We start from the raw sequence: 52,476 nt of genomic DNA on the forward strand, positions 1-52,476 counted from the left end.
TTTGTCCTTCAGGCATATCTAGGCGGTAAAACCAAATTTTACTTGTCGGCTCGCTAGCGTTAAAAAACAAAATATTTGTCGTAATTGACGTATATGGCGCAAAGACTGAATGCGGCAAACGTACGATCTGTCCTTTATACACATCTGACGCCGCCGCCGCAACGCAGGGTGTCAAACTCGGTGATTGCCGTAGCTCTGAAAAAAAAACATAAAATAAATATTAAATCACACTTTTTATATCCAAAAATATAAAAAATAAAGTTAAATTTTATTTCTAATATTAATTTAGAAAGTAAAAACTAAGTAAATATCACCATATTGCAAAGTAAATTTATTAAATTTTTAAATAGAGCCCTTAAACTAAGCATCATAAAAATATTATTTAATAAATTTTATTTTATAAATCTTACTAATGCTTTATAAAATTCTTATTAATTTTCTTTCTTATTTATAAAGTCTTTTTATTGGATTTTAATAATTTTTATAAGCTATTTTTAATTTATATGGTTAGATTAATACTTACAAGAAATTGTAGTAAATATAAATTTTAATCTTGCCCCTACAATCAGGAGCAAGAAATAATAAATTTTAGCTCTCAAGCCCTAAATTTGCTCTATACTCTTCGTATGTACCTTTAAAATCAACCACTTCGCCATTGCCTTTTAGGTGTAAAATTCTATTTGCAAAGGCGTCTATAAGCTCCCTGTCGTGGCTCACGCAGATGACTGAGCCGTTAAAGTTATAAAACGCTTCGCCAAGCGCGATGATAGCTTCAAGATCGAGGTGGTTGTTTGGCTCGTCCATGACAAGTAAATTTGGTCTATGAAGCATGAGCTGAGCTAGTCTCACGCGGTGTTTTTCGCCACCGCTTAGCGCGCCCACTGCCTTTTCTTGCTCGGCACCACTAAAGAGCATCCTGCCGAGGCACTTTCTGATCTCGTCTATGTCCTTGTTTTTAGCATCTTGCAAGTACTCATAAAGCTTTAGCTCGCCATCTATCTTATTTACCGTATCTTGCGCAAAATATCCTAGCTCGATGGTTGCGCCTATATGTACCTCGCCCGCATCAGGCTTTAGCTCGCCCATTATGATCTTGCAAAGCGTACTTTTACCAACACCGTTATGGCCGATGATGGCTAGCTTGTCGCCCTTTTCAAGCTTAAAGTTAAAATTTTCAAATATCGCCTTATCATCAAATTTCTTACTTACATTTTTAAGCTCTATTAGCTCGTTTCCTATCTCACGGTTTGCACGAAATAATATGCTTGGATCACGTCTGCTTGAAACTGCGATCTCTGCGATATCGAGCTTTTCAAGCTGCTTTGCACGAGAGGTCGCCTGCTTTGCCTTACTCGCATTTGCTGAAAATCTCGCGATAAATTTCTCCAGCTCCTCTTTCTCTTTTAGTTTCTTATCGCGTTCCATCTCATGCTGCTTTGCGATCAAATTTGCAGCCATATACCAGTCGTCGTAGTTGCCTGAAAACTCGCGAATTTTCTTAAAATCCACATCCAAAATGTTTGTGCAAACTCTATTTAAAAAGTGTCTGTCGTGGCTGATAACCACAAGCGTGCCCTCGTGGCGGTTTAGCTCGTTTTCTAGCCATGCGATCGAGTCTATATCAAGGTTGTTTGTTGGCTCGTCTAAGAACAAGATGTCTGGCTTTGGAAATAGTACTTGAGCTAGCAAAACTTTAACTTTATCTGAGTTTTCGACCTCGCTCATTAGCTTATCAAATTCATTTAACCCAAGCGAGCTTAAAATTTTTTCTATCCTAGTCTCGTACTCGTAGCTTGGATCCTCCTCGGCGCTTATCATCTCAAGCTCGCTTAAGCGCTCATTTATCTCATCTGTAAATTCCTCGCTCATATAGAGCTTTTCTTTCTCTTTTACAGCGTCATATAGGCGTTTGTTGCCATAAAGTACCGCGTCTTTTAGAGTGAAATTTTCAAACGCAAACTGATCTTGTCCAAGCACGCCAACCTTTAGTCCATTTTCTATGATGATCTCGCCGCTAGTTGGCTCGATGGCTCCGCTTAAAATTTTTAAAAATGTCGATTTGCCAGCGCCATTTGCACCGATTAGTCCGTATCTGTTGTGGCGATTTAGCTTTAAATTTACATCCTCAAATAGCAAACTGCTTGCAAATCTTTGAGTAAGTCCCCTAACTTCTAACATTATTTTTCCTTGAATTTATTTTTTGAGATTTTGCCTAAAATTTGATTAAAAAGCCATTTTGCTACTTTAGCCTAAAATGACCTGTAATTTTGTAGCTATAAAGTATGTTTTCTTCTTGTACGCCAGAGCCGATATTGTGGATGACAAGCGGTGTTTGGCCTTCAAATTTATCTGAGATCACGCCGATGTGAGGCAGATTTCTTGGTAGCATCCATGTGACGATATCCCCTGGCAGAAATTTATCATCACTCACCTCAAAACCTTTCCTTTTTAGATAGGTAGCGATGTTTAAAACACGCCTGTGATCGATGTTTTTATCAGCCTTTTTAAGGCCCCATTTTTTAGGATAGCTTGCGAAATTTCTACTCATATCTTCAAAAATGAGCCTTTGCAGATCCATATCCTGATGACGTAGCGCCCTTACCACAACGTCGGTGCAAACGCCCTTTTTGATATCCACGTCGCCCATAGGATAGGCGAGCCTTTCGTAGCTTGGATCGTAACTTAGCGTCACGCCGATCTGCGACCTAGCATCATTTACAAATTTACTCGTCGAAAAGGCAAAAATTTGTGTGGCAAAAAGAGCCAAAAGCAGAAATTTCTTCATTTCTTACTTTAAAAGCATGGTTTTTAGGATACGTTTTCCTATCTCAACGCCCGGCTGATCATAGGTGTTGATGCCTAGCATGATGCCAGTGGCCGAGGTGAGCAACTCGTAGTAGAAAATGAGCCAGCCAGCATGAAACTCATCAAGCCTCTCAAGCGTGATAGTATCGACACTTATGCCCTCTTGCACCAGCGCCATAGCTGTCGCGTCGCACTGCAAATTTATAAGCTCATTTAGGCTTAGACCTGCCACAAAATTGCACTCTTCAAGCCCTTTTAGGCTCAAATTTGGGATAGCCTTGTCGCTCGCGTGATCTTTTATCTTTATAAATGTCACACTCTTATCTTTTACACCGTCCATGATAAGCTGCAAAAAGCTGTGCTGATCGCGACTACCGACAAGTCCAACTGGCGTAAGGCCAACCCTTTTATAGCCTCTTTTTTTACCAAGGCTCTCCGCCCAAAGCTGCACGTACCAGTCGTTAAATTCAAAAAATCTATCGCAATAGCTAAATATGACATTTATGCTCGCATTTCTGCTAGTGGCGTAGTGGTAAGCTTTAGCGACTATTGAACTATCCTTTTGCTCGATGTATTGCTTCTTGCAAGCAAGCGCGCCATCCAAAAGTGCCTTTATATCGTAGCCACAGATACCAAGAGGCACAAGACCTATCGCACTTAGCACGCTAAATCTCCCTCCAACATTTTTTGGGATATTAAAAAATTTAATGCCATTTTCTTTGGCAAAATTTTCTAAATTTGTCCCAGGATCAGTGATGATGAGGAAATTTTTGCCTAAATTTTGAGGCTTAAAGTCATCAAGCAGGCACTTAAAAATAGTGATCGTCTCGATCGTATTGCCTGATTTTGAGCTTATTATAAAAAGCGTTTCGTCAAAATTTAGCCCATCAAGCGTGCTTTTGTAGCTGCAAGGATCAACGTTATCTAAAAATAAAAGCTCTCTTTTTATCCCCTTTGTGCCATCAAGCATCAATTTTAGCGCCTTTACGCCAAGACTGCTGCCGCCAATGCCAACAAGTACTACATTTTTGATATGAGCTAGCCCCTTTTCATACTCCTCGATCTCGCCTAGTAAATTTTGCCCAAGCACTGGCAGGTGGTAGTAGCCTATCTCGCCGCTTTCGTACTCGTCATTTATGCGTTTGGCGTATGAGTCGATGACATCGCTACTTGCAAAGTTAAATTTAAATGAAGTCTCTATCATTTACTGCACTCGTAAAAGAAATTTGTAGCCTCGACGAACCCATCGATACTGCCGCAGTCAAACCTCTTACCCTTAAATTTATAAGCCAGCACCATGCCATCTTTTGCCTGCATTTTTAGCGCGTCTGTAATCTGAATTTCGCCGTTTTTGCCTGGTTTTGTTCGCTCTAAGATATTAAAAATATCTGGCGTTAGGATGTAGCGCCCGATTATCGCTAAATTTGTCGGAGCCTCGGCAGGATCAGGCTTTTCAACCATATCATCAACCATTATAAGATCATCTTCTATAAACCTGCCGCTTACGACGCCATAAGACTTAGTCTGCTCTTTTGGCACCTCCATCACTGCAACGACGCTGCAGCGATATTTCTCATAAATTTTAACCATCTGTGAAAGCACACCCTCGCCGTTTTCATTTATACATAGATCATCTGCCAAAATGACCCCAAATGCCTCGTCACGAACTAGAGTTTTGCCCGTATAAATGGCATGTCCAAGCCCTTTCATAGCATTTTGCCTAGTAAATGAAAATGTGCATGAACTCATTAAATTTCTAACTTCGCTTAGCAGTGACTCTTTTGAGCTACCAGCGATCTCTTTTTCCAGCTCATAGCTTATATCAAAATAGTCCTCAAGCGCCCTTTTTCCGCGTCCTGTGACAAAGGCCATATTATCCATGCCAGCCTCAAGTGCCTCATCAACGCCGTAGTGAATGAGCGGTTTTGTAAGGATTGGCAACATCTCTTTTGGGAGCGATTTTGTAGCTGGTAAAAACCTCGTTCCGTATCCAGCCGCTGGAAATAGGCAAGTTTGTATCATTTTAGTCCTTCATGAAAAATTGCAAAATTCTACTATCTTTTCCTTAATAATATAAATTTGTCTGAATTTACAAGGCTTTAATTAGCAAATTGATAAGATTTTTAAAATTTTAAAAAAAGAGCAAATTTGCAGACGATTGATAGGATTTTTAAAGCACAGCTTGATATAAAAAAGTCAAATTTTTTAGCATTTTTATGCCCGATAAGCGAATTTAAAAGCTTACATGAACGCCTAAAAGAGGAGCATTTTAAGGCCGTTCACGTAGTTTGGGCAACAAGGGAGTTAAACAAATACGGACAAATAGTCGAAAATCAAAGCGACGATGGCGAGCCAAAGGGCACTAGCGGTCAGCCAAGCCTAAATGCACTAAGGGGCGCTGATCTTATAAATGTTGGCGTCTTGATAGTCAGGTATTTTGGCGGGATAAAGCTTGGCACTGGAGGGCTTGTAAGAGCCTACTCTGGGGCTGTAAATGAGGTGATAAATGAAGCGATAAAAGATGATGGCGTGATGAAATTTGAGATAAAAGATGAGATCAAATTTTTTACGCCGTTTTCGCTGATGAGCCGCTTTGAGCACTATTTTTCTACTAAAAATTTAAGCGAGTTTGAAAGAGAATTTAATGACTCTGGAGCGATCTGGAGCGTAAATTTAAACGAGGCTGAGTTTGCCGAGCTATTTAAATTTTGCAAAGAATTTGAAGCAAGCGAGTTTAAATTTTTAGCCCTTGCGCTTAGTAGCAAGAGCTTATTCGCTCATCAAAGCTAAATCATTGTAAAATCGCAAAAATTTTAAAAAGAAAGTAAAAATGGAAATTTGGAACGACATTTATAACCACTTTAATCCAGTAGCCTTTAGTATCTTTGGCTTTAGCGTGCACTGGTATGGGCTTATGTATATTTTAGCCCTTGTTTTAGCACTTGCCATGGCAAAATATCTCGTTAAAAAAGATAAAATCCCAATCTCAAATCAGCTTTTGGATAACTACTTTTTCTGGGTTGAAATAGGCATTATTTTAGGTGCTAGGCTTGGCTGGGTTTTAGTCTATTCAGGCGAAGTAAGCTACTACTTGACACAACCTTGGCAAATTTTTAATCCATTTCATAACGGCGAATTTATAGGAATTCGTGGCATGAGTTACCACGGAGCAGTAGTTGGCTTTTTGCTTGCGACATATCTATTTTGCAAAAGGTATAAACAAAATTTATGGCAGCTACTTGATCTTTGTGCCGTTTGCATACCTTTTGGCTATACATTTGGCAGGGTCGGAAATTTCTTAAATCAAGAGCTTTTTGGACGCGTCACAGACGTGCCTTGGGCGATAAATGTTTTTGGGCAATCAAGACATCCTAGTCAGCTTTATGAGGCATTCTTAGAAGGTTTAGTTATTTTTATTATTTTATTTTTATATAGAAAATTTAAGAAATTTAATGGCGAGCTGATAGCGCTTTATGCTATTTTATACACTTTTGCAAGATTTATTTGTGAATTTTTTAGAGAGCCTGATTCAGGGCTTGGATTTATTATTTTTAATCTTTCAATGGGTCAAATATTATCACTTATCATGTGTGGTTTTGGAATTTTTATTTATGCCATGCTTTATAAAAAATTTTCAAAGCTCTAATATAAGTGTTTAAAAAATATTAAAGTAAAAATCTGCTAGCATTAGCTTTATCAATTAATACTAATATTTAAATTAGTATTAAGAAATGATAATTTATTTCAAATTTCTTAGGAGGGCTCATGACCGGGCTTATAGAAGGTTTTTTGGGAAAACGGTCGGACGACAAAAAAAGTCGCACTCCAGCCGCTTGGGATAGATGGCAAAGTATTACAGGGTTTATTTTGGCCTGTTTTATTTTATGTCATATGGTTTTTACTTCTACTATACTACTTGGCAAAGACGCATTTAACGCTGTCGTAGGGTTTGCGGAGGCTAAATTTTTATTTGGAGAAACTACTTGGTGGATCACTAACGTTATTGCCGCGGTAATATTCGCCATTTTTATCGCTCATGCATTTTTAGCTATGAGAAAATTTCCAGCAAACTATAGACAATATCTAATGTTTAGAGGCCACAAAGACCGCATGAAGCACCTTGATACTACGCTCTGGTGGTTTCAGTTTTTAACCGGTTTTGCTCTATTTTTCGCAGCCAGCGCACACCTAGTGGATATAGTCTTTGGCGGACATATTACTGCCGACAAATCAGCGGCTGCATTTCATCAACTAGAATTTTTTTACTTCGCGCTACTTGTTTTCATGGTCGTTCACGCTAGTATCGGTATGTACCGCTTGTATGTCAAATGGATAAGCATTGATGGTGCAAATAAGCACGAAATGTTTGCCAAAAGAAATAAGGCAAAAACAATTGTATTTGCCGTTTATGGCATACTTGCTATAATTGCGCTAATCGCCGATTTCGTGTGGATCAGCCATTAAAAAGGAGCTAGAAGATGAATGTAAAATATTATGATGCATTAGTTATCGGAGGCGGTCTAGCTGGTCTTAGAGCTGCTGTGGCTGCTGGAGAAAAGGGCTTAAGCACCGTCGTTTTAAGTCTCATACCTGTAAAGCGCTCACACTCTGCGGCTGCGCAAGGCGGCATGCAAGCCTCTTTGGGAAATTCAAAAATGAGCGAAGGCGACAACGAGGACGTACACTTTGCCGACACGGTAAAAGGTAGCGACTGGGGCTGCGATCAGCAGGTAGCGCGTATGTTTTGTCAAACCGCGCCTAAGGCGATCCGCGAGCTAGCTGCTTGGGGCGTGCCTTGGACTCGTATAACAAAAGGCGAGAGAAGCGCTATCATCAACGCTCAAAAAACGACTATCGTAGAAAAAGAAGAGGTTCACGGGCTCATCCACTCTCGCGACTTTGGCGGAACTAAAAAATGGAGAACATGCTTTACGGCCGACGCTACCGGACACACTATGCTTTTTGCCGTAGCGAACGAAGCTCTAAAGCACAACGTCGAAATCCACGATAGAAAAGAAGCTATCGCGCTAATCCACGCAAATAACCGCTGTTACGGTGCGATCGTTCGTGATCTAGTTAACGGCGAGATCACGGCATACGTCGCAAAAGGTACGCTAATCGCTACGGGCGGCTACGGTAGGGTTTATAAACACACTACAAACGCCGTAGTTTGCGAAGGTATCGGCGCGGCCATCGCACTTGAGACCGGCGTAGCTCAGCTAGGAAATATGGAAGCTGTTCAGTTTCACCCGACTCCGATCGTTCCATCAGGCATTCTTTTAACAGAAGGTTGCCGCGGCGACGGCGGAATTTTACGCGACGTGGACGGATACCGCTTTATGCCCGACTACGAGCCTGAGAAAAAAGAATTAGCTAGCCGCGACGTCGTAAGTCGCCGCATCATGGAGCATATCCGCGCAGGCAAGGGCGTACCTAGCCCATACGGATATCACGTTTGGCTTGATATCTCGATCTTAGGACGCGAGCATATAGAGAAAAATTTACGCGACGTTCAAGAAATTTGCGAAATCTTTAACGGTATCGATCCTGCCGACACCGAAGTGTATACCGACGAAAACGGTCGCCAACGCGGTAAAGGCTGGGCGCCGATCCTGCCTATGCAGCACTACTCTATGGGCGGCATAAAAACTAAGTCTACAGGCGAGAGCCCGACGCTAGCGGGTCTATTTAGCGCTGGCGAGGCTGCGTGCTGGGATATGCACGGATTTAACCGCCTAGGTGGCAACTCCGTTTCGGAAACGGTGGTAGCTGGCATGATCGTTGGGGACTATTTTGCCGACTACTGCGGCAGCCATGAGATCGATATAAATACCGCAGATATCGAAAAATTCGTTAAAAAAGAGGAAGACTATCTAAAAAGCCTAGTAGAAAAAGAGGGCAAATTTAACGTATTTGAGATCAAAAACAAGATGAAAGACATTATGTGGGAGCACGTGGCGATCTTTAGAACCGGCGAAGGTCTAGCCGTAGCGGTAAAAGAGCTAGAAGAGCTTTATAAACAATCTTTGGACGTCAAAGTCACCAACAAGGCGCTATTTGGCAACCCTGAGCTTGAGGAAGCCTACCGCGTACCAAAGATGCTAAAACTAGCCCTTTGTATCGCAAAAGGCGCGCTTGATCGCACCGAGAGCCGCGGAGCGCACTGCCGCGAGGACTATCCGAAACGCGACGACCTAAACTGGCTAAACAGAACTCTAACTAGCTGGAAAGAAGGCGATACGCTACCGACTATCGTATATGAGCCACTTGATATTATGAAAATGGAAATGCCACCAGCATTTAGAGGCTATGGTGCGAAAGGTAATATTATTGAGCATCCAGATAGTGCCATCCGCCAAAAAGAGGTTGATGAAATTCGTGAGAAAATGCAAGCTGAAGGTAAGAGCAGACAAGAAATTCAAGAGGCTTTAATGCACTATGATCTTCAACCAAAATATAAAGCACCAAACGAAAGAGCAGGAATAGGATATGAGTAGAAAAATAACCATAAAAGCATTTAAATATAATCCGTTAAGCAAAATTTCAAAGCCGCATTTTGCGACATACGAGCTAGAAGAGACTGATGGCATGACATTATTTATCGCGTTAAATATGATTCGCGAGAAATTTGACCCAGATCTTAGCTTTGACTTTGTTTGTCGTGCTGGAATTTGTGGAAGTTGTGGCATGCTTGTAAATGGTAAGCCAAGATTAGCTTGTAGAACTCTTACTAAGGATTTTGAAAGCGGAGTAATTGAGCTTATGCCTTTGCCAGTATTTAAGTTACTAAAAGACTTAAGCGTAGACACGGGTAACTGGATGAATGCGATGAGTAGGCGTGTGGAGAGCTGGATACACACCGACCACGAGACCGATATCTCTAAGCTTGAGGAAAAAGTCGAGCCTGAAGTAGCTCAAGAGGTATTTGAGCTTGATCGCTGCATCGAGTGCGGTATCTGCGTGGCTGCGTGTGGTACTGCTATCATGAGGCCTGATTTCATCGGTGCGGTCGGACTTAACCGCGTAGCTAGGTTTAAAATCGACGCGCTTGATAAACGAACCGATGAGGACTTTTACGAGCTTATCGGCGACGATGACGGCGTATTTGGCTGTATGACTTTGCTAGGCTGTGAAGACAACTGCCCTAAACACTTACCACTTCAAAGCCGCATAGCTTATATGCGTAGAAAAATGGCTGCTATAAAGTAGCAAAGGGGCTGTAAAAGCCCCAAATTTACTTCTAAATTTGTTAAAAAAGACTGCAAATAGATGCCAAAAGGCATAAAAAGATATCAATAGATAAAAATAAGAAAAATAAAAATATCAAAAATGGGATTGATAAGAGTGCGCCCATTATATAACCAAGTGGAAATGCGATAAATATAAAGACGATTCCAACACCAGAAATAAAACAAAAAATTAGTGCAAATATCGTAGCAAAGGTATTTACAAATAAGCTAATATTTTCTAAAAGAAAATTTGTTAGGCCAAGACTTCTCATGCTTTGATTATAGCTTTTAAGCCAAAAAATTTATATAATTTCAAAAATTTGCTTCATTTAAGGATATAAAATGTTACCAAGTTATAAAGATATGATGCTGCCTATTTTAGAATTTGTTGCGCAAAAGAAAGAAGCAAATAGAGCTGAAATTTCTAAATTTATAATTGAGTATTTTAAGTTAAAAGACGAAGATATTTTACAAAAAATAAAAAGTGGAACTTTTACATATATAAGCAGGACGGGCTGGGCCTTATCCTATCTGGCTACAACAGCTCAAGTAAAATCAAGGCCAGAAAAAGTGCTGCTTCAAAAAGTTGGTAGAAGCCTATTTGCCATAACAAATTTTGGCAAAAAGCTAGTAAGTAGCAAGGACAAAAAGAGCAAATTTCTCACTTGGTACGATGAAATTTACAAACAAGAGATAAGGCAAGAGAAAAAAGAAGCCACGGAAAATACCCCAGATGACAATATAGATGAAGCGCTTTGCAAAATCAAAGAGGAGCTAAAAAGTGAAATTTTATCTAGCATTTTAGAAAAAGAGCCAAGATTTTTTGAATACCTTGTAACAAAGCTACTTGAAAAGATGAATTATGGAGCTGGAAATCTCACAAACAAAGGCCCAGATGGCGGGATAGATGGCATCATAGACGAAGATGAACTTGGGCTTTCTAAAATTTATATCCAAGCAAAAAGATACAAAGACGGCAGTAATATCCGTAGGCCAGAAATTCAGCAGTTTATCGGCGCTATTTCAAATAAAAATACTAAAAAAGGCGTCTTTATCACTACGGCAAAATTTACCAAAGAAGCTGAAAATTTCGCCAAAGATAATCAAAATTTTAGTGTGGTTTTGATAGATGGCGACAGACTAGCCGAGCTAATGATAAAATACAAAGTCGGCGTTCAAACAAGCCAAATATATGAAATTTGCAAAATCGATACCGACTTTTTTGAGGAAAATAATTTTTAAGGCGTTGATTTGAAATTATCTTTTGCTATTTAAATTTTAAAACAAAACAGTAAAAGCAAGCTTTGTGGCATTATTAAATTTATACAAAAACGCTTTAATTTTTAAGATTTTACTTTTGTAAAGCTTAGCAAGACTCTATCTTACAAAGCTTTACAGATAAACCAAGACTAAAATAACAAAATTTCTAAAATACGCACATGGCCTTAACCACGTGCGTTTTATTTAGTTTTCCACCGGTATCTGCCCAAATTCTCCTCTGCGATAATCATCAATTGCTTGATTAACCTCCTCTTTTGTATTCATCACAAACGGTCCATATCCTACTACTGGCTCATCTATCGGCTCACCTGAGAGAAGTAGTATCTTTGCCTCACCACCCATAGCTTTTATGATTACTGCACCGCTAGCGTTTTCAAACCTTACTAGTTGTGTTTCACTTGCTTTTTGTGAGTTATTTATTATCACATTGCCACGCAAGATGACCAAGCTTAGATTGTGGCTTGCTGGTAAGTCTAGCGTTATCTTACCATCTTCTTTTATGCTTATATCCCAGACATTTAGTGGCGTAAATGTGCTTGCAGCACCCCTTGTGTTCTCATACTCACCAGCTATTATCCTAGCTTCACCGTCTCCCATACTAACCACTGGGATACGCTCTTTTGGTAGGTGCTGATACTTAGGCTGCGTATTTTTATGTGCTTTTGGTAAATTTACCCAAAGCTGCACCATCTCAAAAAGCCCACCTTTTTGACTAAATTCTTTTGAGTGAAATTCTTGATGAGTTACTCCTGCACCAGCTGTCATCCACTGCACGTCACCTTGCTTTATGACGCCACCACCACCTGTTGAGTCTCTATGCTCAACCTCACCAGCATAAGCGATAGTTACTGTCTCAAAACCTTTGTGCGGATGCTCGCCAACGCCACGAGGTTGTCCATTGTTTGGCTCAAAATACTGCGGTGCTGCATAATCAAGCATCAAAAAAGGATTCGTTCCTTTATCAACTTCATCCATATGTGTAAAAAGCGGATATGCTAAAAATCCATCACCCACCCAGTGCGAGCTTTTTGGATTGTAAACCTTGCTAACATTTCTCATGTTTTCTCCTTATTTTTTATTTTCGTGCGGAGATTATAAAAAGGTGCCATTAACATATAATTTAATTTCAATAAATACTTATTAAGTTTCTTAAATAAATCTTAGACCAATAAACAAAAAAGCAAATTTCACACATCTGCAGAAATTAATTATTAAAATTTTATCACCTAAACGCCGTCTAAAATTTAAGTGTTATAATTACAGTGAAATAACGATTTTAAGGAGAGGATATGCAATCTCGCATAATCACTGGCGTTTTGATGTTTGTTGCTATTTTGGTAGTTTTTTTTATTGATAATTATATTTTAAATTTTATCTTGCTCGGCGCTGTGCTTTATTTTGCATTTAATGAGTCGCTCAAACTTTATAATATCGATCACAAACAGCTAGTTTTTGCCGCACTTGCTTTTTACGTGCTTACATATTTTACAAATCCAATATTCATAGCGATCCTTGCTATCATGCTGGTTGCTTCGATCCTAGCTCACATAAAAAGTGAAAATTTAAAACTAGTCGCACCTTTTGTCTATCCAACCACGCCGATCTTTATGATATGGATGCTTTACTCAGAGTATGGCGTAGGCTATCTTGTATGGCTTATTTTAAGCGTAGTTGCAAGCGATAGTGGTGCATTTTTTGTTGGTAAAATGTTTGGCAAACATCCATTTAGCCCAAGCTCACCAAACAAAACAATAGAGGGTGCAGCAGGCGGTGTGGCGATAGGCACTGTGATTGGCTGCATTGTTGGAAATTTTGTAACTGAAGGATTTTTCCAAATTTTATTCTCAAGCTTTTTAGTCTGCGTCTTTGCAGTTTGGGGAGATCTGTTTGAGAGCTACCTAAAAAGACTTTGCGGCATCAAAGATAGTGGTTCACTCTTCCCAGGACACGGAGGCATGCTTGATAGGATAGATGGTTATTTATTTGGCGTAGTCGCCCTACTTTGGTCGCTCTCGTGGTAATACTTGGCTCAACTGGCTCAATCGGCAAAAACGCCCTTAATCTTTGCGAAAAATTTGGCGTAGAGGTTGAGGCGTTAAGCTGCGCTAAAAATGTAGATTTACTAAATGAGCAAATTTTAAAATTTAAACCAAAATTTGTCTGCGTAGGCGATGAAAAGCTAGCTAAAAACGTAAAAAATATAGAAACTAAAAATATCTTTTTTGGCGAGGCTGGACTGCTACAAATGCTAGAAATTTCAAGCTCAAAAAAGGTAATAAACGCCCTTGTTGGCTTTGCTGGCCTTGCTCCTAGTTTAAAGACGCAAACTCTTGGCAAAAGGCTTGCCCTTGCAAACAAAGAGAGTCTTGTTGTTGGCGGCAAATTTCTAAAGACTAGAGAAATTTTGCCGATTGATAGCGAGCATTTTGGGCTTAAATTTCTACTTGAAAACAAAACTGCACCAAAAAGACTCATCATCACAGCAAGTGGCGGCGCATTTTATAAAAAGCCGATCAAATTTCTAAAAGACGCCACGCCAAGTGATGCGCTAAAGCATCCAAACTGGGATATGGGCGCAAAGATAACGATTGATAGTGCGACGATGGCAAATAAGCTTTTTGAGGTGATGGAGGCTTACTGGCTTTATGGCATCAAAGAGATCGAAGCTGTGATAGAGCCAACTTCTGCGATACATGCCGTAGTTGAATTTATAGATGGCTCAAGCACGATGCACCTCTCGCGACCTGACATGAAGCTAGCTATCGCTCATGCTATGTTTGAAAGTATCAATGAAAATATCGTTTCACATGCAAATTTACTTGATCTAAAAAATATAAAATTTCATAAAATTAGCCTTAAAAAATATCCCATTTTTTCGCTAAAAGATAAAGTCCTGGCAAACCCTGATCTAGGTGTAGTGATAAATGCTGCAAATGAGGTTGGAGTATTTAGTTTTTTAGAGAAAAAATGCTCGTTTTTGGATATCTCAAGGCTCGTTTTAAGCTCTGTTAAAAATTTTAGAAATATTAAAATTTCAAATATTGATGAAATTTTTGAAGCTGATAAAGAAGTTAGAAATTACGCAAAAAGGATGTTAAATGCAAAGGTATGAGGGTTATAAATTTGATCCCAAGCAAAGCTTAATCGGCGTTCAGTTTTTATTTGTCGCCTTTGGTGCACTGGTATTAGTGCCGATACTTACAGGACTAGATGCAAATGTAGCTCTCTTTACAGCCGGTCTTGGCACGCTACTTTTTCAGCTAGTCACTAGAAAAAATGTTCCGCCTATTTTTTTAGCAAGCTCCTTTGCTTTTATCGCGCCACTTCAGTACGGTATCGAAAAATGGGGCATAGCCGTGACGATGGGAGGCGTTATATTTGCTGGATTTTTCTATGTTGCTTTAAGTCTTGTGGTCCGATTTGGCGGAGAGAAAATTTTGCATAAAATTTTGCCTCCAGTTGTCGTTGGACCTGTCATCATGACAATAGGCCTTATCCTTGCTCCAAATGCCGTCAAAATGGCAACATCAGCTACTGAAATTTATACCCAAAACGAGGCGATGATCGTCGCTGGCATTTCGCTAGTGGCTACTATTTTAGTGATGATGCTTGGGCGTGGCATGTTTAGGCTTATACCTATTTTGCTTGGTATTATCACCGGATACATCGTAGCTTACTGCTTTGGCATGGTTGATTTTACCCCTATCTTTAATGCACCTTGGTTTAGAATGCCAAATTTCACTACACCAAAATTTGAGTTTGAAGCAATCATTTATATGATACCTATCGCTATTGCTCCAGCAATCGAGCATATCGGAGATATGCTTGCTATCTCAAATGTTACAAAAGAAGATTTTCTAAAAAATCCAGGCCTTAAAAATACGCTCCTTGGAGATGGTCTTGCCACTTCGCTTGCTGCTTTTTTTGGTGGTCCGCCAAACACCACCTACTCAGAGGTCACAGGCGCAGTTAGCCTTACAAAAGCTTATAATCCAGCGATTATGACCTTTGCGGCTATCACTGCCATTGTGCTAGCCTTTGTTGGCAAGCTAGGAGCGGTGCTCTCAACTATCCCAGCCCCAGTCATAGGCGGTATCATGCTGCTACTTTTTGGCATCATCGCAAGCGTTGGCATGGAGACGCTTATAAAAAATAAAGTCGATCTTGCAGACCCTAGAAACATGATAATCGTAGCCCTCATCTTCATCTTTGCCATCGGCGGCATGGTGCTTGACCTTGGAGCGGTTAAATTTTCAGGTATAGGGCTTGGTGCGGTTACTGGTATAGTTTTAAATTTGCTTTTACCAAAGACAAAGCATTATGAAGGATATTAATGCGTAAATTTTTACTTTTTTTACTAACCTTTACCACTGCTAGTTTAGCCAATACTTTAGACTATGCGCTTATCAAAAAAGGTGAGCCAAGCGAGAACACGATGTTGTTAATCGGCGGTATTCAAGGCGATGAGCCGGGTGGATTTTTGGCAGCCTCTATCGTGGCAACTGACTATAACATCACAAAAGGCTCGCTTTGGGTCGTGCCAAATTTAAATTTCCCAAGCATAATCGAGCGAAGTCGTGGCACAAAAGGAGATATGAATAGAAAATTTGCCCATGTTGATAAAAACGATCCAGACTATAACTCAGTGATGAAGATAAAAGACGTCATCACTGATAAAAACGTTACGCTCATCTTAAATTTACACGATGGAAGCGGATATTACAGAGATAAATTTATAAACAAAGATGAAAATCCAGATAAATGGGGCAATACTTGCATCATTGATCAAAGCACGCTTCCTGGCTCAAAATATCCAGAGCTTGAAAGTATCGCTTCAAGCGTGAAAGACGTGCTAAATAAACATCTAATGGATCAAAAGCACCAGTATCACATCAAAAACACGCACACCGCAATGGGCGATAAAGAGATGCTAAAAAGCCTAACTTACTATGCTATCACGCAAAATAAATCAGCCTTTGCAAACGAAGCTAGTAAAAATTTAAATGCCGAGCAAAGGACTTATTACCATCTAATCGCCATTGAAGAATATATGAAAAAGGCTGGCATCAGCTTTACTAGGCCGTTTAACCTTGATGTTAAAAGCGTAAAAAAAGCAATCGAAAAAGAGATTAGACTTGAACTTGAAAATTCATACGCGATAAGCCTTAAAAATCTAAAGCCTTTAATAAATTTTGTCCCACTTAAAAAAGGTGAGTTAAACTATAGCTCACCAAATCCACTAATAGCTGTGATAAAAGAAAATGGTAGCTTCAAAGTGCAGTATGGCAACCGCTTTGTTACTAGATTAAAACCACAATATTTTGAGTTTACAAAGCCACTTGAGGAAATTTCGCTAATAAGTGACGGCAGCGAGCTTACATTAAAAAGTGGTGATAAATTTAGCGTAAAAAAGAGCTTTAAAATAAAATCACTCAAAAACGTGCGCGTAAATGTCATAGGATATGGCACAAAAAGCATAGATGAGAGCGAACAAGAAGTGACTAAAAATAGCCTAAACAAAAGCTACAGCATCGATAAAGATGGCAAAATTTATAGAGTCGAGTTTTATAAAAACGAAGATGGCAAAGAGAAATTTGCTGGCATGATCTTAGCGGAGTTTAGATGATACTTGGCATCGAAAGTAGCTGTGACGATAGCTCGGTCGCACTCATAGATGAACACACTTTAGAGAAGATTTATTATAAAAAAATTTCTCAAGAAGAGGAGCACGCTATCTTTGGTGGCGTGGTTCCTGAGCTTGCAGCTAGACTTCATACAAAGGCACTGCCAGCACTTTTAGAGAATATCTTGCCAAATTTTAAAGATATAAAAGCAATCGCTGTGACAAATGAGCCAGGGTTAAGTGTGAGCCTAATAGGTGGCGTCAGCATGGCAAAAGCGCTAAGCGTGGCTCTTAATATCCCGCTAATTGCCGTAAATCACCTAGTTGGTCACATCTACTCACTATTTTTAGATCGCGAAGCCACCTTTCCACTTGGCGTCCTGCTAGTTAGTGGCGGGCATACGATGATCTTAGAAGTAAGCGAAAATGATGAAATTTTGGAGCTTGCAAGCACTGGCGATGATAGCTTTGGTGAGAGCTTTGACAAGGTTGCTAAAATGCTTGATCTTGGCTATCCAGGCGGTGCCGTAGTTCAGCAAAATGCCCTACTTTGCAAAGACAAAGAGAGGTTTCATTTTACCATTCCACTTCTTCACGATAAACGCCTTGAATATAGTTTTTCAGGGCTTAAAAACCAAGTCAGAGTCGAAATTTCAAAGCTAGAAAGTATCACACAAAAGGATATCGCTGACATCTGCTACGCATTTGAAAATACTGCCTGTGAGCACATTTTAAACAAGCTTGAAAAGGTCTTTTGGTTAAGAAAATTTAAGCGTTTTGGCGTAGTTGGCGGTGCAAGTGCAAATCTAAATTTACGAAAAAGGCTTGAGGTGCTTTGTCAAAAAAACGAGTGCGAGCTTTTGCTAGCTCCACTTGAGTTTTGCTCTGATAACGCCTTAATGATAGCAAGAGCGGGACGTGAGAAGTACCTAAAAGGCGAGTTTGTAAGCCATAGCGAGCTAAATATAAATCCAAGAGTTAGCTTTAAAAAGCTTGAGTTAAATTAAACTTTTTAAAAAACATAAATTTTGCGCCTAAATCTTGATAGCTTCGTAAGTAAAAACGTAATAAAATCTAAAAAATTTTAAAAAAAGAATCTTTAATGGACGAGTTTTTAAATCACGCTTGGCATTTAAATAAAATTTATGCCAATACCGATGCGAGCGTGCCTTTTTACCCAGATCTACTGGCGCTTCTTTTATCTTGTGATGAGAAAAATTTAGATGAGTTTATGGCTCTTGCCGAGTTTAGAACTATCTTAAAAAAGCTAGGCGTAGGACTTGATATCTTTAGCATACAAAGTGCCCAGCTAGCCACGCTAAAAGCACTAAATGAGGCAAAAATTTCAAGCGATGAATTCGTAACCCGCTTACAAAAACTATGCGATGAAAAGATAATTAGCCATGAAAAATTTGATTTTTTAATAAAATTTATAAGCAAAAACTCAAATCAAAATAAGGCTGAAATTTCTAATACAAAACCAAAAGATCACTTTCACAAGAGCTTGGATTTTCTAAACGAGATAAATGAAAAAGCAAGTATGCTTGATGAAGATAAAGAATCTTTACTAGCTTTAAAAAGCGCTAAAAAAAGATCAAACGAAACGCTTTTTAATATCGCAGTAAGCGGTATCATAAACTCTGGCAAATCAACGCTTTTAAATGCGCTTTTAAATAAATCCATCCTTGGCACTTCAAATGTGCCTGAGACCATAAATTTAACCATCTTAAAGCATGCATCAAATAGCTATGCAAAGGTAAATTTTTATAGCCCAGACGAGCTAGAAAAGCTTGGACTTTCAAGCGAAAATTTACCAGCTAGTAGCGTAGAGATCAGCCTAGATGAGATCAAAAACTATACATCTTCAAGCTCAAAAACAGCAAATCTCGTAAAAAGCGTTGAGCTTTATGATGATTTGGAGCTTTTAAGAGATAATGTCTGCATTATAGACACTCCGGGCATAGATGATGCGATCGTTTTAAGAGAGCAAATAACTACAAATTTTATGAAAGAGTGCGACCTTTTAGCCCACCTCATGAACGCCTCACAAAGCGCAACGCAAAAAGATGCACTATTTTTGAAAAAATGCCTCGAAAACTCGCACATTGTAAGAGTTGCTATTGTGCTAACTCACGCTGATGAGTTAGACGCAAAGGATATTAACGAAACGCTTAACTACGTAAAAAAGGCGATAGGCGAGCAGATAAATGATATCAAGATAGATTATTTTGCCCTTAGCGCGAAAGCTTATCTTGATGGCGCTTTAAATAGTGGCGTGCCGGAGTTTAAAGAGTATCTTTACGATGTACTTTTTGGCAAAGACTCTAAAAAATCAGCTCTCATTTTAAGCTCATATCAAAAAGAATTGCAAAATATTTTAAAAACAAAACTCGAAGCCACAAAGGCTGAAATTTTAGAGCTTAAAGCATTTGGTTTAGAGCTAGAAGCTTTGCAAAACGAGCAAGCAAATATCAAAAATTCTCTTAATGAAAATTTCACAAAACTTGAAAGGCTTTTAGAAAGCGAGCTAAAAAAACTCGATGATAAAAATGCAAAAGATATCTATAAAATGGGGCTTGAAGCATTACTTCAAAATCTAAACGAAAAGATTAAGAGTGAGATCGCTTACTGCAAAAATAAAAGAGAAAATTTAAACCTAAAACGTCTTACACAAATAGCAAAAACTACACTTTGTGACGGAGTTGCGGCACTTATGAGAGAGGCTAGAAATGAGACTTTGGTGCAGACAAAGTCGTGCGAGCAAAATATCGCTTTAAGCTTTGATAGCTTTAAGGTGAGTGAAAATAAAATTTTTAGTATAAATGACTTTTTAAAGCAAATGGGCGTGGAGCTTGATTTTAGCGAGCTTTTAGATGAGCTTGAAGCTAAAATTTTAAATAAAAGTGAGCCAGATGAGGCACTTTTAAGTTTAAGACAAAATTTACTTAACAATAAAAGCATATCGCAGTTTTGTGAGACGCTAGCAGAACATGAAAAAAAGCTACTAAAAGAGCGAGTAAAGGCTTATGAAATGAGCCAAAAAGAGGCTTTAAATCAAAGACTTTTAGTGCTCAATGAAAAACTTAATGAGCTAAATTTACAAAATCAAAGCTCAATTTCAAAGCTTAAACAAAAGACTTCCTTGCAAGATGAAATTTACTCACTTTTAGAGGATATGAAAAATGTTTAATGAGTTTATAAATGCCTACAAAGCGAGATATTTTAAGGTCTTTACAAATGATTTTAAGGGCGAGCTAGCTAGGCTTGTAAATGATCTAAACGATCCTAGCTTGCATATAAGCGAGCAGATAAAAGAGAGCTTAAATTTACTAATAGACACTCTAAATGAACCGCCGCTAATAGCTGTTATCGGTCAATTTTCAAGTGGGAAATCAACGTTTTTAAACGCACTTCTTGGTCAAGATATCTTGCCATCAGGACTAACTCCAGTCACCGCAAAGGCTGTGAGGCTAAAATTTGCAAAGATGCCACTTCTAAGCGTGAAATTTATAAACGGCAGCGAAAGCCTACTAGCAAGTAGCGATCTGGCCGAGCTAAATAAGCTAGGCGAGCAAGTTTCTAGCATGACGCTTTATGCGCCAAGTGAAATTTTAAAAGAGATAAATTTCATCGACACTCCTGGCCTAAACTCGCTAAGAGATGCTGACACAAAAGAGACAAAAAATACGCTAAAAAAGGTTAGTGGTGCGATATGGCTAAGCCTTGCAAACAATGCTGCAAAGGCTAGCGAGCTTGAAAGTATCAAAGAAATTTTAAAAGCAAATGATCTAAAAGCGATCTGCCTAATCAACCAAAAAGACAAGCTAAGTGAGGAGGAGCTTGAAAGTTTGCTAAAGCACGCTAGGCAAACTTATGGCGAGCTTTTTGAGGACATCATCGCTATCTCATCAAAGCAAGCACTCCTTGGCATTACAAATAATGACAAAAGCCCACTTGAAGCTTCAAATTTTAACGAAGCTCTAAAGGCTATTAAAGAATACTTTTTAGACAAGAGCTTTAAAGAAAATTTCATAAAAGCAAGGGCAAAAAAGATCGTAAAACTCCTAACTAACGAGCAAGAAAAACATCTAGAAATTTATGATAATGCGCGGTTTATTTTAGATGAATTTAGTGGCTCGCTAGATGAGAGGCTAGAGGCGATAAAAGAGGAGTTTAAACCAAAGATCGCTTTAAGATATAGTCAAATGAGTGAAGTCATAAAACTTGCCGCCGATGAGGTATTTAAGCTACTTAAGTCTTTTTCAAAGACAAAATTTAATGCTTCAAAGACGCTTTTAAACAAAGAAATTTATAAGCGTGAAAATTTTGAGGTAATAAGCCTTGATAGCGACGAAGTCTTTTCAAAACTTATCTACGAAGATGTAGTTTTTAATAAATTTTTTAAACGCTACAAAAAAGATGTAAAAGAGCTAGAAAATGCGATAACTTCAGCGTTTAATGAGCTTTATAAAAATTTAGAGGATAAATTTTTAATATATAAATCTCGCTATGAAAATTACGCTAGCTTTGATGATCAAGTCTTGGCTTACGAAACAAAATCCATAAATACCTATGCCGGACGGACATATGAAAATTTTTTAAGAGAGTATGAAACGGCTAAATTTAAGGCCACACAAAAGGTCTCTTTGTTTTTTGAAAAGCTTGATATAAAGCTAGCCTCAAACTATGAAAACGCGCTCAAACTCGCGGTTTATTTTATAAAACAAAAGATAGAAAAGACGCTAGAATCGCATCTGCAGATGAATACTCCACTTTATATTCCAAGCGCAAAAGATGTCTATGAGCGCATGCTTGATGCGTTTAGTCTTTATGAGTTTGAAGCTTTAATGTGCTCAAACAGCTCGTTTTTAAATAAAATTTTGCTTGATATAAAGAGCGATTTTAATGAAATTTATACTTTAAAAATAGCAATGCTTGATGGCTTAAAAGAAAGAGTCAAAGAGCAAATCTCAAAGATCGAAGAGCTTTGTGAAAATTCATTGTTATTAAGATAAATAAAAATTTTTAAAGCTTAAAGCTATCCATTCAAGGATAGCTTTAATTTTATGCGTGCATTACGCCGATCTTTGGTGCGTCAAATGCTGTCACGCGCTTTGGCACGCCTTTAAATTTCTCGACATTCACAAGGCTTGTGTGAGCGGTGTTGCTCTGGCTCATCTTGCTTGATGGTACATCTTTTGTTAGCACGTTTAAGTTTCCGTGCAAGCAAAGGCTCTTTTCGCCCGGTTTTTCAGGGTCGTACCAAGCGCCCTCGCTTACTATTACGACATTTTGTGGCACGTCCTCAGTCACAAAGGCACCGCACAAAATTTCGCCTCTATCATTAAACACTCGCACCACGTCGCCCATCTTTATCCCTCTAGACTCGGCTGTTTTTGGATTTATAAGCACTGGCTCGCGCTCTGCGATCTCGTTAAAGTTGCGAAGCACGGAGTTATTTAGCTGTGAGTGAAGCCTAAATTTAGAGTGCGCGCCGCTAATTGCGATAGGGTATTTTTTATTTTTTGCACCCAGCCACTCAAATGGCTCAAGCCAAGCTGCATGCGGTGGGCAGTCATCATAGCCAAAGCTAGCGACCGTTTCAGAGTAAATTTCTATCTTGCCAGATGGCGTTTTTAGCGGATTTGCCACTGGATCGTCGCGGAATTTCTTGTAGTTTGTAAAGTAGCGTTTTTTCTCATCGATCTTGTCAAATCTAAAATATCCCTTCTGCCAAAATTCCTCAAAGCTAGGCATGCTCTCATACCCAAGCTCGGTAGCCTTTTTAACGGCATCTTCATATATTGTCTTGACCCACTCTAGCTCGCTTTTACCCTCGCTAAATGCCTCTTCTCTGCCCCACTCTTTGGCGATCAGTCTTGCGATCTCGAAGTCACTTTTACTCTCGCCAAATGGCTTAACTAGTGGCTTCATCGCAAATAGATACTCGCTCGTTGAATTTGCCATTTCGATATCCGTTCTCTCATATTCAAGCGCAGCTGGCAAGACGATGTCGCTAAATTTAGCTGTACTTGTCCAAAACGGCTCGCAAGTGATGATGGCATTAACGTTTCGCATAGCTTTTATCGCTCTATTTGCGTCAGGATGCCTTGTGAAAGTCGAGCCGTTGGCGTTAAACATCACTCTGATCTTTGGTAGCTTGTAGCTCTTGCCATTTCTTGTTATCTCTTTGCCTGGCTTAAGAAGTGCGTCTATTAGCCTTGAGTTTGGCATTTCGTAGCCCTTTGTCTTTGGTACCAGCCCGCTATCAATAAATTTTTGAGGTACCTTCGTCTCAAAAGCTGCTAGTTTAGGCGCTACAAAGGTCTCGTCAGCGTTTTTGTGCATGCCGTCATTTGTGACAAAGCCACAACCCTCTTTGCCGATGTGTCCAAGCATCGCATTTAGCGTTACTAGCGCCCAGTAGGCCATCTCGCCGTGATCTTGCCTTTGTATGGCGTAGCCACTAACTATGACTGAGTCGTTTTTAGCTAGATCCTCGCTAAATTTCGCAAGATCTTGCTCGCTCACACCACAAATTTTGCTTGCCCAAGCTAGGTTTTTATTAACTCCGTCTTTTGTGCCAAGCATGTACTCTTTAAATTTATCAAAGCCAACGGTGTATTTTTCTATAAATTCTTTGCTGTAAAGCCCTTTTTCATAAAGGTAGTTACACATACCTATCATCATCGCCGTATCGGTGCAAGGCACGACTTCAAGGTATTTTGAGTTAAAGTATTTTGCGCTATCGTTGTGATAAACGTCAACGCTATAAATTTTCATCTCGCCGCTTTCGCCTTTTTTTCTGATCTCGTCATAGTATTTATATGAGTTGTGAAGTGGCACGCCAATGGCGATTTTATTTGAAACAACTGGATTTGTACCCCAAAATACGATCGTTTTGGCATTTTTTAAGATCGCCTCCCACTTTGTTGGCGCTAGCGCAGGATCGACGAAGCCAGTGACGTGAGGCATGATGACAGTCGCTGCGCCGTATGAGTAGCCACCTAGCTCATTTACATAGCCACCAAGCACGTTAAGTAGCCTTTTTGCGGTCTTTTGGCTGTGGCCAACTTTGCCAAGGCTACCCCACTGATAAACCTGTCCGTAGATCGCTTCAGCGCCGTATTTATCAAAATTTTCTTTTAAAATTTTTGCACTTAGCTTTATAGCCTCGTCCCAGCTCACACGCACAAATTCCTCTTTGCCGCGAAGCTCTGGTTTTGGGTTGTTTGGATTGGCTAAAAAGCTCTTTCTAACAAATGGATATTTTACTCTGCTCTCGTTTTGGATGTAGTCAATGACTGCGTTATTTAGCTCGTTTGGATAAGCATCGCCCTCAAATGGCACCGTCTCGACCACGCGTCCTGCGATAGTTTTTACATAAAATGGGCCAAATTTATTTGCGCTTAGTCCGCTTTGTTTGTCAAATAACGCTTGCTCTGCGCTTCCAAGCTCTTTTGCTTGAAGGCTAGCCGCGCCTAATGCGCTTAATCTTAAAAAGTCTCGTCTTTTCATTTTCTCTCCGATTTTGGTTAAATTTATTGTTTTTGGTTGGTTTTAGAAATTATAAATTTAGGGTTTTGTATCATTTCATCGTTTAAAGGCCTTGTAATGTAATACGCAAACTTGCGTCTAAATTGCGCTATTTTAGCCAAAAATTTTTAAAGGATGGGCAGATGATTGGATTTTATGTAAATGTAAAGTTAAAAGCTGGGAGTGAAGCGAAATTTGAAGAAATTTTAAAAGAGATCGTGCCAGCTTCAAGAAAAGATAAAGGCTGCATAAGCTACGAGTGCGGCATAGTTGCGGGCGGTAAAAACGAATACTGTTTTATGGAAATTTGGGAAGATCTTGCAAGCCAAAAAGAGCATATGAAAAGCGCTCATATGGTGAAAAACGCAGCTGCGCTGGAGGCTTGCAAAGAGGGCCAAGAGGTAAAAATAGTAAATTTTGTGAGCGTAAAGGAATAATATTTGCTTTAAAAAGGGCAAAATCCACAAAAATGAGCGAAGAAAAAATGCTTGAGATGATAAATGCGACTGCTGATATTATATTTATGGCCGTACTTAGGGGGCGAGTGAGCTTTGAGGCTTGCAAAAAAGATAGAGAATTTATTGACTCTTTAAGAGAAGAGCTACTTGGCAAAAATCCAAATAAATTTAAAATCGCCCAAAACTCATACCAAATGATCGCCATTTTTGAAAAATACCGCAATAAAAAATAATCCACTTAAAATTTAAATCTGTTTGCCGATATTGTGTTAAAGGATTTTGACATGATAAACGCACTAAATGGATTTAATCAAAGCTTTAACTACCAAGACGCTTTTAGTAAGCGCCAAGCCACAAACGCAAATTTAAATAAGGCAGAAATTCCCACCAAAACTGCGGACATCAAGCATCTACCGCTCTCTGGCTACTCATCAAATGATAAAATTTCTATCTGGGGCAAGATAAATGGCCTTGATAGCGGGGTGAGCAAAGATGAAATCTCTAGCCTTAAAAATTTCATTGATAGCACGAAGCTTTGGCGACTAAACTCCATCATCACTAGCGAGAAAAACGGCTTTAGCGTAGATGAGTTCATCAAAAACCACAAAATGAGCATAAACAATAAAATAATCAATAATGCTTTTGGTGCTCTTTATATAAGCCGTGAGGCTACAAATTTGCTAGACTCTGATCTAAGCATCGATGAGTTTAAAGATAAATGGCTGGAATTTACCGCCGAAAGGATACTTGGCGAGCATGCAAATGTGAAAATTTCTTTTAAAGACGGGGCTTTGCATTACGAGCAAAACTCTGATAAAAAACGTATAGAATTCTTAGGTCAGCCCATGTTGCACCGTGTAAGCTACGCTGATAAAAATAGCAAAGATGAGTTTTTAAAATTTCTAAAAACAAGCTATAAAAAGGGCGAGAGCATCGCTGATGTGCTGCAAAATATCGCTCTTACACCAGTTAGAGAAAATGGCGATGAAGAGATAGAAGAAGAGAAATTTAAGCCTATGCAAGTTACCAAAAAGAGCGTAACTTACACGGATAAAGATATAAAACGTGAGTTTTTTGAGGAATTTATCAGGCGTGAGGTCGAAAATGGCGCAAGCTTTGATGAACTAGTGCAAAAGCTAAACAAACTAAAGCCAAAGGATCTCCTCGCTTAGCTTTGGCTTTATGCTAAAATTTTAGGGCTGGCTTGGCTCTTTAAATTTCTACTTAGACTTGAATTTAAAAAGCCAATTTGGCCAACTAATTTAAAAAGCTAGCTTATCTTAATAAATTTTACTCGCGTTTAAATTTTAAGAGTCAGCCAGTTTGACTCCCAAATTTTTACTTTGGATTATTTATGCTTATCACTATATTTTTCTCATCAAGATATAGCTTAGCTGCCTCTTTGATGTCCTCATTTGTGATGGCTTTTACCGCACTTATGTACTCATCAGCCGTATAAAGTGGTGTGTTAAAAATTTTATTTGAGATGATGAGCTTTTGCCAAAACTCAGGCTTTTCATAATCTTTTTTTATAGAAATTTCACTCTGCGCTTTAAAATCCTCCAAATGCTTTGGCAAGATCGCGCCACTACTCTTGATGCTAGCTATTATCTTCTTTATCTCAGCGATAATCTTGTCCGTGTTTGCGGGATCGCAAGTAAAGCTAATTAGCATATCTGAATGCTCAAAAGGATAGCGTGAGAGCTTGGCATTTAGGCTAAAACCATATGTTTGACCCTTATCTTCTCTGATCTGCTCACGAAGTGCGGTTTTTAAAATTTCACTTAATGCCCTTAGCCTAATCGCTCCTTCAAAGCTATATTTCGCATCGAAATTTACAATATCTACGCTCACGTCACTTCTTTTTGAGGTCTGATACTCCCTTTTAAAGGTGTGCTGCCCCTTGATACTTCGCACGCCATCGTCTTTAAATTCTTCAGCCTCGTCAAGCTTTGGTAAAGTGGCGATATACTTTTTAACAAGCGGCAAAAGCCTCTCTTCGTCGATGTCGCCGATGATTACAAAAGTATATGAGGCTACATTTGTAAATTTATCTTTGATGATCTCTTTTAGCTCATTTAGCTTTAACGCATCGATATCAGCCATCTCAAGCGGCGCAACACGTTTATTGTTTTCATAAAAAAACTTGCTAAATTCGGTGCTAAATTTATATTCAGGCAAATTTTGCTCTTTGCTTAGCTCATCTTTTGCTCTTTGCTTGATACGCTCTAGCACATGAGTATCGGCTCTTGGAGCATTAAACTCTAAATTGATGACAGCTAGCAGCGAGCTAAGATCGCTTGTGCTTGATGAGCCATAAATGCCTTGCGTGAGTGCTTCTATACCCTTTTCATAGCTTACGATCTTTCCATTTAGTGCCTTTGATAGCTCATAGTTATTAAATTTACCAACGCCACTTTCATTTGTGAGCGCTACTGCGAAGCTACCAAGCTTTGGATCAGTCAAATTTGATGTGCCTCCTTTGCTGACGGCTGCAAACAAAACGCTATCTTTTTTAGTAGCTAGTGGCTTAAAGATAACTTGCGAGCCATTTGAGATTTTGTAGGTATAAATTCCATTTTTTTCATCAAAGCTTCTTGAGCTTATCTCTTTTGGCTCTAAATTTTCATTGCCTAGGCTCTTATCGTTGTTGCTAGCAGATAGGTTTGTGTTATAAGCAGGCGCTTTGGCAAAAAGCTTTAAAAACTCATCTTTGCTAAGCTTAAAGCCATCTTTGCTAAAAATTCTTACACGCTCATCAGAAATGGCCAAAATTTGCCTAAATCTAGCATTCACGTCAGCTAATGTAATCTCGTTTAATAGCTTTAAACTAAGCTCTTTGTCGTCTTCGTCGCTTAACACAAAGCCACCATTTTCTATCATGTTTAAAATTTGTCCAGCGTAAGCGCTTGATTTTTTAGTCTTTGAGCGTTTAAATTTTGCATCTACATTTGCCACAAACGCCTTTTTCACATCTTCAAAATCATCTTTATTAAAGCCAAACTCTTTAATGCCTTTTATAACGCCAAGCATATCTTTAAGGCTTGCGTTAAAATCGCCTCCAAATACATTTGCTTCAAAACTATAAATTTTCTGCTTTGCTTGAAGTGTTTGAGCTATAAAATCAGTGCTTAAATTTGATGAATTATTTGTATTTTTTTGCTCATAAAGCATATTTATTAGGCTTGCGATAAGTGCGTCTTCTAGATTTCTCTTTGCGTCAGCCTCATTTAAAACTGGGCTAAATTTATCAAAATAGCTAAGTCTAACTAGCTCCATTCCAGTTTCATTCGAGTCATAGTTAAAAATATTTAAACCACTTTTAAAGCTGATATTTTTTTCTGGATGAATGTAAGAATTTGTATTTTTTGCTTGGCTAAAGTTTTTTTCGATTAAGCTTTTTATCTCATTTTTATCAAAGTCGCCAACAGCGACAAAGCTCATAAATCTTGGCTGATAAAGCCTCTCGTAAAATTCTTGCATGTGCTTAGCATCTACGCTTTTGATGACGTTCATATCGCCTATTGGCACTCTTTTTAGATAGATGCTACCCTCAAAAATATCCTTTGTTTGAGCCAAATAAAGCCTATATCCTGGCGTATTTCTCTGACGCTCTTCTTCCATTATGACGCCACGCTCTTTATTAAGCTCCTTAGGATCTATTTTAATGCCATCTATCCAATTCGAAAAGACCTTAAACGTATCTTGTAAATTTTTCTCATTTACATTAATCGTTAAGACATAGCTCGTTTGATCGTAGCTCGTCTGCGCGTTTAGATCAGCTCCAAATTTCACACCAAGGCTTTCAAGCTGCTTAATTAGCTCATTTTTGCTAAAATCACGGCTGCCATTAAATGCCATATGCTCCAAAAAGTGAGCAAGACCTTGCTCGCCATCTTTTTCATCAGTTGAACCAGATTTTATAACAAGATAAAAAATAGCTGTTTTTTGTGGAAATTTATTCTCTTTGATATAGTATTTTAGCCCGTTTTTTAGCTCTCCATTTAACATATCTTTATCGTTTTGAAGCGCAAAAAGACCCATTACTAGGCAAAAAAGCAACAAAATTTTTCTCATTATTTTCCTTTTAAATTTTAATCGATAGACAAAGCAGAATTTAGCATAAGCCTGCAAATTTGCAGGCTAGAAGATTATTTTAGATCGTATTTTTTAAGTAAAGCTTCGTAGCTTCCGTCTTTTTTCATATCATCTAAAATTTGATTTATTTTCTCTATTAACGCGCTCTCTTTTCCTTTATCAAAAGCTATTGAAAAGCCCTCACTACCATCAACTTCTTTGAAAAATGCCTCAAGTTCTGGATTTTTCTTGATAAAGCCATATCCGATAGAGCTATCAAGGATGACTGCGTCAAATTTACCAACTTTTAATCCCATGATGAGTGGCACAGTATCTTCTGAAGGCACTACTTTTACGCCATTTATAGCATTTGCTGCTAGCTCTTGGACGGTGCCTTGTTGCACGCCAACTCTTTTGCCAGCTAGCTCTTCTTTAGCTTTTAGTGCGTCATTACCTTTTTTCTTTAGGTAAAGATTTTCAGTTAGATAGTATGGCTTTGTAAAATCAATCGACTTTAGTCTATCTGAAGTCGCACTCATCGCACTTATAATGCCATTTATTTTGCCGGCTTTAAGCGCTGGGATAAGGCCGTCAAAACTCATATTTATGATCTTATATGAAAAGCCTACACGCTTTGAAATTTCATCGATTAGCTCGATGTCAAAGCCTGTTATTTTGTTATTTTCATCGATATATTCAAATGGCGGATAGTTCGCCGCTGTGCCAAATTTTAGCTCGTTTGCACAAAGAGCAACAAAAGCTGTGAGTAAAAGAGCAAAGATCTTTTTCATAATAGTGTCCTTTAAGGTGATTTAGTGGCTTAATTATCAGTATTTCTCTATTAAAAATTGTTTAAATCCGTAATAAAAGAAAAATGCTACAAATAATCGTATAGCAAAGTAGCATATAAATTTTTATAGATAAGTTCTATCCCTTAATTACTTTAAGGGATAGAATAATAGGAGCTCTAAGAGTAAGTCAAAGATTAAAATTTACTTTTTCTAACTTCGTTTACTATTGCCTTAGCCATGTCGTCAACATCAGATGTTACTTCATTTGCTTTATTGACAATTACTACATTTTCTTTTGTAAGTGTGTCTATTTGAGCAACTGATTGATTTATCATATTGATTCCTTCACTTTGCTCTTTTATAGATTCACTCATTTCATTGATTGATTGAGCTAGTACATTTGTATTTGCTTCGATCTCTGTTAGAGATTTTTGAGTTCTTTCAGCTAGTTTTCTAACCTCATCTGCAACAACCGCAAAGCCTCTGCCGTGCTCTCCTGCACGTGCTGCTTCTATTGCGGCATTAAGAGCTAGTAAATTTGTTTGATCAGCTATATCTCTAATAATAGTTATGATGTTTTTAATCTCATCACTTTGTCTAATAACATCAGATGTTTTTTGAGATATTGCATTCATTGAGCTTGACATTTGCTCTACTGCGGCAGCAGACTCTTGAAGTGAGCTTGCTTGTACATTTGCGCCTTGAGTTAGTTCTTTCATTGACTGACTTAAAGACTCAGCCTTTTCTTCTAGCACATGGGCTTGATCTAAATTTGCTCTTAACATCTTGGCTATCTCTTCACCAAGGGCATTTATACCAACCGCCATTTTGCCATCATCTTCAAGCCTTTTAGTAAAGTCTTGTTTTTTAAAGCTTTCTAGTAGATTTAACACATCATCGCCATTTGCTGCGATAGCATTTTTAAGTGCGATTTGTAAGTCTTTGAAAGTTTGTTTTAGCTGGCTAAGTGCAGGATTTGAAGTATCTGCGTTAAGCTGAGCTACGTAGTTGCCTTTACCGATTTGATTTACAAATGTATTAGCCTCTTTGATGAAATTATTTTGTTCAGATAAATTTGCCTCGATTTGTTTGATATTCTCATTTATCAGCGCACTCATCTGTCCGATCTCGTCGCTACCGCTACGATCTAAAAATTCAGCCTTATTAGATTTATAATTTAAGAAGTCAAAAAATCTAACTAAGCCATTTTTAGTCTGATCTATACCAGAGATCAGGTTTTTACCTATTAATGTAGATACTAGCAACATAAGCAAAATACAAATCGCAATCACAATAGAACTTATAATAAGTTCGGTATTTGCATCACCCTTAATACGTCTTGCATCTTTTTGCATATTATCAAGTAGTTTAAGTTCAAGCTCTCTCATTGCATCTATCGTAACACTTATCTTTGAAAACCAACTTGCTGCATCATAAGATACATCTTCAGTGGCAACTACATTTTTAATAATATTCATAGCATCTACAAAATCAGCCTTTTTTCTAGCGATAGCGTCAAATTCATCGCTAAATTCTTTTGGATTGTATTCGTCAAAATCCTGCATAAATTTATTTATAACGCTATTTAGTGCAACTACCTTGTTATAGTCCTCTTTACTTATGCTCTTTTTAGTAAAAACACCATTTAGAGTAGCACGTAAAATACCAAAAGACTCTTTTATCTCACCGACAATAATGATACGCTTTAGATCATCTACCAAGCTAGGCTCGAGCTTATCACTATAGCTATTTATAGTAACAACCTCTTTTCTTAGTATTTTTGTTATGCGTCCGATTAGATTATCACCGCTCTTTTGATCTACGCCTGAGCGAATACTATTTAATTCTGGAGTTATTTCATTTTTTTCGTCAAGCTTTTCAAGTGTTGCATCTACATTTTTTCGTTGAGCTATAAGCTTTGTATTGTCTCCTCCAGCTAGTACGCCTGAGCTAAATCCGCGCTCTTTTTGCATCTCGTGGATAAAAGCGTTTTGATTTATTATCGTATCTACTATCTTCTCACTGTACTCAGCTTTTGCACGAGTTTCCATGATGCCATTTAGCATGTATGCACCCATTATGCCAAATCCAATAAGACTAACGACAACTATCGCCATAATCTTAAATTTAATACCTAGATTATTCATTTTCTCTCCTTTTAGTTTTTCTTAATATCTGCTTCAAAAAATAAAGTCATACGACTTTAATACTTAAAATTTATCAACCAAAAAATACTTTTGGTTATTTTTATAAAAAATATCAATTAACGCATTTATGTAAAATTTTAATTTATATTTAGCTTTATTAAATAGTAGAAATTTTTTAACAAAATTGTGATACATGCAAATAGAAAATAGCACATTTAAAATAAATGCCGTTCTCATCCTGAGAAGCTTCATTTTTTCTCCTTGAAAATAGTTAAGTCATTTTATTAATTTTACTTTTAAAAGATGTTAAATTTTAAAAATTAGAAAAAAGTGAGTTTTTGCAGAGAATTCCTGCTTCTCTGCAAATTTTGTATTTAGATTTATTTCTTTAATCCATATTTATCTAGCATTTTGTCAAATTCGCCAGATTTTTGTAGCTCATCGATCGCTGCGTCTATCTTTTTGATAAGCTCAGTGTGTTTGCCTTTATCAAACGCCATCGCAAATCCTTCCGTACCATCAGGAACTCTTAAAAATTCTTCCAAATCTGGATTTTGTTTTAAATATTCAACTCCTATCGGACTATCAGTTAGCACAACGTCGATTTTACCAGCGTTTAGTGACATGATGGCAGCTGCTACATTTTCAGCAGGTATCGACTTAGTAGTTATGCTTTTGGCTGCTTCTTCTTGAAGTGTGCCAACTTGAGCTGAAATTTTCTTATCCTTAAGATTGTCTTTATTTACATCTGAGCCTTTTTTGCGGATAAATAAATTTTCTGAAAAATAATATGGCTTGGTGAAATCAACCGATTTTCTTCTCTCATCAGTTGCACTCATTCCGCTTATAGCAATATCGATTTTACCGGTTTTTAATGCTGATATCAGTCCATCAAAGCTCATATTTGCAACATCAAATTTTATTCCAGTTTTTTTGGTAATCTCATTTAATAAATCTATCTCAAAGCCAACAATTTTATTATTTTCATCAAGATATTCAAAAGGTGGATAATCAGCGCTCGAGCCAACTTTATAAACTACATTTTTACTAGCTTCTTCGGCATTATTTACTGCATTTTTTTTATTAGCATCATCGCCACAACCTAGTAAAAACAAAACCAAGCTTGCCATCAAAAATTTTAAAATTTTACTCATTTTCTACTCCTTTAATGATTTAAAATTTTGCCTAAAAACTCTTTTAAACGCTCATGTTGCGGATTTGTAAAGACATTTTTTGGTGTGTCATCAACTGCGATTTTGCCTTTATCCATAAAGAAAATTCTATTTGCCACATTTCTTGCAAAGCCCATCTCATGGGTCACCACAAGCATCGTTATGCCCTTTGCAGCAACATCTTTCATAATATCAAGCACCTCTCCGATCATCTCAGGATCAAGCGCACTTGTCGGCTCGTCAAAAAGTATCACTTCTGGCTCCATCGCTAGGCTTCTAGCGATCGCAATACGTTGTTTCTGTCCGCCTGAAAGCTTGTGTGGATAGGCGAATTTCTTATCGCTTAGTCCAACACTTTTTAGCAACTCATCAGCTCTTTTTTCTGCACTTTCTTTATCCAAAATCCCAGCCTTTATTGGAGCTAGGGTTAAATTTTGCAAGACGTTTTTATTTGCAAAAAGATTAAAGTGCTGAAAAACCATGCTCACTTTTTGGCGAATTTTATTTATATCTGATTTTTTATCTAAAATATCTTCGCCATTTATCTTTATGTGCCCGCTATCTGGCTCCTCAAGGCGGTTTATACAACGTAAAAACGTACTTTTACCGCCACCACTTGGACCAATTATCGCTATAACTTCACCCTTTTTTATATCTACGCTAATATCATTTAAAACTCGCAAATCGCCATAACTTTTATTTAAATTTTTAATCTCAATCATGGCGGTTTAATCTCCTCTCAAGTAGTTTTGTCAAAAGTGTAAAAAATTTAACACTCACATAATAGACAATGCCTGTAAAAATGACTGGCTCTGGACTATAAAAGACCGCTTGCAAGCTCTTACTTTGCATCGTAATATCAACGACACTTATATAACCCACGACTGATGTCTCTTTAAATAACGATATAAACTCATTTGCAAGAGCTGGCAAGATATTTTTTGTAGCTTGTGGAAAAACTATCTCGCGCATCGAAACATAGTAGTTTAGGCCCATCGCACGAGCCGCTTCCATTTGTCCTTTATCCACGCTGTTTATGCCACTTCGCACGATCTCGGCCACATAAGCAGAGCTATTTAGTCCAAGTGCGATGAGAGCTACATAAAAATTATCACTCCATGTTGCAAAAATGACAACTGAAAATATTAAAAGTTGAAGTATTACAGGCGTTCCACGTAAGATATCGATATACTCATCAATTATAAAATTTAAGACTTTAATATTTAAAAATTTAATAAATGCCAAGGTAAATCCAAGTGTTATGCCTATGGCAATACCGCCTATAGTAAGCCCTAAAGTCACTCCATAGCTTTTGATATAAGCGATCTCTTGAGCCTCACTAAGATCTCTTGGATAGAAAAAATATGCTCCAAGTGAGACAATTATTATAAAAAATAGAAATTTAGCTAAATTTTGAGCCTTCAACTTCGTCCTTCTCTTTAAAATATGGCTTTAAATAATACGAAAAAATTTATATCATTTTGCTTAAAAGCGTTTAAGGATCGGCACTGAATGTTGTAATTTAAAAAAATTTATATTAACATAAGCCATTTATCTTAATTTGAAAGGAAATTTATGAGCTTTGGGTCTTATTTAGCCATCGCCATCTATTTTGGCTTTTTGCTCTTTATCGGACGATATTTCTACGATAAAAATGCAAGTATGAACGAGTATCTGCTAGATAACCGTCGAATGGGTCCAGTGGTTACTGCACTTAGTGCTGGTGCTTCTGATATGAGTGGTTGGATGCTACTTGGCGTGCCCGGAGCATTATACGCAACTGGCATAGCAAATGTGTGGATGATAATCGGTCTTATCATTGGAGCTTACTGCAACTATCTATTTTTAGCAAAGAGGCTTAGAATTTATACTGAGGTTGCGAGTGATAGCATCACGATACCAGACTTTTTAGAAAATCGCTTTAAAGATAGGACTAAAATTTTAAGAATCATCTCTGGTCTTATCATTTTGATCTTTTTCACACTTTATGTAAGTAGCGGCATTATCGCTGGCGGAAAGACATTTGAGAGCTTTTTTGGTTTAAAATTTGCCTACGGAGCGGTCTTTACACTTGTCATTGTGGTCTTTTACACATTTTTTGGTGGGTTTAAAGCAGTTAGTATAACTGACGCATTTCAGGGGCTTTTGATGTTTTGTGTCCTAGTCTCAATCCCAGTCGTGGCATATCTAAATTTAGACTTGCCAAGCGATACAAATTTACTAAAAGAGATAAGCAAGCTTGATGCAAATCACCTAAATCCATTTAGAGATCAAACTTTTTGGGGAATTTTAGGACTTATGGCTTGGGGATTTGGCTACTTTGGACAGCCACATATCATCGTTAGATTTATGGCGATACGCGACTCAAAAGAGCTTGCTAAAGCAAGAAGAATAGGCATTGGCTGGATGACGATCGGCCTACTAGGCGCAATTATGAGCGGACTTATCGGCTTTGTCTACTTTAGTCAAAGAGGCGGACTTAGCGATCCTGAGACTGTATTTTTAAAGCTTGGCGAGTTACTTTTCCCACCATTTTTTATAGGCATTATCATCTCAGCTGTGCTTTCAGCGATTATGAGTACTATCTCAAGTCAGCTTTTAGTTACATCTAGCTCGGTAACAAAGGACTTTATCTTTGCATTCTATAAAAAAGAGATTAGTCAAAATACACAAACGGCGATCAGTCGCTATGCTGTCGTAGTAGTGGCCATAGTTGCTACAATACTTGCCTTTATCTCGACAGATAATGTCCTAAACGTAGTTGGCAACGCTTGGGCTGGATTTGGTGCGAGCTTTGGACCAGTGCTACTTTTTAGCCTTTACTGGAAGCGCATGAGTGCACTTGGAGCACTCACTGGTATGATAGCTGGAGGCGCGACCGTAATATTTTGGATCACTTCGGGGCTAAACGTTTATGTTTATGAAATTTTACCTGGCATCATAGCTTCTTGTATAGCGATCATTAGCGTAAGTATCTGGGGAGATGCAATAAATAAAATGACGAGCGAACCTCACGAGCAAGTCATAAAAGATGAATTTGAAAAGATGAAAACAAGGCTTTAAGCCTAAACTTACAAGAAATTCCTAGTATCTTGTGCTAGGAATTTCTGCTAATTGCCTCTTAAAGTTTTAATCCCTTTTTTAGTTTTCTTATCAAAAATCTAGCTGGATGAAGCTCGTGAAATAGTGATCTTTCTATACAAAGTGGGCGATCAAGTACAAGATCAGCTATCAAATTTGCTCCAAGTATCGCTGTGCCAAGACCTCGTGAGCCGTGAGCAAAATTCACAAAGACATTCTTTTCGTAGCTTGCTTTTGGATTGTTATCTTTATTTTTACTCCAAAAAAGCCCTTTGTAGTTTTGCTTGTAAAATTCCTCATCATGCAAAGCGCCAATTATCGGAAATCTGTCTCCACTATAGCTTCTATATCCCACACGTGAACCGACAATGGCGGCTTTTGTGGTGTCAAAAAACTCGCTTACATCGCTTAAATTTTTAGTATTATCCTCAACTTTAGGCGTATCGCAAATTTCATTTCTAGTATAAGTAGCGCCGATAACTTGCACGCCTTTTATGGTTGGACAGATGTAGCCTTTTGCGCTTAGCGGCATGGCATTTTTTAGCACTGGTTTTAGGTGCGTGACTTGGCCACGGACACTACTTATTTGCATGTCGTAGTCCTTAAAAATTTCACTGCTCTTACTGCCAGTGCAAAAGACCAAAATATCGGTCTCTAAATTTTTACCATTTTTAAATTTAACGCTTATCTTGCCATTTTGCAGGTGCGCCCTACTCTCATACTCGTGGTTAAATAAAATTTCAAAGTTGCTTGAGAGAAATTTACAAATTTCTCTTGGCCTAGCGTATGCACCATCTTTTATAAATACCCCAGGATATGGCTTTAAGTTCTCATCAAATTTAAAAATATCCTCTACGCTTTGAGTTTGCCATGAGCCATATCTTTTAATTAACTCATCATCAAATGCGTAGTCGATGCAGCCGTTAAATTTGATAAGACTTTTTGGCAAAGTTGCCTTGTAAAATCTCACTGCTTGCAAAAATGCGTTTAAGTGCATGCGGCCTAAATTTACCCCGGGCTTGGTAACTAGCGGCATCAAAGCACCACAGTGATTACCTGAGCCATTTGTCGCCACTTCGCCCTTTGCCTCGGCGATCACAACCTTAAAGCCATTTTTAGCTAGCTCGCCAGCTGTTGCAAGTCCAGCCACGCCAGCTCCTATGATAAGCGCTGTTTTGTTTTTTGGCTTAGCCAGTGGCTCGCATCTCGCAAACCAAGCATCTTTTAAATTTTCATCCTTTTTTTCTAGCACGGCGCTGCTCATCTGGCGTTTTTTAGCGTATCCCTCTTTTAGGCTTAGTAGAAAGCCAGCGCTCTTTAGCCCGTCTTTTACTATTTTAGCGCACGAATAGGTTCTAGCAATAGTACCAACCCTGCTTAGTCTTGCGATCTCTCTAAAAATTTCTTCGCTCCAGATTGAGCCATTTTTGCTTGGAGCAAAGCCGTCTAGAAACCAGATGTCAGCGTTAAAATCAAGCTCAGGTAAAATTTCTTTAGCCTCACCGTAGCAAAGATCAAGGGTGATGTTTGGACCAAAATTTATACGGTGTATGCCAGAAATAAGCGGCGGATAGAGCGAAACCAGCTTTCTAGCATAAGCTTTAAAAATGCCTAAATTTTCATAAATTTTTAAAAGATCATCTTTTTTAATAGTGGTTTTTTCGATACTAACAAAGTGAAGTTTTTTAAAACTATTTTTAAATTTCTTACAAATTGTAAAGAAATTTAGCCCGGCACCAAATCCTGTCTCAGCGACTATGAAGCTATCTTTGCTCTGCCAAATTTCATCAAGTGCGCTTGCAAAGACAAATTCGCTCTCAAGCCAAGGTTTGTCGGTATTAAAATAGATATCGCCAAACTCCTCGTTAAATGGAATTTGTCCCTTGAAGCTTAAATTTGCATTTTTCATCTATTTTTTGCGAAATATCCATCTATGCCGTTTGCTATGCCGTTTGCAAGGGCATTTTGATATGCATCATTAAAGAGCTTTTCGCCCTCAACTGGATGCGTGATATAGCCGATCTCAACAAGAACTGCTGGCATAAGAGCACCAACAAGTACCCAAAACGGCGCCTCTCTCACACTGCCGTCACTTGCAGCATAGACTTTTCTAGCACTTGCTAAAATTTCTTTTTGGATATCGATGCCAAGCTTATTTGACGCAATGATCTTCTCGCGGTTTAGCACGTTTAGAAACGTCTGCTGCGAAAAGTAGTTCATCTCTTCGATATCTGATTTATTTTCAAGCGCGGCTGCGTTTTTACTACGTTCGCTTCTTGCAGGCGATAAGAAAAATGTCTCAATGCCGTGCATACTCTTTGCCTTTGTGGCATTTGGAGCGGCATTTGCGTGAATGGAAACAAATAGATCAGCCATCTTATCATTTGCAAATTTTGTTCTTGTTCTTAAATTTATAAAGACATCGGTTGATCTAGTAAAATAGACCTTGTAGCCACGCGCTTTTAGTATGTCACCAAGCTTTTTGGCTACGCCTAAAACGGCTGTTTTTTCTTGCAGTTTGCCATTTACTGCACCTGGATCAGTGCCACCATGACCCGGATCAATGACGATCGTTTTGTTGCGTGAAAATTTACCAGTCGCAACTGGTGGCAAAGGCGCTGCCGCTGGCTCACTTTGTGCAGGCTGTGGCTTTAAATTTGGCTCAGGCTCTTTGTGTGGCACTTCTTCGTTTTTGTTTTTAGTTTTATAAAGTGATGTTTTTACATTTTCGTTTGAGATAAAATTTTGTGTACTTATTATGAGTAAATCACTTGTTGCATTTGCTTTTATAGTCTTTTGGACCTTATCAGAAAAAATAACTCTAACAGTGTTTTTATCGTACTGCGAGATGTGAATATAATCAGATATGAAATTTTTATAAGTTAGCGGATTACCATTTAATCTACCATCGATATCCATAATGTTTTTATATGTATTTTGTTGCTTTAAAAAGGATGTTTTTAATTTTGCAGTATCAATTTTTGTATTAAACTTAAGCACTAAAGTGTCATTTACCTTGGTTGCACTAAGCAGTGTCAAAGTAGTACTAGGCGTACTGGCGCTCTTTATGCCATTTAGTGCATTTAGATCTTTTATATACCCACTTGAATCAAAACCAAGCGATTTTGAGCTGGTTATGAGTCTTGCGAGTGCTTGTTTTTTTATATTTTTATCGTTTTTTATGATCGCGTCGACATAGATGTCTTTTACATCGTTGTGGAATTTAATCTTTGCACTTCTGCTTGAGCTGGCAAAATTTTTATCAAATTTTGCAAATATCTCTGAATTTGTTGCAGCAAAAAGAAAATTACAAACAATAAAAAAGAGTATTATCGCTCGTTTCATTCACCATGTACCAGCTTGTGCATTAGCTCTTTTACGCTTATTAGTTCTTTTAGTTTATATCCATTTGCTCCCGTGAAAAATAACCCAGTCTCTTTTTTGCCACTAAATGAGTCAAACAGCCTATCAGCGATGCAATATCCAACCTCTTTAGCCCCTTTGCCCCTTTGACAAGGGCTCACGCAGTTGCTTATACACTGGATCTTTGGTCCCATCCTTTTTTCTACCAAATTTATCAAATTTGTTCTAATTCCACGAGCCGGATAGCCAACTGGACTTTTTATAAGCTCTATGTCCTTTTCCTCGGCTGCTAGTATCACCTCTTTAAAGCCAATATCCGCGTCGCACTCATGAGTTCCGATGAAGCGTGTACCCATTTGAACGCCGTCTGCTCCAAGCGATATTGCTTTTTCTATATCATTTTTATCCCAAATTCCACCAGCTGCGATGAGCGGAAAGTCGCCCCACTCTTTTATCTCGGCCTTTACTTGTGGGATTAGATTAAATAGCGAAAACTCAGGATCAAGGCACTGCTCGTAAGTAAAGCCCTGGTGTCCACCGCTTAGTGGTCCTTCAAGCACAACAGCATCTGGCAAGCGGTCATATCTTTGTAGCCAGCGCTTGCAGATGATCTTTAGTGCTTTTGCACTTGAGATAATAGGAACTAGCGCAACCTCTTTAAAATTTTGTGTAAATTCTGGCAAATTAGTAGGTAGTCCAGCACCTGATACGATGATATTTATACCAGCTTCACAAGCGTCTTTTACCACTCTTGCGTAATCATTTGCAGCGTACATTATATTTACGCCAAGTGGCAAATCTCCACAAATTTTTCGTGCATTCTCAATAATTGCTCTAAGACCTCTTGTTGAGTAGAAATTTTCACTTCCAAATGGCTTTGCATTCAGCTCTTTGTTTATAAATTTACGATTTTCATAATATCCTGTGCCAACTGAGCTGATTATTCCAAGACCGCCTTCAAGGCTGACGTTGCCAGCTAGTTTGTCCCAGCTGATACCAAGTCCCATACCGCCTTGAAATATCGGATACTTTATCTCATATTTTCCTATTTTTAATGGCTTTAACTCCATCTATTCAACCTTTACTTTTGCAAATTTACGCTTACCGACTTGCAAGATATATTCACCTGCCTCTAATTTTAACTGCTCGTCGCTAATCTTTTCTTGATTAATGCTAACTGCATTTGCCTTTATGTCGCGTCTTGCTTGAGAATTTGACTCACTTAGCTCACACTGCGATAAAGCTTCCACTATCCACGCCGGTGCTTTTAGGCTAAATTCTTTGATATCAGTTGGGAGCTGATTTTGAGAGTGCACGCTATTAAACTCAGCCATCGCAACTTTTGCAGCCTCCTCGCCATGATATCTCGCTGTTATCTCGTAAGCAAGGTCCTCTTTTGCTTTTTTTGGATGATACTTGCCGTTTTTTACATCGTTCATTAAATTTTCTATCTCGCCAAGGCTTTTTGTGCTTAAAAGTTCGTACCAACGCCACATTAGCTCATCGCTTATACTAAGCGTTTTTGCAAACATATCATTTGCATTTTCAGTTACGCCGATATAATTTCCAAGACTTTTGCTCATCTTATTTACACCATCAAGCCCCTCAAGAAGTGGCATCATGATGACAGCTTGCTCTTTGCCGACGTTATAAGTCCTCTGCAAAGTTCTACCCATTAGAAGGTTAAATTTCTGATCCGTACCGCCCATCTCGATGTCGCACTTCATCGCAACACTATCATAACCTTGAAGAAGTGGATACATAAATTCACAAATTGAAATTGGACTACCAGATTTTATCCTTTTTTCAAAATCATCGCGCTCTAGCATTCTAGCGACTGAAAATGTGCTAGTTAGCTCTATCATTCCAGCAGCTCCAAGCTCATTTGACCATTTTGAGTTAAACATTATCACGGTCTTTTTTGGATCTAAAATTTTAAAAACTTGCTCTTCGTAGGTTTTAGCGTTTTTTAAAACCGTCTCTTGATCTAGCTTCTTTCTGGTGGCTGATTTGCCGGTTGGATCGCCTATTTGAGCGGTAAAATCGCCTATTAAAAACTGCACGATCGCGCCATGTTTTTGAAGAAGTGCCATCTTGTTTAAAACGACTGTGTGTCCCAAGTGAAGGTCTGGAGCAGTTGGATCAAAGCCAGCCTTTACATAGAAATTTTCACCTTTTTCATAATAGTTTTTTATTAAATTCTCAACTCTTTCAAAGTCAATAATCTCGGCAACACCGCGTTTTATCTCTTGTAAAATTTCAGCTATATCTTGCATTATCTTTCTCCTAGTTATGGTATGGATCGCTTTGCGAAACGAAATCTATAATCTTATATCTATCTTTGATCTTCTCTCTTAGCTCGTTTGCATCGATATTTTCGGCTATCTCAACACTTATTTCAAATGTGTCACCGCTAAGGTCATTTGCTTCATTTAGCGAGATTGTAGCCAAATTTACATCTAGTCTAGCAAGGTATGTTAAAAATTCAGCCAACGCGCCTTTTCGGTTCTCAAGATTTAATAAAATTTTATATCTATGTGGGGCATTTCTAGTCCATTTGACAAAGATGATCTCATTGCCCTTATCCATAAGCTTTCCAGCACGCTCACAAAGCTTGTGATGCACTGTCACATTGTGCCCATTTTTAAAGCCAACTATGCTATCGCCTCTTTTTGGGTTACAACAATAGTCAAACTCGACATTTGAAATTTTATGATTTGAATAGATTACGATATTTTCAAATTTTTGCTTTTTAACCTGATATTTATCGCCCAAAGAGATCATAAAAGGGCGCTCTTTTTTTATATACTTTTTAAGCATATTTACGACCTCTTGCAAAAATTCGCTTTCAGTTGCAGCACGAAAAACTTTTTTGCCTAAATTTTCATGCTCTATCCAGTCTAAAATTCTATCTTTAGAAACGCCAAAAACTGACTTTAAAATATCAACTGCAATTTTATAATTTATATCTTTTATCTTTTGTTTGCAATATGTTCTTATCGTAGCTCTTGCTTTACCAGTTCGAACGCTATTTATCCACGAACAGCGAAATTTTGCCTCCTCACCAGTTACAATCCTTACAATATCGCCGTTTTTTAGCTCTGTCAAAAGTGGCATCCTGACACGATTTATATAAGCTTCTTTTGCGTAAAGTCCGATCTCTGTGTGAATCTCATAAGCATAATCAAGTGCAGTAGCCCCACGTGGAAGCGTAAAAACCTCGCCTTTTGGCGAATAGACCGCAATATCTTCTATATAAAGACTATCTTTTGCATATTCATAAAGCTCTTCGACGTTACTTTCAGCTTCATTATTTTGCATACCAATGTCGTTTAGCCAGTCAAGTTTTGGATTTAGTAAACTGCCCTCACCGTTTTTGTATTTCCAGTGAGCTGCGACACCATATTCAGCGGTTTTGTGCATATCGTAAGTACGAACTTGTGCCTCAAAAATACTCTTATTATCAAAAATAGTTGTATGTATCGTTTGATAACCATTTTGCTTTGGAAGTGCGATATAATCCTTAAATCTCGAAATAAGAGGATTAAAATTTATATGCAAATTTCCAAGCGCAAGATAGCAATCAAGCGGCTTTTGCACAAGAATTCTAATAGCGAGCAAATCAAGCACCTCTTCAATCGAAATACCTTTTCTTTGCATTTTTAAATAAATCGAATAGTAATGTTTTATACGTTTTTGTATCTCAAAAGTACCCTCAATAAAGCCATTTTCAAGCAAAATTTGATTTACTTTCTCGTAAAAGGCATTTAGCTTAAGGCTAAGCTGCTGTTTATTTTTATTTAAAAAGCTATCGATCTTGGCGTATTCTTCTGGCATCGCATATTTAAAGCTTAGATCCTCAAGTATGTTTTTAATCGATGAAATTCCAAGCCTATGAGCGATCGGAGCGTAGACCATAAGCGTCTCTTCAGCAATACGTTTTTGTTTTTCTACCTTTAACGCATCAAGGGTTAGCATATTATGAAGTCTGTCACAAAGCTTAACCACAAGAACTCTAACATCCTCAATGGAGATTAAAAGCATTTTTCTAAAAGTTAGTGCCGAGCTTGCTAGTTTTTCGTTACTACTTGAGCTTGCAAGCTTGTTTTCTCTTATAGCAACTATCTTTGTAAGCCCCTCAACCAGCTTTGCCACTTCATCACCAAATTCAGCCTGAACTTCGCTAAGTGTAACTTCAGTATCTTCAACTACATCGTGAAGTAGTGCAGCTATAACCATACTCTCATCTCCACCCATATTTGCTACTATTGATGCTACCAATATTGGATGGATTGCGTATGGCTCGCCACTTTTGCGATATTGACCAGCATGAGATGTGACACAGCTATCTATAGCTTTATCTAATTTATCGCTTCGTTCGCAAAGAGAAAAGAGCAGCGTTATAGCTTCTGAAACATTTTTACAAGGTAAAATTTGTTCTATTAGCTGCTCTAAAAAAAGACTATTTTCCTTCAACTATTGCCTCTAAGCCTATTTTGCCCTCAGCTACTTCAAGTAGCGCAATGTCAGCAAATTTCATCTTTGAAGTATCGGCTTCTACAAGCACTACTGCTCCATTTGCTAGTGCTTCTGCACGCTTTGCTACGATAAGTGAAAGTTTATATCTATCATCACCAACTTGCTTTAACGCTCTTGCTGTTATTTGTTCTGTTCTCATATTTATCCTTTTTAAAATTTATTTTACTACTGAGTATAAGGCCGCTTCTTCTTCATTTATTATTTTTAATAAATTTCCAGCCTTAAACATATTACAAACCAAAATCGGCAGTGAGTTATCTTTTGCTAAAGCTATGGCAGTATCATCCATAACCTTTATATCATCGCTCATTGCCTTTTCGTAGTTTAGTGATTTTAAAAGTTTTGCATCTTTGAATTTTTTAGGGTCTTTATCATAAACGCCATCAACCTTTGTAGCTTTTATGATCATATCTGAGCCAATTTCAATAGCTCTTAATGTGGCTGCTGTATCAGTTGTAAAGAATGGATTGCCAGTACCTGCAGCAAATATAACGACTCTGCCTTTTTCCAAATGGCGCTGCGCACGTCCAACAATGAAAGTCTCACAGATCGCTTCCATTTTGATTGCACTTTGCACTCTCACCTCTAGCCCACTTCGCTCTAAAGCTTCACGCATCGCGATTGAGTTGATAACAGTTGCTAGCATGCCCATGTGATCGCCGCTCGTTCGTTTGATGATGCCATCTTTTGCGGCACTCACACCACGTATAATATTACCACCACCTATTACGATGCCAACCTCGATACCATTTTCGACAAGCTCTTTTATCTCATTTGCTATAAATTTAAGTACCGCCGTATCTATGCCAAAACCATTCTCTCCCGCTAAAGCTTCGCCTGAAAATTTAACCAATACGCGTTTTCTTTTACTCATTGTCTTGCTCCTTAAAATTCACGCATTCTAGCCAAAAAGGCTTTAAATTTAGTTAATAGTACTTGCAAAGCGACTATTTTGAGATCATCTCAAGTGGATCGATGTGGTAGTTTCTTTGCGTCACTTCAAAGGTTAGATCGTTTCTAACTCGGCCTATAACGTAGCCTTTTTGCACGACTGAGCCTACCTTAACCGTCGGTGCGATCTGACTTAGGTGAGCGTAGATCGTGTGGATGCCATTTTCGTTTTCTATAATGACTACATTTTCAAGCATTGGAGTTGCTTTTGCAAATACCACTTTGCCATTTAGCACGCTTTTGACCTTGGCATCTGGCGTGGTTGAGCGAAGTGTGACTGACTCGTTAAAAATTTTGATGTTATATATTGGATCTACGTAGTTACCAAATTTTTGCTTTACAGTGTAGCTATCAAGAGGAGCGATTGTCTTTGCACCTGAATATTTTTTGACTGAACTTGTTTGATAGCCTCCACTCATTGGCTGGCTTTTTTCGCCCTTTTTGCCACCTTTGCTAGCTGCTCTTTCTTGCTTTTCTCTGGCAGCTCTAGCTGCTTCGTCCTCTTGTTTTTGCATGATAGCGAGCTGCTCTAGCGTCTTTCTTAACTCATCTTGTTGGGCTTGAAGCTTGGCTAGCTTTTTGCTGTAAATTTCTTTATCACGCTTTAGTCCGTTTATAGTATTTTTTTGCGTACTTTCTAAATTTTGCAAGTCACTTTGCTTGCGTCTATAGTTTTTGATGCTTGAGCTTATCTCGCTTATTTTGTTTGATTTATTTTTTATCTTCTCAATCGTATCTTCATAGTTCTGGCTAAGTCTTTTAAAATCCTCTTTTGTGATGGCATTTAGCTTGGTTAAAATTTGAGATGAGATGATGCTCTCCTCGCTTTGCTTGCCCTCAGTTGCAGACATCAAAAGATCAAACGACAAATCTTCTGCGATGATCCTTATCATATTTTGCTCTAGCTCTTTTTGTGTGCGTTCTAGCTCTTTGTTTTGTTTCGTTAAATCATCAAGTTCAATAAGTGCTTTTGAAGCATTTGTCTCAAGGACTGAAATTTGACCCTTTAAATTTGTGATATCGCCACTTATACCGCGAAGTTTTTTCTCGCCATTTACGATATCACCAGCCAAATCATCTAGCTTTTTACTAAGCTGCTCACTCATCGCCTGACTCGATCTTAGCGAGTTTTTGGAGTCTTTGATCTTCTCTTTGGTATTTGACGCAAAAGCTAAGCTAAAAGCTAGCAAAAATATAAAAATTCCTTTTCTCATATCGTGCTTTTTCTAGCCTTGCTCATCACCAAACTAACAGCAAAAATGCTTAAAAACATAGCCACGCCAAATAAAATAAAAATATCCCTTGAAGGATCAAGGCTAGGCAAAACTACATCGATGCTTGCGGCATTTTCTCTAAAAATTTCAATGCTGGGCAAGAAAAAGAAAAATACACCAACTGCAGTGGTCGCAACTAGGCTATCAACCATAGCTGATTTGTAAAGCATGGCTGATTTTAGCCAAAATGGTGCTCCAAAAAGCGTCATAATCTCGATGCGCTCCCTATGCTCAAATAGCCAAATTTTAGCCTGCTTTAGCATAAGCATAAGCCCAACAACACAAAGTATTGCCATAAAAGCATACGATATGCTTTTTGCTAAATTTAGCATCTTAAAGACTTTATCGTGAGTCTTTGAAAATGTCTCGACCTTTGTGATACCATCAAATTTTAAAAGCTTTTGCTTTAGATCATCCATGTACTGCGGTGTCGGAAATTCGCTAAGTTTTAGTGAGTAAAATTTAGGTAGTGCATTTTGCAGTATGGATAAATTTTTAGCCGAGATATCATTTGAGAGGCGGTCGATGATCTTTTGCGGGCTTAGTGGCTCGAGGCTAGATAGATTGCTAACCACTGGCTTTAAAATAGCATCACTAAGCTCTTTACTTGAAACTATGACGATGTTATAGTCGTTTCCCATGAGCCTTTCATAATCTCTCACAATCTTATCGGCAGTTAAGCTAAACTGCACGGAGAACAAAAGCGCGATTAGCGGCAGGATGAATCCAAGATGATTTTTAAGCGATCTCATGCACGCCTCCATTTTCTATGACGAAGTGTCGGTATGGGATACGAAGCGTTGATGGGATATGATGCGTCACCACAACCACGCTCGTGCCTAAAAATTCCCTAGCTGATTTTAGAAGTGACCAGATGACATCGCTTGAGTATTCGTCTAAATTTCCCGTTGGCTCGTCACATAATAGCAAATTTGGATTGTGTGCGAGAGCCCTTGCCATGGCAACTCTTTGCTGCTCACCACCACTTAGTTCACGAGGGTATTTATCGGCTTTATGAAGCATATTTACATGTTTTAAAAGTTTAGCCACTTGCTTTTTACTCACATTTTGATTGATGCCTTTGATGATGAGGGGCAACATAACGTTTCTTTCCACATTCCATTCATTTATCAAGCGATAATTTTGAAATATAATGCCAACTCGCTGCCTAAGCTCACAAAGCCTTTTATCATCGATGTCGTCCATTTGCGTCATGCAGACATTTAGCTCTCCAGCAAGAGGTGAAATTTCTCCATAAAATGACTTTAAAAGCGTGCTTTTTCCACTTCCGCTCTTGCCTGTGATAAAGACAAAATCATTTGCGTAAATATCTAAATTAACGCTATTAATTACGATTTCATCGCGTTCATAAGCTAGGCTCAAATTCCTTGCACTAATTATCTCTTGCATCAGCCAAATACTCCTTCAAAAGCTCGTGCGCTGCTAAATTCTCACGAATTAAGATCGGTTTTCTTATAAAATATTCGCTTTTTTCATCGCTTATTTTGATAAAACATTGCTCAGGTTTATTAAATGCTCCAAAAGCAACTTTTAGCAAAATTTCACCCTCATTTATGGTGTAAATTTCTTCAAAATGTAAAAAATAATCCTCTTTTTTGATGATGAAATTTTTGAAATTTTTAATGATATTTTTTACGCTTGTCTTTTCTTTAAAGCTAAAATCTCCAGCTAAAACACTCTCGCTACTTTCAATCTCACAAGTATAAATGACATCATAAATATCCTTATCTTGGCGTCTCCAGCGGTCTTCGTACTTACTAGTTACTTCTAAATTTCTATTTTTGAAAACTTCTAATTTTGAGCTTGTAGGCTCTAAAAATTTACTCAAGCTAAAATCGCAATACTCCTTGCTATCAGTCCGTAGCTCAAATTTACCGCCTACTTTTAGTATCCTCTCGCACTCAAGCGCAAACGCCGATGAGACTACGCGTCTATGCTCTGCTTTATCCCACGGCACTGGAAAGTGTAAAAAGACTCTATCAACTAAATTTGAGCCAACGAGAGAGAGTAAGAGTCTGGCGTCGGTATTTATCAGCCGCACGTTTTCTATGGCATTTGCCTTGGCTAGCTTTGCTACTTGCTCGATGCTTGGCTTATAGACTTCTATGCCGATAACTAGGGCATTTGGATTGTTTTTGGCTTGATAAAGCAAGTGCCTGCCAGAACCAAAGCCGATCTCGATGAAAATCTCTTTAAATTTATCTTTTAGCTCGCAAAACGCTGGCACAAACTCTTCAAGGCTTAAAATTTCACTCACTTTTTTAGTCAAATTTGTCTTTTTTACGGCAAACGCTTGACTGATTACGTCATTGCAATTTTGCTCTTTAAAAAGCTCCAGTGCCTCTTGCAAAAGACCAACTTTAGCTGGCTTTGTAAGCTTTTCTCCCTTTACGACGATGCCATTTTTACTGGGCTTTACGACTAGAAAAAAGCTCTCTTCTTCATTTTTTGTGTAGATGAGCCTCTCGTTTCGGCCATTTGCCTGCCAAAGAAATTTGACCTTGTCATTACCAAATGGAAACGAGAGCTCTTTTAAAGACGAAGCGATGAAATTTGGCATTATTTTATGCTAACTTCTGCTTTTGATGACTTATCAGAGGCGATGCCGTACTCATCGATAGCTACGACGCTGTAAGAATAGCTAGCTCCTTTTTGCACGCTATCATCTCTAAGTCCAGTACCATCTATGCCACTAAAAATTTTCTCACTTGCGCCACTTCTATAAACAGTGTACGAACTAGCTCTATCAACTGCACTCCAGTTTACATTTACGCCGCTACCATCGTAGCTAGCACTAATATTTGGAGTCTTTGGCGCACCAAGTGTTATTCCCACAATTGGCTCTTCTTGTTTTAAGCTCTCAAGGCCGTCTTTATCGACTGCTGTGACTCTGTAATACCTTGTTGCCGCATTTGTGTTTATGAGATCTTCATAAGTGTTGCTAGTCGTTTTTGCTAGATATGTGTAAGGCAAAATTTTACTCACTGTCCTATAAACTTTAAAATAAGCAAAATCCTCAGCCGGCGCGTAATCCCAAGTTAAAATTATCTTTTTTGGTGCATTTTTTGTTGCCTGAAGGTTTGTTACTGATTTAGGGTAACTCCTTTGTCGTTGCACTTATGTTTTGGCTTGGTTTTGAGACAACGCCTGAAGAAGTTTTAACTAAAATTCTATACTCATAAGACTTACCAGGTTTTACCTCAGTATCGATATATTCGGCATTTAGTCTGCCATTTACCTCTGCAATTTGGCTAAATTTATTAGCTCCTGCATCACTTCTTTGAATGATATAGCTTGCCACGGTGCTATCAGGATGCGGTCTCCAGATCACTTTCACACGTCCTGGAAGCCCTGTAATAGCTTGCGAAAACGGTACTGAATCAAGTAGCGGCTTTGTGGTTGCTGTTGCGATTGTGCCTGGTTGAGAGATGGCATTGTTTGAGTAGGTTCTCATCTGGTATGAGTATGTGGTCTCCGGTGCTAGGTTGCGGTCTACATAGTGCGTTGCAAAGCGGTCTTTGATGTCTGCAACTAGCTGCATTTTTGAGTTGGCATCATTTGGGTTTGAGCGGTAGAGATAGTACCCAACAACGCTTTCATCGGTTACTGGGTTCCATTCAAAACCAACTTCTGTCATGTCTGAAATAGTTTTTAAACTTGTAATCGTAGGTAGCGACATGCTTTGTTGAGTCGGTACGCTAGAGCCGCATCCCGCCAAGAAAGCTGCTAAAAATGGTGTCAATATGCGTAGGGCAAATTTTTTCATCAAAAATCTCCTTGGGAATTTTTTTGTAAATTATTTGGTTAAAGTCATCATACGTTTTTGCGATAAATTCTACCCTTTTGCCAGTTCGTGGATGGATAAAATAAAGCATATAAGCGTGAAGCATAACTCTGCTTATTTTATCGCCTTGGCTCTTAAATCCGTATAAATCATCGCCTAAAATATGGCGGTTTATGCTAGATAGGTGCACTCTTATCTGATGCGTCCTACCTGTAAAAAGCTTTGCCGCTATCAAATTTACTCCGCCCTCGCTTAGCAAATTTACGAAGGCACTTTTTGCAAATTTAGCGTCTGCAACGATCGCTTTTTTTAGGCGGTTGTTTGGATTTCTGCCGATTGGCTTGTCGATGATGACGTCCTCTTTTAGAGGCAGGTCAATGAGCGCTAGATAAATTCGTCCCATGCTCTTATCGCTTAGCTGCTCGCTTAGTTTTGCATGGGCGAAGTTGTTTTTAGCGACGACGATAGCGCCGCTAGTACCTTTATCTAGGCGGTGGACGATGCCAGCTCTTACGTCGCCGTTTAAATTTGAAAGCATAAAGCCCTTTTTGTTTAGCCACTCAACAAGTGTCGCCTCTTTGACACTTGGAGCTTGATGAACGACGATTTGCGGGGGCTTGTTTAGCACTATGAGATCGTCGTCCTCGTAGATGATCGGGATATCAAAATTTACTTCGTACTCATTTTGCACCTCTTTTTTTGGGGCAAAATTTACGCAAATTTCATCGTTTTCGCTCAGTAAAAAGCTAGGTTTTGAAACTGGTTTTAAATTTACGCTTACGAGAGAGTCTTTTATCAAATTTAAAGCTTGATTACGTGAAATTTGAAGCTCTTTGGCCACTGCAACGTCGAGTCTTGAGCTATTTAAAACATTAAATTTAACCAAAATCAAAGCCTTGTTTGTGATATAATCTAGCCCAAAAATTAAGGTTTGCTTCTTGATAAAACTAGATCGGCGTATTTTAACACATTTTGATTTTATTCAGCCGTTTTTAATAATCCCAATCATAGCCATCTCTTACATCCTAGTTTCCGAAGCAAACGACATTTTAGCAAACAAACAACTTATCTATTTTGGCATAGGTTTTGCATCATTTTGTGTAGCGTTTTTGCTGCCTATTAGGCGTATCGACTGGATTATTCCGATGTTTTACTGGATCTGCATCGTGTTACTTTTAAGCGTCGATCTCTTTGGCGTTAGCAAACTAGGAGCTAGGCGCTGGCTAGAAATTCCCTTTGTTCACTTCACGCTCCAGCCATCAGAGCTGATGAAGCCAGCCTTTTTGCTGATGCTAGCCTATCTCATCAAACAGCGTCCTCCAGAGGCTAATGGATACGGAGTAAAAGATTTTTTAAGACTTAGTTTTTATATACTTTTACCATTTGTGCTAATCATGAAAGAGCCTGATCTTGGCACCGCACTCATACTTTTAATAGTTGGCTACACCATCCTTTTTGTGATCGGCGTAAATAAGAAAATTTGGATCACTATCATCCTTGCGATAGGCTTTTTGGCACCAGTTTTGTATGAAAATTTACATGACTATCAAAAAAAAAGAATTCACGATTTCATCGCTGAAGAGCCAAGCTATCACGTCAAACAAAGCATCATCGCCATAGGTAGCGGCGGACTCAAAGGCAAGCCAAAAGATGAGGCAACTCAGACACACTTTAAATTTTTGCCAATCGCCACTAGTGACTTCATCTTTGCCTACAACATCGAGCGTTTTGGCTTTTATGGTGGATTATTTTTGCTTGGACTTTATGGGGCACTTATAACACATCTTTTAAGTTTAAATTACGGTCTAAAAAACGACTATTTTACACAAGTTACCACCACGGGGATTGCTGCACTAATCTTCGTTTATGTGGGTGTAAATGTCTCGATGACGATCGGTTTTGCACCAGTTGTGGGCGTGCCACTGCCATTTTTTAGTTATGGTGGAAGTAGTTTTGTTACATTTATGGTGCTTTTTGGAATTTTACAAAATTTGCTAACTTTTAGATTTGATAGAACTTATAGCTTTATAAAAATTCACTTCTAAAAATTTCTCCACAAGTATCAAATATATAGTTTTGTCCTACCCTACTTTGTGTTTTTTGATACAAGACTTTATAGCATTTATAAGATATTTTATATCCTCTTTTGTATGCGTATAGTGAATGCTAACACGCACCCAGCCAGGTTTTGCTTCAAAAATGGTATTATCTTTTAAATTTGTATGATACTTCCATAAAATCAGAGAGAATTTACTTGTCTTGTTTCGTTTTTCTCTCTTGATTTTATAAAATTTCCATAAGTCCCTGCTTTTAAATTAAGTGATCTTTTACACTGTAGCTTAGA

The 52,476-nt window shown here is 38.3% G+C and carries 44 protein-coding genes and 1 pseudogene; 18 read left to right on the top strand and 27 right to left on the bottom strand.

All coding sequences use genetic code 11. The annotated features are described in order from the left end of the window. Positions 1-588 precede the first annotated feature (588 nt). The 4 genes from abc-f to galU all read right to left on the bottom strand — a co-directional run bounded on the left by abc-f (position 589) and on the right by galU (position 4,827). Positions 589-2,178, bottom strand: a complete 1,590-nt coding sequence (abc-f, locus tag CVT13_RS09320) for a ribosomal protection-like ABC-F family protein (RefSeq protein WP_107812370.1) — start codon at positions 2,176-2,178, stop codon at positions 589-591. Positions 2,179-2,239: 61 nt separating this feature from the next. After that, entirely contained in the window at positions 2,240-2,785 is a 546-nt protein-coding gene (locus tag CVT13_RS09325) for a DUF1287 domain-containing protein (RefSeq protein ID WP_107812371.1), read from the bottom strand. 3 nt (positions 2,786-2,788) lie between these two features. Continuing rightward, positions 2,789-4,009 (bottom strand): glucose-6-phosphate isomerase, encoded by a 1,221-nt coding sequence (locus CVT13_RS09330; protein WP_107812372.1) that lies wholly within the window; start codon positions 4,007-4,009, stop codon positions 2,789-2,791. Continuing rightward, complete coding sequence (gene galU / locus CVT13_RS09335) at positions 4,006-4,827, bottom strand: UTP--glucose-1-phosphate uridylyltransferase GalU (protein ID WP_107812373.1); 822 nt, start codon at positions 4,825-4,827, stop codon at positions 4,006-4,008. Before galU ends, CVT13_RS09330 begins: the two co-directional genes overlap by 4 nt. Positions 4,828-4,953: 126 nt before the next feature. Between galU and CVT13_RS09340 the strand changes: the two genes are divergently transcribed. From CVT13_RS09340 to CVT13_RS09370, 6 genes are all read left to right on the top strand, one after another. Beyond that, positions 4,954-5,595 (top strand): IMPACT family protein, encoded by a 642-nt coding sequence (locus CVT13_RS09340; protein WP_107812374.1) that lies wholly within the window; start codon positions 4,954-4,956, stop codon positions 5,593-5,595. 40 nt (positions 5,596-5,635) lie between these two features. Continuing rightward, a complete protein-coding gene (lgt, locus tag CVT13_RS09345) occupies positions 5,636-6,451 on the top strand; it encodes a prolipoprotein diacylglyceryl transferase (protein WP_107812375.1) in 816 nt (271 codons plus the stop codon). A gap of 119 nt (positions 6,452-6,570) precedes the next feature. Next, entirely contained in the window at positions 6,571-7,269 is a 699-nt protein-coding gene (locus CVT13_RS09350) for a fumarate reductase cytochrome b subunit (RefSeq protein WP_107793485.1), read from the top strand. Positions 7,270-7,283: 14 nt separating this feature from the next. Continuing rightward, positions 7,284-9,302: a fumarate reductase flavoprotein subunit gene (locus CVT13_RS09355; RefSeq protein ID WP_107812376.1), complete on the top strand. Its 2,019-nt coding sequence runs from the start codon at positions 7,284-7,286 to the stop codon at positions 9,300-9,302. After that, positions 9,295-10,014, top strand: a complete 720-nt coding sequence (locus CVT13_RS09360; protein ID WP_021091811.1) for a fumarate reductase iron-sulfur subunit — start codon at positions 9,295-9,297, stop codon at positions 10,012-10,014. Before CVT13_RS09355 ends, CVT13_RS09360 begins: the two co-directional genes overlap by 8 nt. 362 nt (positions 10,015-10,376) lie before the next feature. Further along, positions 10,377-11,276: a restriction endonuclease gene (locus CVT13_RS09370; RefSeq protein WP_107812378.1), complete on the top strand. Its 900-nt coding sequence runs from the start codon at positions 10,377-10,379 to the stop codon at positions 11,274-11,276. Positions 11,277-11,498: 222 nt separating this feature from the next. On the opposite strand, the gene CVT13_RS09375 is transcribed toward CVT13_RS09370, so the two are convergent. Further along, positions 11,499-12,374 (bottom strand): pirin family protein, encoded by an 876-nt coding sequence (locus CVT13_RS09375; protein ID WP_107812379.1) that lies wholly within the window; start codon positions 12,372-12,374, stop codon positions 11,499-11,501. 230 nt (positions 12,375-12,604) lie between these two features. Here CVT13_RS09375 and CVT13_RS09380 point away from each other — a divergent pair, with 230 nt between their 5' ends. The 7 genes from CVT13_RS09380 to CVT13_RS09410 all read left to right on the top strand — a co-directional run bounded on the left by CVT13_RS09380 (position 12,605) and on the right by CVT13_RS09410 (position 21,953). Next, positions 12,605-13,336 carry a phosphatidate cytidylyltransferase gene (locus tag CVT13_RS09380; RefSeq protein ID WP_107812380.1) on the top strand — a complete coding sequence of 244 codons (732 nt, stop codon included), beginning with the start codon at positions 12,605-12,607 and terminating at the stop codon, positions 13,334-13,336. Then, on the top strand, positions 13,318-14,427 hold the full coding sequence (gene dxr, locus CVT13_RS09385) for a 1-deoxy-D-xylulose-5-phosphate reductoisomerase (RefSeq protein WP_107812381.1): 1,110 nt from the start codon (positions 13,318-13,320) through the stop codon (positions 14,425-14,427). Before CVT13_RS09380 ends, dxr begins: the two co-directional genes overlap by 19 nt. After that, a complete protein-coding gene (locus CVT13_RS09390) occupies positions 14,414-15,649 on the top strand; it encodes a uracil-xanthine permease family protein (protein WP_107710037.1) in 1,236 nt (411 codons plus the stop codon). The genes dxr and CVT13_RS09390 overlap by 14 nt, the downstream gene beginning before the upstream one ends. After that, positions 15,649-16,941 (top strand): M99 family carboxypeptidase catalytic domain-containing protein, encoded by a 1,293-nt coding sequence (locus CVT13_RS09395; RefSeq protein ID WP_107812382.1) that lies wholly within the window; start codon positions 15,649-15,651, stop codon positions 16,939-16,941. Before CVT13_RS09390 ends, CVT13_RS09395 begins: the two co-directional genes overlap by 1 nt. Then, the gene (gene tsaD / locus CVT13_RS09400) at positions 16,938-17,945 is read left to right on the top strand and encodes a tRNA (adenosine(37)-N6)-threonylcarbamoyltransferase complex transferase subunit TsaD (RefSeq protein WP_107812383.1); all 1,008 of its coding nucleotides are present in this window, start codon (positions 16,938-16,940) and stop codon (positions 17,943-17,945) included. The genes CVT13_RS09395 and tsaD overlap by 4 nt, the downstream gene beginning before the upstream one ends. 95 nt (positions 17,946-18,040) lie before the next feature. Then, positions 18,041-20,128, top strand: a complete 2,088-nt coding sequence (locus tag CVT13_RS09405) for a dynamin family protein (protein ID WP_107812384.1) — start codon at positions 18,041-18,043, stop codon at positions 20,126-20,128. Continuing rightward, entirely contained in the window at positions 20,121-21,953 is a 1,833-nt protein-coding gene (locus tag CVT13_RS09410) for a dynamin family protein (RefSeq protein WP_107812385.1), read from the top strand. Before CVT13_RS09405 ends, CVT13_RS09410 begins: the two co-directional genes overlap by 8 nt. Positions 21,954-22,002: 49 nt before the next feature. Here CVT13_RS09410 and CVT13_RS09415 read toward each other — a convergent pair whose 3' ends face one another. Next, positions 22,003-24,456 (bottom strand): molybdopterin-dependent oxidoreductase, encoded by a 2,454-nt coding sequence (locus CVT13_RS09415; RefSeq protein ID WP_107812386.1) that lies wholly within the window; start codon positions 24,454-24,456, stop codon positions 22,003-22,005. A gap of 161 nt (positions 24,457-24,617) precedes the next feature. Here CVT13_RS09415 and CVT13_RS09420 point away from each other — a divergent pair, with 161 nt between their 5' ends. From CVT13_RS09420 to CVT13_RS09430, 3 genes are read left to right on the top strand one after another with little or no spacing between them, the layout of a single operon-like run. After that, a complete protein-coding gene (locus CVT13_RS09420) occupies positions 24,618-24,911 on the top strand; it encodes a putative quinol monooxygenase (protein ID WP_107812387.1) in 294 nt (97 codons plus the stop codon). A gap of 32 nt (positions 24,912-24,943) precedes the next feature. Beyond that, a complete protein-coding gene (locus tag CVT13_RS09425; RefSeq protein WP_021091847.1) occupies positions 24,944-25,165 on the top strand; it encodes a hypothetical protein in 222 nt (73 codons plus the stop codon). Between the two features lie 51 nt (positions 25,166-25,216). Beyond that, a complete protein-coding gene (locus tag CVT13_RS09430) occupies positions 25,217-26,104 on the top strand; it encodes a hypothetical protein (protein WP_107812388.1) in 888 nt (295 codons plus the stop codon). A gap of 166 nt (positions 26,105-26,270) precedes the next feature. Here CVT13_RS09430 and CVT13_RS09435 read toward each other — a convergent pair whose 3' ends face one another. From CVT13_RS09435 to CVT13_RS09465, 7 genes and pseudogenes are all read right to left on the bottom strand, one after another. After that, positions 26,271-29,009 carry a M16 family metallopeptidase gene (locus tag CVT13_RS09435; RefSeq protein ID WP_107812389.1) on the bottom strand — a complete coding sequence of 913 codons (2,739 nt, stop codon included), beginning with the start codon at positions 29,007-29,009 and terminating at the stop codon, positions 26,271-26,273. Between the two features lie 74 nt (positions 29,010-29,083). Continuing rightward, the gene (locus CVT13_RS09440; protein ID WP_107812390.1) at positions 29,084-29,800 is read right to left on the bottom strand and encodes a transporter substrate-binding domain-containing protein; all 717 of its coding nucleotides are present in this window, start codon (positions 29,798-29,800) and stop codon (positions 29,084-29,086) included. Positions 29,801-29,994: 194 nt separating this feature from the next. Next, positions 29,995-31,188: a methyl-accepting chemotaxis protein gene (locus CVT13_RS10695; protein ID WP_413784302.1), complete on the bottom strand. Its 1,194-nt coding sequence runs from the start codon at positions 31,186-31,188 to the stop codon at positions 29,995-29,997. Next, positions 31,162-31,947 (bottom strand): annotated as a pseudogene (locus CVT13_RS10700) (nitrate- and nitrite sensing domain-containing protein); the annotation flags it as partial. The pseudogene CVT13_RS10700 and the gene CVT13_RS10695, both read right to left, overlap by 27 nt. Positions 31,948-32,327: 380 nt before the next feature. Then, positions 32,328-33,101 (bottom strand): basic amino acid ABC transporter substrate-binding protein, encoded by a 774-nt coding sequence (locus CVT13_RS09455; RefSeq protein ID WP_087583956.1) that lies wholly within the window; start codon positions 33,099-33,101, stop codon positions 32,328-32,330. An 11-nt stretch (positions 33,102-33,112) separates the two neighbouring features. Continuing rightward, on the bottom strand, positions 33,113-33,841 hold the full coding sequence (locus tag CVT13_RS09460) for an amino acid ABC transporter ATP-binding protein (protein ID WP_107812391.1): 729 nt from the start codon (positions 33,839-33,841) through the stop codon (positions 33,113-33,115). Next, positions 33,834-34,544, bottom strand: a complete 711-nt coding sequence (locus tag CVT13_RS09465; RefSeq protein ID WP_021091602.1) for an amino acid ABC transporter permease — start codon at positions 34,542-34,544, stop codon at positions 33,834-33,836. Before CVT13_RS09465 ends, CVT13_RS09460 begins: the two co-directional genes overlap by 8 nt. 150 nt (positions 34,545-34,694) lie before the next feature. Between CVT13_RS09465 and putP the strand changes: the two genes are divergently transcribed. Beyond that, entirely contained in the window at positions 34,695-36,182 is a 1,488-nt protein-coding gene (gene putP, locus CVT13_RS09470; protein ID WP_107812392.1) for a sodium/proline symporter PutP, read from the top strand. A 58-nt stretch (positions 36,183-36,240) separates the two neighbouring features. Here putP and mnmC read toward each other — a convergent pair whose 3' ends face one another. The 14 genes from mnmC to CVT13_RS09540 form a co-directional block, all read right to left on the bottom strand. After that, positions 36,241-38,109 carry a bifunctional tRNA (5-methylaminomethyl-2-thiouridine)(34)-methyltransferase MnmD/FAD-dependent 5-carboxymethylaminomethyl-2-thiouridine(34) oxidoreductase MnmC gene (gene mnmC / locus CVT13_RS09475; protein WP_107812393.1) on the bottom strand — a complete coding sequence of 623 codons (1,869 nt, stop codon included), beginning with the start codon at positions 38,107-38,109 and terminating at the stop codon, positions 36,241-36,243. Beyond that, positions 38,106-39,545: an N-acetylmuramoyl-L-alanine amidase family protein gene (locus tag CVT13_RS09480; protein WP_107812394.1), complete on the bottom strand. Its 1,440-nt coding sequence runs from the start codon at positions 39,543-39,545 to the stop codon at positions 38,106-38,108. The genes mnmC and CVT13_RS09480 overlap by 4 nt, the downstream gene beginning before the upstream one ends. Beyond that, positions 39,542-40,633 (bottom strand): nitronate monooxygenase, encoded by a 1,092-nt coding sequence (locus tag CVT13_RS09485; RefSeq protein WP_021091713.1) that lies wholly within the window; start codon positions 40,631-40,633, stop codon positions 39,542-39,544. The genes CVT13_RS09480 and CVT13_RS09485 overlap by 4 nt, the downstream gene beginning before the upstream one ends. Further along, on the bottom strand, positions 40,634-41,839 hold the full coding sequence (gene tyrS / locus CVT13_RS09490) for a tyrosine--tRNA ligase (protein ID WP_107812395.1): 1,206 nt from the start codon (positions 41,837-41,839) through the stop codon (positions 40,634-40,636). It abuts the gene before it with no gap. 10 nt (positions 41,840-41,849) lie between these two features. Continuing rightward, the gene (locus tag CVT13_RS09495) at positions 41,850-44,039 is read right to left on the bottom strand and encodes a RelA/SpoT family protein (RefSeq protein ID WP_107812396.1); all 2,190 of its coding nucleotides are present in this window, start codon (positions 44,037-44,039) and stop codon (positions 41,850-41,852) included. Next, on the bottom strand, positions 44,026-44,241 hold the full coding sequence (locus tag CVT13_RS09500) for a DNA-directed RNA polymerase subunit omega (RefSeq protein WP_021091717.1): 216 nt from the start codon (positions 44,239-44,241) through the stop codon (positions 44,026-44,028). Before CVT13_RS09500 ends, CVT13_RS09495 begins: the two co-directional genes overlap by 14 nt. Positions 44,242-44,259: 18 nt before the next feature. Continuing rightward, a complete protein-coding gene (gene pyrH, locus CVT13_RS09505; protein ID WP_054196984.1) occupies positions 44,260-44,976 on the bottom strand; it encodes a UMP kinase in 717 nt (238 codons plus the stop codon). Positions 44,977-45,049: 73 nt separating this feature from the next. Continuing rightward, positions 45,050-46,267: a murein hydrolase activator EnvC family protein gene (locus CVT13_RS09510; RefSeq protein WP_107812397.1), complete on the bottom strand. Its 1,218-nt coding sequence runs from the start codon at positions 46,265-46,267 to the stop codon at positions 45,050-45,052. Next, complete coding sequence (locus tag CVT13_RS09515) at positions 46,264-47,079, bottom strand: FtsX-like permease family protein (protein ID WP_107812398.1); 816 nt, start codon at positions 47,077-47,079, stop codon at positions 46,264-46,266. The genes CVT13_RS09510 and CVT13_RS09515 overlap by 4 nt, the downstream gene beginning before the upstream one ends. Next, positions 47,066-47,737, bottom strand: a complete 672-nt coding sequence (locus tag CVT13_RS09520) for a cell division ATP-binding protein FtsE (protein WP_021091805.1) — start codon at positions 47,735-47,737, stop codon at positions 47,066-47,068. The genes CVT13_RS09515 and CVT13_RS09520 overlap by 14 nt, the downstream gene beginning before the upstream one ends. Beyond that, positions 47,721-48,908, bottom strand: coding sequence for a tRNA (guanosine(46)-N7)-methyltransferase TrmB (gene trmB / locus CVT13_RS09525; RefSeq protein WP_107812399.1), 1,188 nt, complete (start codon positions 48,906-48,908; stop codon positions 47,721-47,723). The genes CVT13_RS09520 and trmB overlap by 17 nt, the downstream gene beginning before the upstream one ends. Next, on the bottom strand, positions 48,908-49,465 hold the full coding sequence (locus CVT13_RS09530) for a fibronectin type III domain-containing protein (RefSeq protein ID WP_234410322.1): 558 nt from the start codon (positions 49,463-49,465) through the stop codon (positions 48,908-48,910). The genes trmB and CVT13_RS09530 overlap by 1 nt, the downstream gene beginning before the upstream one ends. Then, the gene (locus CVT13_RS09535) at positions 49,440-50,114 is read right to left on the bottom strand and encodes a fibronectin type III domain-containing protein (protein WP_199907295.1); all 675 of its coding nucleotides are present in this window, start codon (positions 50,112-50,114) and stop codon (positions 49,440-49,442) included. The genes CVT13_RS09530 and CVT13_RS09535 overlap by 26 nt, the downstream gene beginning before the upstream one ends. Then, entirely contained in the window at positions 50,047-51,018 is a 972-nt protein-coding gene (locus tag CVT13_RS09540; protein ID WP_107812400.1) for an RluA family pseudouridine synthase, read from the bottom strand. Before CVT13_RS09540 ends, CVT13_RS09535 begins: the two co-directional genes overlap by 68 nt. A 52-nt stretch (positions 51,019-51,070) precedes the next feature. On the opposite strand from CVT13_RS09540, the gene CVT13_RS09545 reads away from it, so the two are divergent. Then, positions 51,071-52,177, top strand: a complete 1,107-nt coding sequence (locus CVT13_RS09545; protein WP_107812401.1) for an FtsW/RodA/SpoVE family cell cycle protein — start codon at positions 51,071-51,073, stop codon at positions 52,175-52,177. Positions 52,178-52,476 lie beyond the last annotated feature (299 nt).

Source organism: Campylobacter concisus, from assembly GCF_003049085.1.
Classification (GTDB): domain Bacteria; phylum Campylobacterota; class Campylobacteria; order Campylobacterales; family Campylobacteraceae; genus Campylobacter_A; species Campylobacter_A concisus_H.

What these genes read in the sequence shown, in the direction of transcription:
- CVT13_RS09325 (WP_107812371.1), bottom strand. Translation starts at nt 2,785, where the DNA reads ATGAAGAAATTTCTGCTTTTGGCTCTTTTTGCCACACAAATTTTTGCC.
- CVT13_RS09410 (WP_107812385.1), top strand. Translation starts at nt 20,121, where the DNA reads ATGTTTAATGAGTTTATAAATGCCTACAAAGCGAGATATTTTAAGGTC.
- tyrS (WP_107812395.1), bottom strand. Translation starts at nt 41,839, where the DNA reads ATGCAAGATATAGCTGAAATTTTACAAGAGATAAAACGCGGTGTTGCC.
- tsaD (WP_107812383.1), top strand. Translation starts at nt 16,938, where the DNA reads ATGATACTTGGCATCGAAAGTAGCTGTGACGATAGCTCGGTCGCACTC.
- CVT13_RS09355 (WP_107812376.1), top strand. Translation starts at nt 7,284, where the DNA reads ATGAATGTAAAATATTATGATGCATTAGTTATCGGAGGCGGTCTAGCT.
- CVT13_RS09405 (WP_107812384.1), top strand. Translation starts at nt 18,041, where the DNA reads ATGGACGAGTTTTTAAATCACGCTTGGCATTTAAATAAAATTTATGCC.
- abc-f (WP_107812370.1), bottom strand. Translation starts at nt 2,178, where the DNA reads ATGTTAGAAGTTAGGGGACTTACTCAAAGATTTGCAAGCAGTTTGCTA.
- CVT13_RS09460 (WP_107812391.1), bottom strand. Translation starts at nt 33,841, where the DNA reads ATGATTGAGATTAAAAATTTAAATAAAAGTTATGGCGATTTGCGAGTT.
- CVT13_RS09395 (WP_107812382.1), top strand. Translation starts at nt 15,649, where the DNA reads ATGCGTAAATTTTTACTTTTTTTACTAACCTTTACCACTGCTAGTTTA.
- CVT13_RS09500 (WP_021091717.1), bottom strand. Translation starts at nt 44,241, where the DNA reads ATGAGAACAGAACAAATAACAGCAAGAGCGTTAAAGCAAGTTGGTGAT.
- trmB (WP_107812399.1), bottom strand. Translation starts at nt 48,908, where the DNA reads ATGCCAAATTTCATCGCTTCGTCTTTAAAAGAGCTCTCGTTTCCATTT.
- CVT13_RS09420 (WP_107812387.1), top strand. Translation starts at nt 24,618, where the DNA reads ATGATTGGATTTTATGTAAATGTAAAGTTAAAAGCTGGGAGTGAAGCG.
- CVT13_RS09370 (WP_107812378.1), top strand. Translation starts at nt 10,377, where the DNA reads ATGTTACCAAGTTATAAAGATATGATGCTGCCTATTTTAGAATTTGTT.
- mnmC (WP_107812393.1), bottom strand. Translation starts at nt 38,109, where the DNA reads ATGAAAAATGCAAATTTAAGCTTCAAGGGACAAATTCCATTTAACGAG.
- galU (WP_107812373.1), bottom strand. Translation starts at nt 4,827, where the DNA reads ATGATACAAACTTGCCTATTTCCAGCGGCTGGATACGGAACGAGGTTT.
- CVT13_RS09415 (WP_107812386.1), bottom strand. Translation starts at nt 24,456, where the DNA reads ATGAAAAGACGAGACTTTTTAAGATTAAGCGCATTAGGCGCGGCTAGC.
- CVT13_RS09425 (WP_021091847.1), top strand. Translation starts at nt 24,944, where the DNA reads ATGAGCGAAGAAAAAATGCTTGAGATGATAAATGCGACTGCTGATATT.
- CVT13_RS09390 (WP_107710037.1), top strand. Translation starts at nt 14,414, where the DNA reads ATGCAAAGGTATGAGGGTTATAAATTTGATCCCAAGCAAAGCTTAATC.
- CVT13_RS09435 (WP_107812389.1), bottom strand. Translation starts at nt 29,009, where the DNA reads ATGAGAAAAATTTTGTTGCTTTTTTGCCTAGTAATGGGTCTTTTTGCG.
- CVT13_RS09485 (WP_021091713.1), bottom strand. Translation starts at nt 40,633, where the DNA reads ATGGAGTTAAAGCCATTAAAAATAGGAAAATATGAGATAAAGTATCCG.
- CVT13_RS09330 (WP_107812372.1), bottom strand. Translation starts at nt 4,009, where the DNA reads ATGATAGAGACTTCATTTAAATTTAACTTTGCAAGTAGCGATGTCATC.
- CVT13_RS09455 (WP_087583956.1), bottom strand. Translation starts at nt 33,101, where the DNA reads ATGAGTAAAATTTTAAAATTTTTGATGGCAAGCTTGGTTTTGTTTTTA.
- CVT13_RS09440 (WP_107812390.1), bottom strand. Translation starts at nt 29,800, where the DNA reads ATGAAAAAGATCTTTGCTCTTTTACTCACAGCTTTTGTTGCTCTTTGT.
- putP (WP_107812392.1), top strand. Translation starts at nt 34,695, where the DNA reads ATGAGCTTTGGGTCTTATTTAGCCATCGCCATCTATTTTGGCTTTTTG.
- CVT13_RS09380 (WP_107812380.1), top strand. Translation starts at nt 12,605, where the DNA reads ATGCAATCTCGCATAATCACTGGCGTTTTGATGTTTGTTGCTATTTTG.
- CVT13_RS09430 (WP_107812388.1), top strand. Translation starts at nt 25,217, where the DNA reads ATGATAAACGCACTAAATGGATTTAATCAAAGCTTTAACTACCAAGAC.
- CVT13_RS09535 (WP_199907295.1), bottom strand. Translation starts at nt 50,114, where the DNA reads ATGAAAAAATTTGCCCTACGCATATTGACACCATTTTTAGCAGCTTTC.
- CVT13_RS09520 (WP_021091805.1), bottom strand. Translation starts at nt 47,737, where the DNA reads ATGCAAGAGATAATTAGTGCAAGGAATTTGAGCCTAGCTTATGAACGC.
- pyrH (WP_054196984.1), bottom strand. Translation starts at nt 44,976, where the DNA reads ATGAGTAAAAGAAAACGCGTATTGGTTAAATTTTCAGGCGAAGCTTTA.
- CVT13_RS09360 (WP_021091811.1), top strand. Translation starts at nt 9,295, where the DNA reads ATGAGTAGAAAAATAACCATAAAAGCATTTAAATATAATCCGTTAAGC.
- CVT13_RS09350 (WP_107793485.1), top strand. Translation starts at nt 6,571, where the DNA reads ATGACCGGGCTTATAGAAGGTTTTTTGGGAAAACGGTCGGACGACAAA.
- CVT13_RS09510 (WP_107812397.1), bottom strand. Translation starts at nt 46,267, where the DNA reads ATGAGAAAAGGAATTTTTATATTTTTGCTAGCTTTTAGCTTAGCTTTT.
- lgt (WP_107812375.1), top strand. Translation starts at nt 5,636, where the DNA reads ATGGAAATTTGGAACGACATTTATAACCACTTTAATCCAGTAGCCTTT.
- CVT13_RS09375 (WP_107812379.1), bottom strand. Translation starts at nt 12,374, where the DNA reads ATGAGAAATGTTAGCAAGGTTTACAATCCAAAAAGCTCGCACTGGGTG.
- CVT13_RS09515 (WP_107812398.1), bottom strand. Translation starts at nt 47,079, where the DNA reads ATGAGATCGCTTAAAAATCATCTTGGATTCATCCTGCCGCTAATCGCG.
- CVT13_RS10695 (WP_413784302.1), bottom strand. Translation starts at nt 31,188, where the DNA reads ATGAGAGAGCTTGAACTTAAACTACTTGATAATATGCAAAAAGATGCA.
- CVT13_RS09480 (WP_107812394.1), bottom strand. Translation starts at nt 39,545, where the DNA reads ATGAAACGAGCGATAATACTCTTTTTTATTGTTTGTAATTTTCTTTTT.